Origin of the sequence: Pseudomonas sp. Z4-7 (assembly GCF_051131965.1) — a bacterium.
Lineage (GTDB): Bacteria > Pseudomonadota > Gammaproteobacteria > Pseudomonadales > Pseudomonadaceae > Aquipseudomonas.
In genome coordinates, this window is sequence record NZ_CP071642.1 from 5,663,014 (window position 1) to 5,719,673 (window position 56,660).

Genomic DNA, 56,660 nt, shown 5'->3' on the forward strand with positions numbered 1-56,660 from the left:
TGGCGATCAATTACAACGGCAGTAATGGCGTGAAGGAGCACGGTTTCCAGGCGCACATGGGCTCCATGCGTTCGCCGAGCCGTGGCCGGATCCAGGCCAAGTCCAAGGACCCGCGCCAGCACCCGAGCATCCTTTTCAATTACATGGCCACCGAACAGGACTGGCAGGAATTTCGCGATGGCATCCGCCTGACGCGCGAGATCATGCAACAGCCGGCGCTCGACCCGTTCCGCGGCCGCGAGATCAGCCCGGGCATCGAGGTGCAGACCGACGAGCAACTGGACCAGTTCATCCGCGAGCACGCCGAAACCGCGTTCCACCCGTCCTGCTCGTGCAAGATGGGCACCGACGACATGGCGGTGGTCGATGGCGAAGGCCGTGTACATGGCATGCAAGGCCTGCGGGTAGTCGATGCCTCGATCATGCCGATCATCACCACCGGCAACCTGAACGCGCCGACCATCATGATGGCCGAGAAAATCGCCGACAGGATCCGCGGCCGCAAGCCCCTGCCGCGCAGTACCGCGCCGTACTACGTGGCCGGTGATGCGCCGGTGCGCGGCAAATCATTGCGTGAAGTGGCGACGGCTGCACAGTAAGACTCATAACCGCGGCGCGGCCTTCGTCGGATCGCCGCCCGGAGCAGGCTCGCTCCCACAAGGGTTCCGAGGTGGACACAGATTTTGTGACCGCTGAAGATCCCATTGTGGGAGCGAGCTTGCTCGCGATGGGGCCGGCCCATTCAACATCTTCGTTGACTGCCACACCGCCATCGCGAGCAAGCTCGCTCCCACATGGGCTCTGAGTGAACACTGATTTCGTGACCGCCAAATATCCATTGTGGGAGCGAGCCTGCTCCGGGCGGCGATCCGACGAAGGGGCCAGCCCATTCAGAATATTTCTCTGACTGCCACACCGCAAAATCCCCATCTGCCTTGATCCCTCCCCCACCCCAGGCCTACTCTAGAGCCGCCCGCGTCAACGCGCCGCACCTCGCTGCACCGCCACTCCAGACAAGGAGGTTTCATGTTCGATTTCCACCCCCAGCTCAAGCAGCGGTTTGCTGCATTGCGCACGGGCGCTGAATTCTTTTCCCTGCGTTACGTCCGAGAGTCCGGTCAGCATCTGTCGGTGCGCAAGAATGTCGCCGAGCCGCCCAGCCTGAGCCGCGACGAAGGTGCGATGCTCACTGTGCGGGTCAATGGCGTCGAAACCTATGCGGCCACCAACGATTTGTCCCAGGCCGGCCTGCAAGCGGCACTCGAACGCGCCGAGCAACAGGCCCGCCGGCTCAAGCCCCACGCCTTGCTCGACTTGCGCGAGCAGCCGGTCTCCAGCGACCGCGCCGATTATTTCTCACCGCATTTCGACCAGGCGTTCCCTCCACTGAGCGATTGCTACCAACTGCTCGGCGACGAATCGGCAGCGGTCCCTGCGGATGAACGGCTGGTGAACTGGCAGGCCAGTATCGGCCTGACCCAGGTCGAGCAGATCTACCTCAACAGCGCCGGTGCCGAACTGCGCCAGGCCCAGCGCTTCATCTACCCGGCCCTGGACGTCACCGCCTTCGACGGGCACGACAGCCAGACGCGCACCCTGGGCCGCGAGAACTTCGGTCAGCAGGGCGGCTTCGATGTGATCAACCGCTGCGGCCTGATCGGTGCCGGGCCGAAGATCGCCGACCAGGCCCTGCAATTGCTGATGGCGCCAAACACCCCGCAAGGCCCGCGCGACCTGCTGCTGATGCCCGACCAGATGATGCTGCAGATCCACGAATCCATCGGTCACCCGCTGGAACTGGACCGCATCCTCGGCGACGAGCGCAATTACGCCGGCACCAGTTTCGTCAAGACCAGCGATTTCGGACACCTGCAATACGGCTCCAACCTGCTGAACGTGACGTTCGACCCGGACATCCCGGAAGAACTGGCCAGCTACAGCCATGATGACGACGGCAGTGCTGCCAGCAAACAGTTCCTGATCCGCGAAGGCTTGCTGCTGCGTCCCCTGGGCGGTGCGCTGTCGCAGTTCCGTGCCGGCCTCGACGGGGTCGCCAACAGCCGCGCCTGCAGTTGGAATCGTCCGCCCATCGACCGCATGGCAAACCTGAACATCGAGCCCGGCGACCAATCCCTGGAGCAACTGATCCAAGGCATCGAGCACGGCGTGCTGATGCGCACCAACCGCTCCTGGTCCATCGATGACGCCCGTAACAAGTTCCAGTTTGGCTGCGAATGGGGCCAGTTGATCGAAGACGGCGAGCTCAAGGGCGTGGTGAAAAATCCCAACTACCGGGGCATTTCCGCGCAGTTCTGGAAAAGCTTGAGGGCCGTAGGCGACGCCAGCACTTCCCAGGTCCTCGGCACGCCGAATTGTGGCAAGGGTGAGCCGAACCAGGTCATCCGCGTCGGCCATGCTTCGCCGGCCTGCGTGTTCAGCAACGTTGACGTATTTGGGGGAGATGCCTGATGAGCACCGTCACAAATGAGGCCGGGGCGTTCAAGGCGTTGGTAGATTGGCTGCGCAATGCCTTGCGTGAGCCCGAACAGTTCACCCTCGGCTATGCCGCCGAGTCTTCGGCTTTCGTGCGCTTCAACCACGGCAAGGTTCGCCAGGCCGGGCAGGTCCAACAGGCCAATATCAACCTCAAACTGATCAACGACGGCCGCCATGCCGACTTGCAGATCACCTTGTCCGGCGACACCCAGACCGATCTGCAACGGCTGAGCGAAGGGTTGCAACAGTTGCGCGAGACGTTGCCGTTGCTGCCCGCCGATCCCTACCTGCTGCTCAACCACAACCACTGGCAGAGCAACAATGTGCAGGATCACCCATTGCCCGAGACGGAGCAGGCGGTCGGCGAAATCACCCGCGCCGCAGAAGGCCTGGACCTGGTGGGGTTCTATGCGGCCGGGCCGATCAGCCGGGGCTTCGCCAGTTCCTCGGGTGCCTTCGGCTGGCATCAGGCCAACAGTTTCAATTTCGACTTCAGCTTGTTCCATGAGAACGGCCAGGCCGTGAAAGCCAGTTATGCAGGCCACGCCTGGAGCAGCGAAGGGTTCGCCGAACGTTTCGAACAGGCCCGCGAACAGCTGCAATTTCTCGGCCGACCACTGCGCACGCTGCCGCCCGGTGAATACCGCGCCTACCTGGCGCCCGCCGCGCTGGAAGAAATCATGGGCATGCTCAGTTGGGGCGGGTTCTCGGCCCGTGCAATCGCCAGCAAGCAAAGCCCGCTGCAGAAGTTCTACGCCGGCGAAGCCCACTTCAGCCCCAACGTCTGGTTGACGGAGCAGGTCAGCGGCTCCCTGAGCCCGGCATTTTCCGACGAAGGTTATCCTCGCGATGACCTGGGGCTCATCGCCAAGGGCACGGCCAACGCACGGCTGGTCAGTTCCCGCAGCGCCGCCGAATACGGTCTTACCGCCAACGGCGCCAGCAGCTATGAATACCCTACCGCGCTGGAGATGAAAGAGGGTCATCTGGCGCTAAGGCACGTTCTCGAAGAACTCGGCACCGGCTTGTACATCAGCAACCTCTGGTACCTGAACTACTCGGACCAACCGGCGGCACGCCTGACCGGCATGACCCGTTTCGCCACGTTCTGGGTCGAGGATGGCCAGATCCAGGCGCCGGTGAGCACCATGCGTTTCGACGACAGCGTCTACAGCCTGCTCGGCTCGCAACTCGAAGGCCTGACCCGGGAGCGGGAACTTCTGCTTTCGGCCAGTACCTACAGCCAGCGGGCCACGGCTTCGATGCTGCTGCCGGGGGCGTTGGTGAAGAGGCTCACGCTGACGCTATAACTCGTAGTTCCCCGTGGCGAGGGAGCTTGCTCCCGCTCGGCTGCGAAGCAGTCGCAGCCCAGGCGGCGCGATATTTCAGGCACACCGTGTTCACCGGCTTGGGGGTGCTCCGCACCCCAGCGGGAGCAAGCTCCCTCGCCACAGAAGCGTTTTCGCCACAGGAAATTGTTCACTTTTTCACACAAGAGGTCCCATGCCCAACCGCGCCCCGCTCGACGCCGTCACCGCCCGCTGGCTTCCGTGGGTCGTGGCAATCGCTTTCTTCATGCAGTCCCTGGACGGGACCATCCTCAACACCGCCCTGCCTGCCATGGCCAGCGACCTGGCGGAGAACCCGCTGCGCATGCAAGGCGTGATCATCGCCTACATGCTCACGGTGGCCCTGCTGATCCCGGCCTCGGGCTGGATCGCCGACCGCTTTGGCACCAAGAAGATTTTTTTCGGCGCGATCCTGCTGTTCAGCTTCGGCTCGTTGCTGTGCGCCTTGTCCAATTCGTTGAGCATGCTGATCGGCGCCCGGGTCGTCCAGGGCCTGGGTGGCGCGCTGATGCTGCCGGTGGGCAGGCTGGTAGTTCTACGGGCGTACCCGCGTTCGGAGCTGGTGCGGATCATGGGTTTCATCACCATCCCCGGCCTGCTCGGCCCGCTGATCGGCCCGACCATGGGTGGCTGGATGGTTGAGTACCTGACGTGGCACTGGATTTTCATCATCAACCTGCCGGTGGGGGTAATCGGCTGCTATGCCGTCTGGAAATTCATTCCGGACCTGCGCGGCAGCGAGCGCACGCGGTTCGATGGGCTGGGGTTCCTGCTGTTTGGCGCCGCTATGGTATTGATCACCATCGCCATGGAAGGCCTGGGTGAACTGCATCTTCCGCACCTGCGCGTGATGTTGCTGCTGTTCGGCGGCATGGCCTGCCTCGCGGCCTATTGGCTACGGGCCGGGCACGTCGAGAATGCGCTGTTCCCGCCGTCACTGTTCAAGACCCGGACGTTTGCCGTCGGCATCCTCGGCAACCTGTTCGCACGCCTGGGCAGCGGCGCGTTGCCGTTCCTGGTGCCGTTGCTGCTGCAAGTGGCGCTGGGCTATTCGCCTTCCCAGGCTGGCATGAGCATGCTGCCCCTGGCGGCGGCGGCGATGGTCGCCAAATCGGTCGCCCGGCCGTTGATCGAACGCTTCGGCTATCGCATCGTCCTTACCGCCAACACCCTGGCCCTGGGCGTGATGCTGGCGAGCATGGGCCTGGTCAGCGAGCAGACCCCGTACTGGCTGCTGCTGGCGCATCTGGCGGTGCTGGGGGCGATCAATTCGCTGCAATTCACCGCGATGAACACCGTGACCCTGATCGACCTGGACGACGCCAGCGCCAGCAGCGGCAACAGCTTGCTGTCGGTGGTCGCGCAACTGTCCCTGAGCCTCGGCGTGGCCTGCGCCGGCGCCCTCCTCGGCGGCTTTACCGCCCAGGTCGGCAATGATGGCGTGGACACGGTGCTGGGCGCGTTCCAGTTGACCTTCGTGACCGTGGGTATCATGGCGATGCTGGCGGCGACGATTTTTTCCCAGTTGTCCAAGCAGGACGGACGTCGGGTGAAGCGGCCGGATGAGCATATCGAGCACTAATGTGGCGATAGGGCTGTTGTGGCGAGGGAGCTTGCTCCCGCTCGGCTGCGCAGCAGACGCAATCCAGACGACGCGATACTTCAGGCGCACCGTGTTGGCCGGTTTTGGGGGCGCTTCGCACCCCAGCGGGAGCAAGCTCCCTCGCCACAGGGGAATCTTCCCGCTTCGGAGCTGCGCCACAGCTCGTCCAGAACTTTCGAAGAAAGTGGCACGAGGCTGCTACACTGCGCGACATTTTGTTTTGCAGGCCAGTCCCGTGACCACCATTGCCACCGCTTTTAATACTTTGCCGCTGTCCGCCGCCATGCTGGCTAACCTCGAATCACTCGGTTATGCCCAGATGACGCCGATCCAGGCGCAAAGCTTGCCGGTGATCCTCAAGGGCATGGACCTGATCGCACAGGCCAAGACCGGCAGCGGCAAGACCGCGGCCTTTGGCATCGGCCTGCTGAACCCGATCAACCCGCGCTTCTTTGGCTGTCAGGCCTTGGTGATGTGCCCGACCCGTGAGCTGGCCGACCAGGTCGCCAAGGAAATCCGCCGGCTGGCCCGCGCCGAAGACAACATCAAGGTCCTGACCCTGTGCGGCGGCGTGTCCTTCGGCCCGCAGATCGCCTCCCTCGAACACGGCGCCCACATCATCGTCGGCACGCCGGGGCGCATCCAGCAGCACCTGCGCAAGGGTTCGCTGGTGCTCGACGGCCTCAACACGCTGATCCTCGACGAAGCCGACCGCATGCTCGACATGGGTTTCTACGACGCCATCGAAGAGATCATCCAGCAGACCCCGGAACGCCGCCAGACGCTGCTGTTCTCGGCCACTTACCCGGTGGGCATCAAGCAACTGTCGTCCAAGTTCATGCGTAACCCGCAGCAGGTCAAGGCCGAGGCGCTGCACTCCGACTCACAGATCGAGCAGCGCTTCTACGAGATCTCCCCCGAGGAGCGCATGGACGCGGTGGTCAAGGTGCTGGCGCATTTCCGCCCGGCCTCCTGCGTGGCGTTCTGCTTCACCAAGCAGCAGGTCCAGGAAACCGTCGATCACCTGACGTCCAAGGGCATCTCAGCCGTCGGCCTGCACGGTGACCTGGAGCAGCGCGACCGCGACCAGGTCCTGGCGATGTTCGCCAACCGCAGCACCTCGGTATTGGTCGCCACCGACGTGGCGGCCCGTGGCCTGGATATCGATGCGCTGGACATGGTGATCAACGTCGAGCTGGCCCGGGACTCGGAGATTCATATCCACCGCGTCGGCCGCACCGGGCGCGCCGGGGAGAAAGGCATCGCCATCAGCCTGGTGGCGCCGTCCGAAGCCCATCGCGCCCAGGCCATCGAGCAACTGCAGAAGTCGCCGTTGAGCTGGGACCAGTTGGACAACCTCAAGCCCCAGGGCGGCGGCCCGCTGCTGCCGGCCATGAGCACGCTGTGCATCGGTGCCGGACGCAAGGACAAGGTGCGCCCCGGCGACATCCTCGGCGCCCTGACCGGCGAGGCCGGCATCCCTGGCGCGCAGGTGGGCAAGATCGCGATTTTCGATTTCCAGGCCTATGTGGCAGTGGAGCGCGGTATCGCCAAACAGGCCTTGCAGCGCCTGAACGATGGCAAGATCAAGGGACGCTCGTTGCGGGTGCGGATCCTCTGATTGCCGTTCATTCACCCTGTGGCGGGGGAGCTTGCTCCCGCTCGGCTGCGCAGCAGTCGTAATCCAGGCGATGCGATCTTCCAGATGCACCGTGTCGTCAGTTCGGGGGCTGCTCGCAGCCCAGCGGGAGCAAGCTCCCTCGCCACAAAAGCTCCATACTCATCTGAATGTGAGGACACCGTTTTGCGCTCTACCGAAGTCGTGATCATTGGCGCTGGCGCCGCGGGGTTGATGTGCGCGCTGACCGCCGCCGGGCGCGGGCGGCAGGTGATGTTGCTGGACCACGCCAACAAGGCCGGCAAGAAAATCCTCATGTCGGGCGGTGGACGCTGCAACTTCACCAACATGTACACCGAACCGGGCAACTTCCTCTCGCAAAACCCGCACTTCTGCAAGTCGGCCCTGGCTCGCTATACCCAATGGGATTTCATCGCGCTGGTGGCCAAGCACGGCGTGCCCTATCACGAGAAAAAACTCGGCCAGTTGTTCTGCGATAACAAATCCAGCGACATCCTCGGCCTGCTGCTGGACGAGTGTGATCAGGCCGGCGTCGACCTGCACCTGGACACCTCGATCGAGCAGATCGAGAAGACCGCCGACGGCTACCTGCTGCAAACCACCCTCGGGCCCATCGCTTGCCAATCCCTGGTGATCGCCACGGGCGGGCTGTCGATCCCGACCCTGGGCGCGACTGGCTTCGGCTATCAGGTGGCCAGGCAATTCGGCCACCAGCTGCTGCCGACCCGGGCTGGACTGGTGCCGTTCACCATCACCGATCAGTTGAAGAGCCTGTGCATCGAACTGTCGGGCACGTCGGTGGACTGTCTGGTGAGCTGCAACGAGCAGAGTTTTCGCGAGAACATCCTGTTCACCCATCGCGGTTTGAGCGGTCCGGCGATCTTGCAGATCTCGTCGTTCTGGGAGCCGGGCGACACGGTGCAGATCAACCTGCTGCCCGACCACGACGTGCCGCAGTGGCTGCAACAGCAACAGGCCGAACGCCCGAACAGCGAACTCAAGACCCTGTTGGGCGAGTTGTTCACCAAGAAAATGGCCAACCTGCTGGCCGACACCTGGTTCGTCTCCAAGCCGATGAAGCAATACACTCACGCGGAACTCGCGGACATCGCCGAGAAGCTGGCGAGCTGGAACATCGTCCCCGCCGGCACCGAAGGCTACCGCACCGCCGAAGTGACCCTGGGCGGCGTCGACACTCGGGAAGTTTCTTCCAAGACCATGGAGTCGCTGAAGAGCCCGGGGCTGTATTTCATTGGCGAAGTGCTCGACGTCACCGGTCACCTGGGCGGCTTCAACTTCCAATGGGCCTGGGCTTCGGGGTATGCGGCGGCGCAGTACGTCTGATTCCACTCTGGGTCGAGCCCGCTTTTGTGGCGAGGGAGCTTGCTCCCGCTCGACTGCGCAGCAGTCGCAAAACAGCCATCGCACTCGGTCTGAATTAATGCAACGCTTGGGGAAGGGGCCGCTTCGCAGCCCAGCGGGAGCAAGCTCCCTCGCCACAGGGGGTGTTCTTCGCATGCCGGAACACTTTTTGCTGCCGGATGTGATCGTCGCCATTGCATCGGCGTCATTACTGCCTCAATTTAGCGTCATTGCCCGTCAGGCCCGTGCACTTCATGTCATCGACCTCGTTCAGCCAGTCTCTGCGTCGCCTTTGGGCGTTGGATAAATTCAGCTATAGCGTGCGGGTGTTCATCGCCCTGACCGGCAGCATGGTGCTTTGTTGGTACTTGAATCAGATGGCGCTGCTGATTCCGCTGTTCCTCGGCATCATCGCCAGCGCATTGGCCGAGACCGACGACAGCTGGCAAGGCCGTCTCAACGCGCTGGCCGTGACGCTGGTGTGCTTCAGCGTTGCCGCGCTGTCGGTGGAGTTGCTGTTTCCCTACCCCGTCCTGTTCATCGTCGCCCTGGCCCTGGCGGCCTTCGGCCTGACCATGCTCGGCGCCCTGGGCGAGCGCTATGGCGCGATTGCCTCGGCTACCCTGATTCTTTCGGTCTACACCATGATCGGCGTGGACCAGCGCGGCGGCGCGGTCACGGACTTCTGGCATGAACCGGTGTTGCTGGTAGCCGGCGCCGCCTGGTATGGGCTGCTCTCGGTGTTGTGGCACGCGCTGTTTTCCAACCAGCCGGTGCAGCAGAGCCTGGCGCGGCTGTTCCGCGAACTGGGGCGCTACCTGAAACTCAAGTCGTCGCTGCTGGAGCCGATCCGTCAGCTGGACATCGAGGCCCGGCGCCTGGAGCTGGCCCAGCAGAATGGCCGGGTGGTGGCCGCGCTCAACAGCGCGAAGGAAATCATCCTGCACCGCGTCGGCAATGGCCGGCCGGGCTCGAAAGTCAGCCGCTACCTGAAGCTGTACTTCCTTGCCCAGGACATCCATGAACGCGCCAGTTCCTCGCACTATCCCTATAACGCCCTAACCGAAGCGTTCTTCCACAGCGACGTACTGTTCCGCTGCCAGCGCCTGCTGCGCCAGCAAGGCAAGGCTTGCCTGGCACTGGCCGAGTCCATCCAGTTGCGCCAGCCGTTCGTCTACGACGACAGCTTCGCCGAGGCCCTGAACGATTTGCATGCGTCCCTGGAGCACCTGCGCATCCAGAGCAACCCGGCCTGGCGCGGCCTGTTGCGCTCGCTGCGGGCGTTGTCGGTCAACCTCGGCACGATGGACCGCCTGCTCAGCGACGCGAGCAACCCCGACGCCCTCGCCGACGCCACTGACAGCAGCCTGCTGGACCGCTCGCCACGCAACCTCAAGGACGTCTGGGTCCGCCTGCGCACGCAACTCACGCCGACGTCGCTGCTGTTCCGTCATGCCCTACGCCTGCCCCTGGCGCTGAGCGTGGGCTACGCGATGGTGCACCTGATCCACCCCTCCCAGGGCTACTGGATCATCCTCACCACACTGTTCGTCTGCCAGCCCAACTACGGCGCCACCCGGCGCAAGCTCGGCCAGCGGATCATCGGCACCGCCATCGGCCTGACGGTCGCCTGGGCGCTGTTCGACCTGTTCCCCACCCCGCTGGTGCAGTCATGCTTCGCCATTGCCGCCGGGGTGGTGTTCTTTACCAACCGCACCACCCGCTACACCCTGGCGACTGCCGCGATCACCGTCATGGTGCTGTTCTGCTTCAATCAGGTCGGCGACGGCTACGGGCTGCTGCTGCCCCGGCTGTTCGATACCTTGCTCGGCAGCCTGATCGCCGGGCTGGCGGTGTTCCTGTTCCTGCCAGACTGGCAGGGCCGGCGACTGAACAAGGTGCTGGCCAACACGCTGACCTGCAACAGCATCTACCTGCGCCAGATCATGCAGCAATACGCCGCGGGCAAAAGTGACGACCTGGCCTATCGCCTGGCCCGGCGCAACGCCCATAACGCCGACGCGGCGCTGTCCACGACACTGGCGAACATGCTGATGGAGCCGGGCCATTTCCGTAAGGAGGCCGACGTGGGGTTCCGCTTCCTGGTGCTGTCCCACACCCTGCTCAGTTACTTGTCGGGGCTCGGGGCCCACCGGGGCACCGAACTGCCGACTGAGGTGCGCGAGCAACTGATCGACGGCGCTGGAGCAAGGCTGGCGACCAGCATCGATGAAATTGCCCAAGGCCTGGCGAGCAAACAGCCGATCGCGATCCAGAGCGACGACGAAGAAGACCTCGCCAGTGCGCTTGAGCTGATGCCCGATGAAATCGACGAAGGCCAGCGGCTGGTGCAGACGCAACTGGCGTTGATCTGCCGGCAATTGGGGCCGTTGCGGACGCTGGCGGCGCACCTGATCAAGGACACCAGTGAGGCTTGAGTGCTGTGGTGTTCATGCGGGCCTCATCGCGAGCAAGCTCGCTCCCACATTGAAATGCGTACCCTGTGGGAGCGAGCTTGCTCGCGAAGGGGCCAGCCCAGGCACCTTACATCCCATGCGCCTTCAATAACTTCTGATAACTCCCATCCGCCTTCATCGCCGCGATCTCCCGATCAAACCCGGCGACGATCTGCTCATGCTCGGGATTCTTCAGGCTGACCAGGATATGCAGGCTGTTTTCACTCAACGGCTTGGGTAGAAATTCCACGGCATTGCGCACCTTGGCGGATTCGCGGGCCAGGTAATAACGGGCGACGTATTCGTCTTCCAGCGTCAGCTTCACCCGGTCGGCGGCGAGCATGCGCACGGCCATCGCAAAATTATGCACAGGGATTTTCTGCATCTTCTCGTCCTCATCGAACGCCTTGGAATAGGCGTAGCCACGAACCACGGCGATGGGATAGGCATACAACTGCTGCAGGTTGTCGAAGTCGATGGGCGAGTCCTTGCGCTTGATAAACCGCACGCGGTTGAGCAGGTACTCGGCCGAGAACTGGCCCACATGGGTGCGTTCCTCGGCGTACCAGGCATTGATCAGCACGTCATACCGCCCTTCGCTGATCCCCAGCATCGCCCGGGCCCAGGGCACCTGCTCGAAATCACTGGCATAACCGGCACGCGCCAGGGCGGTGGTGACGATATCGGTCGCAAGGCCGCCATTGACCAGCGTCGAGTCGGTAAAGGGTGGCCAGGCATCGGCGACCAGACGCAGTTTCTGCGCACAGGCGTTGTGGCTCAGCAACAGCAACCCGACCAAAGCAAGAGCTCGATGCAATCGCGGCATGCCTGACTTCCTTGACGGGTTCAAAGCCCGGTTTGTTTTTAGCCGAAACCCAAGGGACTCCCCAAGGCATCCGGGTCCTGACGTTAGCTCATCGAAACCGCTGCGCAGCGCTGGATTGAAGATTACATAAAGAAGGCAGTACCGCGACAAATCGATGATGGCATTTTGGTCTTTATCACAGATTTTTCGACCGATTGAAAAGAGACTTCCGACGCAAGGACGCCTAATATCGGCAGCAGGTTCTCTGGGAAATTCAAAAATGGATATCGACTGGGTCTGCAAACATCACACTGACCTGAGCAAGGAACAGCTATATGCCATCCTGAAACTGCGCGCCGAGGTCTTCGTCGTCGAACAGAACTGCGCCTACCCGGACGTCGACGGACTGGACCTGGAAGGCGACACCTGCCATCTGATGGCCTGGCAGGACAACCACCTGGTCGCTTACCTTCGTTTGCTCGATCCGCATTCGCGAAACAGCGATGTGGTGATCGGCCGCGTAGTCATCGCCCCCGAGGCGCGAGGGCAAGGGCTGGGGCATACACTGATGGAACAAGCCTTGAAGCAGGCCGAAAAGCACTGGCCCGGCGTATCGATCTCATTGTCGGCCCAGGCGCATCTGCAGGGGTATTACGGGCGATACGGGTTTGAAGTGGTGGGTGTGGAATATCTTGAGGATGGGATTCCGCACATTGGCATGCATCGTCCCTGAAGCCGCCATCGCGAGCAAGCTCGCTCCCACAGGGGGCCCAGGTGGGGCCCAATCTTCTGTCCACAAAAGGCCTCTGTGGGAGCGAGCTTGCTCGCGATGAGGCCAGCCCAGGCACCGACAATTCAGGGGTACTCAAGCACCGCCTTGATCCGCTGCAGATTCTGCTCGATCCACCGCCGATCAATCGCCCCCCAATCGCGAATCCGATACCGCCCGGCATGGTTGCGCGCGCCCTCCTGCTGCTCGAATTCACAGAGGATGTCCAGGTCCGCCAGCGCCACGACGGTATCCTGGGCGGTGCGCCGAGGCATGCCGGTAACTTCGGTGAGCGCGGGAATGTTGCTGGCCAGGCCGCTGTCGATCAGGTAAGCCACGTACAGTCGACGATAGAAGCTGCTCTTGGTCTTGCTGACGTCCATTCGCTCATCCCTTGTCTTGTTGCAGGTCCCGCCAGGTCAGGTACACCCGCAGGTCGAATTCCAGCTGGTGATAGCCCGGCAGCATGTGCTCGCACAGCTGGTAGAAAGCCTTGTTGTGGTCCGACTCCTTGAAGTGGGCCAACTCGTGCACCACGATCATTTCCAGAAACTGGGGCGCTGCGTCCTTGAACAACGAAGCAATGCGGATTTCTTTCTTGGCCTTGAGCTTGCCGCCCTGTACCCGTGACACCGCCGTATGCAGCCCAAGCGCGCGATGGGTCAGGTCGAGGCGGTTGTCGAACAGTACTTTGTCGATGGCCGGCGCGTTACGCAGGTAGCGCTGCTTGAGATCCAGCGCATAGCCGTACAACGCCTTGTCGCTCTGGATCGGATGGCGGCCGGGATAGCGTTGTTGCAAGTAATCGCCCAGTCGATCCTCGGCAATCAGTTGCTGCACCTGGGCTTGCAGCGCGGCGGGGTACGCCTGGAGGTATTTGAGCACGGTCATCGGACGGCAACACAGTCACTGGAGGCCGCCAGTGTAGCGAATTCAGGCCGGCACCGCGCTCCAGTCGAATGGTCGCGCGAAAGCATCTGTGTCCTCGGCCATCAAGGGCCGCGCCACGAGGAAGCCTTGCACATATTCACACCCATGGGCCTTGAGCCAGTGATACTGCTGCGGCGTCTCGACCCCCTCGGCGATCACTCGCAAGCCCAATTGCTTGCACAGGTCGATCACCGAGGCGGCCAGCGCAGCGTCCCTGGGCGAGTCCGGCAAGCGGGCGATCAAGTGCCGATCAAGCTTGAGCGTATCGAGTTCGAGATCACGCAGATGCGCCAGCGAGCAAGGCCCCGAACCGAAGTCGTCCAGCGCCACTCGCACGCCCAGGTGGCGCAGCAGGCGCAATTGCTTATGGGTTTCGTCGGGGTTGCGCATCAGCGCGTCTTCGGTGATCTCGACCTCCAGCTGCCGCGGCTTCAACGCATGGCGATCCAGGACCTGGCGCAACTCGGTCACCAGGTTGGGCATGCCGAACTGGGTACTGCTCAGGCTCACGCCCAACACCAGATCGTCGGGAAACATCCGCTCCCAGACTTTGCGCTGGGACGCACTGCGATGGTAAATCCAGCTGCCCAGCCGACTGATCAACCGAGCCTCCTCCAGCAACGGCAGGAACAAGCCCGGCGGTACGTCCCCGACGCTGGGGTGCTGCCAGCGCAGCAGCGCCTCGAACCCTCGGGTCCGTCCGTCGAGGATGCTGACCTGTGGTTGATAGACCATATTGAAGTCGCGATTTTCGATGGCCGAACGTACGCTTTCTTCAAGCATCAGCCGTGAACGGGCTCGGCCGTTCATTTCGTGATCGTAGAAACGATACTGCTGGCGGCCGGCGCGCTTGGCCTCGTACATGGCGATGTCGGACGCGCGAAGCAACCCGTCGAGGTTGGAGCCGCAGTCCGGGTACGTGGCGATGCCAATACTGGCGCCCAGCGCTACGTCCATGCCTTCGATCTGCTGGCAGACCGAGACGCGCTCGATGAGTTTCTCGGCAATCTTCGCCGCCTGCTCGGGCACCTCAAGATCCAGCAGCGCCGTGAACTCATCGCCGCCGAGCCGCGCGAGGATGTCGAACGGGCGCAGGCAGGCCTTCAACTGTTCCGATACCCAGCGCAACACCCGGTCGCCGGCATCGTGGCCCAGCGAGTCATTGACCCGTTTGAAGCCATCGAGGTCCAGGTACAACAGCACCCAGTTGCTTTCCAGCCGTTCGCTGCGCATCAGCAGGTTTTCGGCGGTCTGATAGAACCCCCTGCGGTTGAGCAAACCGGTCAGGGGATCAGTGACGGCCTGGAACTCCAACTGCTGGTGCAAATGACGAACCACCGACATGTCCTGAAGCGTCACCACCATGGCCTTTTGTTCAGAAGGCAGGGGGGCACAGGACAAGGCCACCGACACTTGCTGGCCGGGCGCGGTGCGCAGCACGGCGTCGTGCAAGCGCCAGGTTTCGCCACGTCGATAGGCGGCATGGATATCCGAATCGATCCACTCGGGAATATGGGGTTTCTGCAGGAAATCCAGGAAGGGCATCCCTTGCAATCGGTCCGCAGTGGCGTTGAGCAAGCGGCACGTCGAAGGGTTGGCAAAACGGATGAAACCGCCTTCATCCACCACCAGGATGCCTTCGGCGGCGTTATCCAGCACCGAGGCATTAAAGGCCCTGGCTGCCTCCAGGTCCTGGCTCAAACGCTGCAAGGCCCGGCGATTGCGCTGGTGTTCGAGTAGCGCGTGGACCTTGGGCTTGAGAATCTGCGGGTCGAACGGTTTGAACAGGTAATCCACCGCGCCGCTGGCGTAACCCTTGATCACCGCGTCCTGGGACTGCTCGTTGGCGGTCAGGAAGATGATCGGCGTGAGCCGCGTGCGCTGGCTGCCACGCATCAGACGCGCCACTTCGAAGCCGTCCATGTCCGGCATCTGCACATCCAGCAGCACCAGGTCGATGTCATGTTCGAGTAGCAGGTTGAGAGCCTCGACACCCGAGGACGCGGTCATGACCTGCCAATCCTGACGCTGCAACAACGCTCGCATGCTGAGCAGGTTTTCAGGGTAGTCATCAACAATCAAAAGGACGGAGCTGTCTTCGCCAAACGGGGGTTGCGCGCATTCCATGCTGCTTCTCTTATCGGGACGCCATGTCCGTCCTACGTGGGAAAACGGACAACATACAGTGATCTCACTCTAGACCGGGATTTTGAAAAGCAGTAGGTGTCATGACGCCATCATCCAGACAAAGCCCGAAATAGCCGACTAACGGTCACCCTGCTCAGGCACAGAAACTGCAATGACCCCCTCGACGAACATTTGACGTCAAACATTCGCCGAGCGGTCAACAACAAAAGCCCCACCCAGCGTTTCGAGACGCTCAAAAGGGCGGTTCAAAGCCTCCCGACACGGCGTACACCCTTTTACATCCGATACGCAGGACACACGACATGATCGATCTCGCAACCTGGAACCTGAGCATTCCTGAAGGCGCACCACCGGCGACCATCCAGACTTCGCAACTGGTACAAGGCTTCAAGAACCAGTATTTCAACTCGGAAACCGGCACCGTGTTTTTCTGGGTCCCCGTCACGGGCGCCACGACGGCCAACGCCATTTACCCTCGCAGCGAGCTGCGCGAAACCAACAGCGACGGCACCTTGCGCAATTGGTTGTACCCGGCTGCGGATAACAAGCTGGCCGCCACGTTGACCGTCGGCCAGGTGCCCAGCACCGGCAAGCTGGTGATTGGCCAGATCCACACCAAGGACAGCACCAGCCCCATGGTGAAGCTGGAATACCAGTACAAGACCTACAGCTCCACCGGCAACATCGTCGCCAAGGTGCGCATGCGTCCCGACGACGCCACGGGCCAGGTCATCACCATCGCCACCGGCATCAAGCTCAACCAGCCGTTCTCGTACCTGATCCACCTCAACCGTGCAGGCCTCTTGACCATCAACGGCGCCGGCTATCAGTGGAGTGCCACCGTCAGCAACACCTGGAGCACCAAACCGTTGTACTTCAAGGCTGGCGTCTACGTGCAGGACAACGCTGGCTACGCCACCGAAGGCGCAAAAGCCACGTTCAGCCTGCTGGATATCGATCACAACCTCTAAGGTTTCCCCCCGAGCAGCAGCATGGATCGCTGCTTGCCCGCAACCGACTCGCTCCCCTTCGATCGACGTCGCAATGGCACCGCCAAAAAGCCATCGTTCAATAAAATTTTGACGCTACCGACCAACGGTCAATTATCTGCGGCACAAAATCGCCAATCCCTACTCTGACGGACTGCTGACGCCAAACCTCCGCCGTACGAACGTGCCAAATGTTTGTCCGCATTCCTGCCGGCGTCCGCAGAAAGCGCGTCTTAGAGCCTCCGGCTGTGGCGTAAATCATTTCTTCTTCTCAGAAAGGATCCGAACATGGTCGATCTAGCAACCTGGAACCTGAGCATCCCCGAAGGCAGCCCGCCGAAAACCATCGAAACCCCTCGACTGGTGGATGGCTTCAGGGACAAGTACTTCAACTCCGAAGGCAGCACGGTGTATTTCTGGTCGCCGGTGACCGGCACCAAGACCGAAAACGCGATCTACCCGCGCAGCGAACTACGCGAGACCTACCGAGACGGCACCCTGCGCAACTGGCTTTACCCAGAGGCCGACAATCAATTGCGCGCGACGCTGGTGGTCAATCAGGTTCCCAGCAGCGGCAAAATCGTGATTGGCCAGATCCATGCCAAGGACAGCAACAAACCGATGGTGAAGCTGGAATACCAGTTCAAGGACGCCACCAACACCGGCAACATCGTCGCCAAGGTGCGCATGCGCCCCGATGACAGCAAAAGCCGGGTCATCACGGTAGCTACCGGCGTGAAGCTTGACCGGGCCTTTTCTTATCGGATCCACCTGGATCGCACCGGCGACCTGGGCATCACCGCCGCCGGTAATAGCTGGTACACCACGGTCGGCGCTGCCTGGCGGGTCAAGCCGTTGTACTTCAAGGCCGGGGTGTATGTGCAGGACAACAGTGGTTATACCAGTGAAGGCGGCAAGGTGACGTTCAGCAAGTTGGACATCGATCACAACACTTGAAATTTCACGTCCTAAAAACTCGTAGGAAACATCCCCTTGTGGTGAGGGGATTTGTTCCCGCTGGGCTGTGAAGTAGCCCCCTCTTTTGTCAGACGCACCGTATGCAGCGGTTTTGCGGCGGCTGCGCCCCCGAGCGGGAGCAAGCTCCCTCGCCACGGGGGCCGGTGCGTCCTACAGGTCGATTTTGGCCTGGAAAATCTACTCTATAGTTTGGTTGGTCTGCTGGCTTTGGCCAGTGGCAGGGGTTTCGCAGCCCTGGTGAGTTAGAATCACGACCGTCAGAAGTCAACATAGGCGCATCCCGCCTGCGTTCGGCTTTTTATGGCGGCTGTGTGTGGGAGATCTTCGGGTCTGCCGGGTTTCTCTAACTCCTCGGTCTGCGAACCCGCACATGGCTGCCACCCAATTTGTTTCGCAGCGAACGGTGGCAATTACTTTTCTTGAGTTAGAGGTTTGTCATGAAAACCGAACAATTGCTTGGCCGCTTTACCCCACTCACCCCAATCGCCACCACCCAACCTATCCTGTTCATCGACAGCACCGCGCCCCTGACCGAGCTTCACGCCTGCGCCAGCGAACGCCTGCATGCCACTCTTGATTACCTGACGCTTATGGCCTGCACCACTTTGCGCGATTCGGCTGCCGGGGATCTCAACACTCTCACTAATGTCGCCCGGATTCTGGTTCAGGATGTGGCCGATGTGTTCGGTGTCATCGAACAGCGTGGGCTCGAAGAGCACTGAAACCTGCCTGCAGGAGGGCCCCTGTGGAAGGGCCCTCTTCGCGAAGAGGCCAGCACGTTCAATATCCTCCTCGTACACGCTCACCCGCTGTCCGCCTGCCAGCCATAGATGATGATAGGAGGTCATGTGCATATTCTTCTGAGCAGAGTAGGATTAAATCCTATCTTCTCAAGGGGGTCCGTCATGCGTAGCACTCAACAATTCAGCATCACCCTGCCCAACCAAATGGCCGACCTGGTGAAAGCCAAGGTGGCCGCTGGCGAGTACGCCACTGAAAGTGAAGTCATTCGCGATGGTCTGCGCGCGCTACTGGCTCGTGATCGTGCTTTGGAAAACTGGCTTATAGGCCAGGTAGCTCCTGCTTACGATGCCTTGAAAGTAGATCCGTCGCGTGCACTAAGCGCTGATGATGTGCGCTCCCGATTGGCGGCAGAGCACCAGAACCTCACTGCTGAATCCTGATGGTCTATACCGTCAAGTTTGCACCGGAAGCCCTTGAGCAATTAGCTGCGCTCTATCGCTACATTGCCGCAGCGGCTTCGCCGAAAATTGCCCATAGGTGTACCGACGCTATTGCAACCTACTGTGAAGACCTACGGACATTCCCGCACCGAGGGACCAGAGGGACCAGAGGGACGATATACGGCCGGGGTTGTGTATAACAAACTACCGCAAACGGACTGTGATCGCCTTTGTCGTTGAACCCGAACAGGTTTTCATCCTGGGCGTGTTTTACGGCGGACAGGACTTCAAGGTCGCTTTGCAGACCGAGCAGGAAGATTGACGCAAGCAGCTCACCAGCAAGCCTGCTTATCCAATATCCTCATCGACTGACACCCCGCCTTCGCGAGCAGGCTCGCTCCCACAGGGGCAACGCGAACCTCATCCAGAACCAGGTCGGCTACCAGGCCGCCTCGCGGTAGACGTTGATCTCGGGCGCCCCGTTAACCACGCTGGCCGAACGCAGGCATTGTGGAGTGGGCAACCCGGCATGGATGCCGGGTTAGCCGCGCTGGGCCAGGGACGGCCCTTCGCGGCGGGCCCACGGAGCAATGCCGGAGTGAGGGCATGCCGAGCCTAGGCGAGGCACCGAGTGGTGGGGCAAAAGCGTTTTGCTTACTTTTGACTGGGCCGGCTTCCGGGCTTTTCAAAAGTGAGACGCTGTAAGAGCGTAACCATAAGCAGCCACCACCCAAAAAACGGATATACACCCAAATCCCAGCATTAAAAAACCCGCATCACTGCGGGTTCTTTAATAATGAATAACGCGAAAAGCTTAGTTGACCTTAGCGTTCAACTCACCCTTCAAATACCGCTGATACATGGCTTCCAGCGAGATCGGCTTGATCTTCGACGCATTACCCGCCGTACCAAACGCCTCATAACGCGCAATACACACATCACGCATCGCCGTCACGGTCGCACCGAAGAATTTACGCGGATCAAACTCGCTAGGATTGGTCGCCATCAGACGACGCATGGCACCGGTGGAAGCCAGGCGCAGGTCAGTGTCGATGTTGACCTTGCGCACGCCGTACTTGATGCCTTCGACGATTTCCTCGACCGGCACGCCGTAGGTTTCCTTGATGTCGCCACCGTACTGGTTGATGATCGCCAGCCACTCCTGCGGTACCGAGGAGGAGCCGTGCATCACCAGGTGAGTGTTGGGGATACGCTTGTGGATTTCCTTGATGCGGTCGATGGCCAGCACGTCGCCGGTAGGCGGCTTGGTGAACTTGTAGGCGCCGTGGCTGGTGCCAATGGCGATCGCCAAGGCGTCGACCTGGGTTTTCTTGACGAAGTCGGCGGCTTCTTCCGGGTCGGTCAGCATCTGGCTGTGATCCAGCACGCCTTCGGCGCCGATGCCATCTTCCTCACCGGCCATGCCGGTTTCCAGCGAGCCCAGGCAACCCAGCTCACCTTCCACCGAGACGCCGCAGGCGTGGGCCATGGCGACGGTTTGCTGGGTGACACGGACGTTGTATTCGTAGTCAGTCGGGGTCTTGCCGTCTTCGCCCAGGGAGCCGTCCATCATTACCGAGCTGAAGCCCAGTTGGATGGAGCGCTGGCAGACGTCAGGGCTGGTGCCGTGGTCCTGGTGCATGCACACCGGGATGTGCGGGAATTCTTCGATTGCCGCCAGGATCAGGTGACGCAGGAACGGCGCGCCGGCGTATTTGCGAGCGCCGGCCGAAGCCTGGACGATCACCGGGGAGTCAGTCTTGTCAGCGGCTTCCATGATGGCGCGCATCTGCTCAAGGTTGTTGACGTTAAAGGCTGGGACGCCATAGCCGAACTCGGCTGCGTGGTCCAGCATCTGACGCATGCTGATAAGTGCCATTAGTGTGTCTCTCCCGGTCGAGGGTCGTTAATCGTGCCAGCCTGCCGGAGCGGCGGCGGCTATTCAAGTCATTGCGGGTCGGGGCTGGCCCGAGCCTGCGTGTTCCGTATCGCCAAACCCAAACATTGACGCGATCCCTGTGGGAGCGAGCTTGCTCGCGATGAGGGTGGCACATTCAACATCTCTGTTGCCTGATAGACCGCAATCGCGAGCAAGCTCGCTCCCACATGGGATCTGCTTCCCTATTCAGATCCGTGTGAATCAGATGAATCCTGTCAATCGGCCTTGCAGCCCCGCCCAATCAGATCATTGGTGGCGACCCAATACGCCAGGCCTTCCTCGCCCTTGATGTGCAACGCCAGCATGTCATCGCTGTACAGCGAACCTTCGGCGCCGGGTTCGAGCTTGAGGCGATAAACCTTGTCAGCGCCGCCCAGCCGGACATCGACTTCCTTGCGCGCTGCATCGGCATAACGCCAGAGCACCTTGGCCTCGCTGTCACATGTCCAACTCGTCCAGCCCTCTGCAGCAGGCTCGGACGACTGCAAAAAACCCAGTTGCGAGCAACCGGCCAACAATGCCAACGCCACGACGGCGATAAAGCCTTTCATCCGTGTTCCTCGACGGGCGGCCCGTGCCGCTCGCCATGAGTTAAGAGTCTGACCCGTCAAGGGCAACCATGTTCCTTGACCGGCGCCTGCGTCTCGTATTTATCCAGGCCGTCCGGCCCGGAACGCTTGTTCAGTACCGGGTTGGTCTCGGCCTGCCAGTCAGCCTGATAACAGCCTTGCTCAGGCACTGGCGCCGCCGTGTCCGGCGCGGTGGCTTGCGGGCTGCTCGAGCAAGCCACCAACAGCGTCGCGGCCATCAGCGACATGAACGTCTTGACCATCGGAACACTCCTTTGCCTGGTCAACGTTGCCTCAGGCCTTGGCCCGGCTTTCCAGGACTTCCACGGCAGGCAGCACTTTGCCCTCGACGAATTCGAGGAACGCGCCACCACCGGTAGAAATGTAGGAGATCTGCTCGGCTACGCCATATTTATCGATGGCAGCCAGGGTGTCGCCACCGCCCGCGATGGAAAACGCAGTGCTCTCGGCGATCGCCTGGGCCAGCACCTTGGTGCCGTTGCCAAACTGGTCGAACTCGAACACACCGACCGGACCGTTCCACAGGATAGTCTGGGAGGATTTCAGCAGTTCGGCGAAGTTCGCCGCGGTTTGCGGGCCGATATCGAGGATCATGTCGTCCTCGGCCACATCGTCGATCAGCTTGACGGTGGCGGTGGCACTTTCGGCGAATTCCTTGGCAACCACCACGTCCACGGGCAACGGTACGCTGACCTTGGCGGCGATTTCACGGGCCGTGTCCAGCAGATCCGGCTCGTACAAGGATTTGCCTACCGGGTGACCGGCGGCGGCGAGGAAGGTGTTGGCGATGCCGCCACCGACGATCAACTGGTTGCAGACCTGGCTCAGGCTGTTGAGCACATCCAGTTTGGTCGAAACCTTGGAGCCGGCAACGATGGCGGCCATCGGCTGGGCTGGCGAGCCCAGGGCCTTGCCCAGCGCGTCCAGCTCGGCCGCCAGCAACGGACCAGCGGCGGCGACTTTGGCGAACTTGGCCACGCCGTGGGTCGAGCCCTCGGCGCGGTGCGCGGTGCCGAAGGCGTCCATCACGAACACGTCGCACAGGGCGGCGTATTGCTGGGCCAGCTCATCGGCGTTCTTTTTCTCGCCCTTGTTGAAGCGCACATTTTCGAACAGCACGACATCGCCAGCCTTGACGTCGACGCCGCCCAGGTAATCGGCCACCAACGGCACGTCGCGGCCCAAGGCCTTGCTCAGGTAGTCCGCCACTGGCTTGAGGCTGTTCTCGGCCGAGAATTCGCCTTCGGTCGGACGGCCCAGGTGCGAGCAGACCATCACTGCCGCACCTTTTTCCAAGGCCAGCTTGATGGTCGGCAGCGAGGCCAGGATGCGCGCGTCGCTGGTGACAACACCGTCCTTGACAGGGACGTTGAGGTCTTCGCGAATCAGTACGCGCTTACCTTGCAGATCGAGGTCGGACATCTTCAACACGGTCATGGGTCGCAATTCCTGGGTAACTGTTTAGAGAGCAGGTTTATTGGAAGCGGTTTGCAGGTAGTGCTCGGCAACGTCCAGCATACGATTGGCAAAACCCCATTCGTTGTCGAACCAGGCCAGGATGTTCACAAGCCTGGGCCCGGAAACGCGGGTCTGGCTGGCATCGACGATGGCCGAATGTGGGTCGTGGTTGAAATCACAACTGGCGTGAGGCAACTCGGTGTAGGCCAGGAGGCCTTTGAGCGGGCCGCTGGTGGCGGCTTCGCGCAGGATCCGGTTGACCTCGGTGGCGTCGGTATCGCTCACGGTCTGCATCGTGATGTCGAGGCAGGACACGTTGACCGTCGGCACCCGCACGGCTTTGGCCTGAATTCGCCCGGCAAGTTCCGGCAACAGCCGCTCAATGCCGCGCGCCAGACCAGTGGACACCGGAATCACCGACTGGAAGGCCGAACGGGTACGGCGCAAATCCTCGTGGTGATAGGCGTCAATCACCGGCTGATCATTCATCGCCGAGTGGATGGTGGTGATCGACACGTATTCCAGGCCGATAGCCTGGTCCAGCAGGCGCAACAGCGGCACGCCGCAGTTGGTGGTGCAGGACGCGTTGGACACCAGCAGCTCTTCGCCAGTCAGGCAGTCCTGGTTCACACCGTAGACGATGGTGGCGTCAACGTCGGCCTCGCTGGCCATCGGCTGGGAGAACAGCACCCGTGGCGCGCCGGCAGCGATGAACCGCTGGCCATCGTCACGGGTGTTATAGGCGCCGGAGCACTCAAGCACCAGATCGACGTTCAGGGACGCCCAATCGATGCCTTCGGGCGTGGCGCTGCGCAGGACCTTCACGCAGTCGCCATTAATGTGCAGACAATCATCCTCGACCCGCACTTCGCCGGGAAACCGGCCGTGGGTGGAGTCAAAGCGTGTCAGGTATTCGATGCTGGCCATGTCGGCCAGATCGTTGATGGCCACAATCTCGAACCCGGCCTCCGCCCCTCGCTCGAACAACGCACGCAAGACGCAACGACCAATGCGGCCGTAGCCGTTGAGTGCAACTTTGTAGGGACGCGGTTGGGGCATGGGGGTTCTCTGATCGGGGTGAATCCGTTAAGACCAGCATTGCCTGCACCACCGCTATCGCGAGCAAGCTCGCTCCCACAGGGTCGGTGGAGATCCTTGTGGGAGCGAGCTTGCTCGCGATGGCGTCAGCACAGACAACCTATTACAGATCAGTCTTCCAGCAGCTCTTCAGCCTGCCCAAGGATGTTCTCCAGGGTGAAGCCGAACTCCTCGAACAGCGCCGACGCAGGCGCCGACTCACCGTAGGTGGTCATGCCGATCACGCGGCCTTCCAGGCCCACGTACTTGTACCAGTAATCGGCGTGAGCGGCTTCGATGGCAATCCGCGCGCTGACTTGCAACGGCAACACCGCTTGCTTGTAGCCGGCGTCCTGGGCGTCGAAAACGCTGGTGCAAGGCATGGAGACCACGCGCACGTTGCGGCCCTGCCCGGTCAGCTTGTCGAAGGCCTGGACGGCCAGGCCGACTTCCGAACCGGTGGCGATCAGGATCAGCTCAGGCTCGCCGATGCAGTCCTTGAGCACATAGCCGCCACGGCTGATGTCGCCGATCTGGCCGGCATCGCGCTCCTGGTGCTGCAGGTTCTGGCGCGAGAAGATCAGCGCCGATGGGCCGTCGTTGCGCTCGATGGCGTGTTTCCAGGCCACAGCAGACTCCACGGCGTCGCATGGGCGCCAGGTGTCCAGGTTCGGCGTGCAGCGCAGGCTCGCCAGTTGCTCGATCGGCTGGTGAGTCGGGCCGTCTTCGCCCAGGCCGATGGAGTCGTGGGTGAACACGTACAGGATGCGTTTTTTCATCAGCGCCGACATGCGCACAGCGTTGCGGGCGTATTCCATGAACATCAGGAAGGTCGCGCCGTAAGGCACCAGGCCGCCGTGCAGGGCAACGCCGTTCATGATCGCGCTCATGCCGAACTCACGAACGCCGTAGTACATGTAGTTGCCGCTGGCGTCTTCGGCGGTTACACCCTTGCAGCCTTTCCACAGGGTCAGGTTGGAGCCGGCCAGGTCGGCCGAACCGCCCAGCAGTTCCGGCAGCAGCGGGCCGAAGGCATTCAGGGTGTTCTGGCTGGCCTTGCGGCTGGCGATGGTTTCGCCCTTGGCCGCGACTTCGGCGATGTAGGCAGAAGCTTTCTCGGCGAAGTCGGCCGGCAGCTCGCCGCTGAGGCGACGGACCAGTTCGTTGGCCAGCTCAGGGAATTCGGCGGAGTAGGCTGCAAAACGCTGGTCCCACTCGGCTTCGGCCGCGCGGCCTTTTTCCTTGGCGTCCCATTCGGCATAAATGTCGGCCGGGATTTCGAACGGGCCGTGTTCCCACTTCAGCGCGGCGCGGGTCAGGGCGATTTCCTCGGCGCCCAGTGGCGCGCCGTGGCAGTCCTCCTTGCCCTGCTTGTTCGGCGAGCCGAAACCGATGGTGGTCTTGCAGCAGATCAGTGTCGGCTGGGCGCTCTTGCGCGCAGTTTCGATGGCGATCTTGATTTCTTCCGGGTCGTGACCGTCGACGTTGCGGATCACCAGCCAGTTGTAGGCTTCGAAGCGCTTGGGGGTGTCGTCGGTGAACCAGCCTTCGACTTCACCGTCGATGGAAATGCCGTTGTCATCGTAAAAGGCGATCAGCTTGTCCAGGCCCAGGGTACCGGCCAGGGAAGCGACTTCGTGGGAAATGCCTTCCATCATGCAGCCATCACCCAGGAACACGTAGGTGTGGTGATCGACGATGTCGTGGCCAGGACGGTTGAACTGGGCCGCCAGGACTTTTTCCGCCAAAGCGAAGCCCACCGCGTTGGCCAGGCCCTGGCCCAACGGACCGGTGGTGGTTTCAACGCCTGGGGTGTAGCCGTATTCCGGGTGGCCCGGGGTGCGGCTGTGCAGCTGGCGGAAGTTCTTCAGGTCATCGATCGACAGGTCATAGCCGGTCAGGTGCAGCAGCGAGTAGATCAACATCGAGCCGTGGCCGTTGGACAGCACGAAGCGGTCGCGGTCGGCAAACGATGGGTTGCTCGGGTTGTGCTTGAGGTAGTCGCGCCAAAGCACCTCGGCGATATCCGCCATACCCATTGGGGCACCGGGATGGCCGCTGTTGGCTTTCTGCACGGCATCCATGCTGAGGGCACGAATGGCATTGGCACGCTCACGACGGCTGGGCATCGCTGATCTCCTGGGTTTTGAATAACGAAACTGAAAAAGGCGAGCATTTTCCCTCACCCACCCGCCTCGGGGCAATCAGATACTCGTCCAAAGGCGATATTTGCGCCGGATAAAGCCGCATCGGCCAGGTGAAACCTTTCCGCTGTTGCTGGGTAGAGTCAAGCTGCTGCTGGGAAGTGCCATTTATCGAGCAATATCAAAACTTTTTGATATTGACCTTGCGATGCGCCAGACCCGTCACTAGACTGCCGCCCATGAATTTACGCGTGCCTTCCATTCGCCATGACGATTGCGATGAGCTGGCGGCCCTTTGCAAGGCCGGTGGCGATCCGTTGCGGCTCAATGTATTGCGCGCCCTGGCCAACGACTCGTTCGGCGTTCTGGAACTGGCGCAGATCTTCGGCATCGGCCAGTCCGGCATGAGCCACCATTTGAAGGTGCTGGCCCAGGCCGACCTGGTGGCGACGCGCCGTGAAGGCAACGCCATCTTCTACCGCCGTGCCCTGCCCCACACCGAACTGCTGGGCGGCAAGCTGCACGCAGCGCTGCTTGAAGAGGTGGACGAACTGGACTTGCCGCTGGACGTGCAAGCCCGCATCGCCCAGGTACACGGGCAACGAGCCGCCGCCAGCCAGGACTTTTTCGCCCGGGTGGCGGAGAAATTCCGCGCCCAGCAGGACCTGATCGCAGGACTGCCGCAATACCGTGACAGCGTCGTGGCGCTGCTGGACAAGCTGAGCTTCGAGCCCACCGCCACAGCGATGGAAGTCGGCCCCGGTGACGGTGCATTCCTGCCGGAACTGGCGAGGCGCTTCAGCCAGGTGACCGCGCTGGACAACAGCCCGGCGATGCTCGAACTGGCCCGCCAGGTGTGCGAACGTGAGTCCCTGGCTAATGTCCGCCTGCAACTGGCCGACGCGCTGAACGGTGTGAGCCTGCAGGCCGACTGTGTTGTATTGAACATGGTGCTTCACCATTTTGCCGCGCCGGCCGATGCACTCAAGCACATGGCCAACCTGCTGCAACCGGGCGGTAGCCTGTTGGTGACAGAGTTATGCAGCCACAACCAGAGTTGGGCCAAGGAGGCCTGCGGTGATCTCTGGCTGGGGTTTGAACAGGACGATCTGGCCCGTTGGGCCACCGCTGCGGGCCTCGTGCCCGGGGAAAGCCTCTATGTAGGCTTACGTAATGGTTTCCAGATCCAGGTTCGCCATTTTCAGCGACCGGCTGGCGACACTCACCATCGGTAACTTGTAGGAAAACATCGAGATGAGCGAATACTCCCTTTTCACCTCCGAGTCCGTGTCTGAAGGGCATCCGGACAAAATCGCCGACCAGATTTCTGATGCGGTGCTGGACGCCATCATTGCTGAAGACAAGTTCGCCCGCGTGGCGTGCGAGACTCTGGTGAAAACGGGCGTGGCGATCATCGCCGGCGAAGTTACCACTTCCGCCTGGGTCGACCTGGAACAGATCGTTCGCGACGTAATCCTGGGCATCGGCTACAACAGCTCCGACGTCGGCTTCGACGGCGCGACCTGCGGCGTGATGAACATCATCGGCAAGCAGTCCCCGGACATCAACCAGGGCGTTGACCGCGCCAAGCCGGAAGACCAGGGCGCTGGCGACCAGGGCCTGATGTTCGGCTACGCCAGCAACGAAACCGACGTACTGATGCCGGCACCGATCACCTTTTCGCACCAGCTGGTCCAGCGCCAGGCTGAAGCGCGCAAATCCGGCCTGCTGCCTTGGCTGCGCCCGGACGCCAAGTCGCAAGTGACTTGCCGTTATGAAGGCGGCAAGGTCGTCGGCATCGACGCGGTCGTGCTGTCGACCCAGCACAACCCGGAAGTGTCCTACAAGGACCTGCGCGAAGGCGTGATGGAGCTGATCGTCAAGCACGTGCTGCCTGCCGAACTGCTGTCCAAGGACACCCAGTTCCACATCAACCCGACCGGCCAGTTCATCATCGGCGGCCCAGTGGGCGACTGCGGCCTGACCGGTCGCAAGATCATCGTCGACAGCTACGGCGGCATGGCCCGTCACGGCGGCGGCGCGTTCTCCGGCAAGGATCCGTCCAAGGTTGACCGCTCGGCGGCGTACGCCGGTCGTTATGTCGCCAAGAACATCGTTGCCGCCGGCCTGGCCGAGCGTTGCGAGATCCAGGTTTCCTACGCCATCGGCGTCGCCCAGCCTACGTCGATTTCGCTGAACACCTTCGGTACCGGCAAGATTGGCGACGACAAGATCATCCAGCTGGTGCGTGAAGTGTTCGACCTGCGTCCATACGCGATCACCACCATGCTCGACCTGCTGCACCCGATGTACCAGGACACCGCAGCCTACGGCCATTTCGGTCGCACGCCGCAGACCAAGACCGTGGGCGACGACACCTTCACCACGTTCACCTGGGAAAAAACCGACCGCGCCGACGCCCTGCGCGCCGCTGCTGGCCTGTAACACCCCGCCGCATTGAAAAAGCCCCTGGCGACTGAGTCGCCAGGGGCTTTTTTTTTACGCCTTCGTGGCGAGGGAGCTTGCTCCCGCTGGGGTGCGAAGCGCCCCCCTTCAAACCGCAGGGTGTATCAAGCTGTTCAAGTCCGCCGCGCCACCAACAAAAACGAAGCCGCGCTCGCCAGTAACCCCGCGCACATTCGGTTGAACAACCGCTTGCCACTCGGCCGGGCGAACAGCCGCCGGGCATAAATACCCATGTAGCAATACAAGCCAATGGCAACGCATTCCAATGCCAGGAACAGCCCGCCCAGCACCGCGAACTGCTGGGTGACGGTGCCCGCGCGGTCAACGAACTGTGGCAGGAAAGCGGTAAAAAGCAGGATTGCCTTCGGATTGCCGATCGCCACCAGGAACTCCTGGCGCGCCAGGCTGGCCATGCTCATCGAACTGGCCTCTGCCTCGCCGGCGGCTTCAGGTTGCGCACGCCACAACTGCACAGCGAGATAAAAGAGATAACCGGCACCGACGAGCTTGATGCCCAGGAACAACAGCTCCGAGGTATGCAGCACCGCCGTCAGCCCCACCGCCGCCAGGGCAATCATGATCGCAAACGCCAGCAGGCGGCCGATGCCACCGCTGCAGGCGCGAACGAAACCATAGCGCGAGGCGTTGCTGATCGACAGCAGGTTGTTCGGGCCCGGCGCCATGTTCAGCGCAAAGCAGGCCGGGATAAAGACCGCGAGCGTGGTCAGGTCCATCGGTTGCACTCCTGGCAGAGCGGATCGAGCGTCCATTCTGCACCGCTCAGTGACGCGTTCAAGGCACAGTTGCCCGGGCAAATCGCTCCCGACTGTACCGCCACAGCTTCGCCATCGTGCTTGGCAAAACCCGGTAACGCACTGGACCTCGCGCCTTTTGCAACACTGACTAGCCTTCCAGTACTTCACCTGGCAAGGATGCTTCGATGCTGTCGTTACTGCGTGCACTTGTAGGCTTTTTACTGACCATGCCCGTCCTCGCGGCCCCCTGCCCGAGTGGGCCAACCGAAGGCGTCCAGGCACAGGTCGACGTCCTCCAGCAACAGATCGATGACTGGGACGATGCCTATCACCGCCTCGGCCACTCCTTGGTGGCCGATGAGCTTTACGATCAGTCCCGAGCGCAACTGGAATATTGGCGCAACTGCCTTGGCCTCGGGTCGCCAGGCACGCCCTTGCGCTCCGCTGGCGGGAAAGTCCCCCACCCGATCGCTCATACCGGCCTGGATAAACTCAAGGACGCCGATGCCGTGCGCAGCTGGTTGGACAGTCGCGACGACGTCTGGGCCCAGCCGAAAGTCGATGGCGTAGCGGTTACCCTGGTTTATCGCGGTGGACACCTGCACCAGGCGATCAGCCGCGGCGATGGCATCCAGGGACATGACTGGACCAACACTGCACGAAAGATCCGCGACATCCCCCAACGGTTGCGCGAACCTGCGGACCTGCTCGTTCAGGGCGAGCTCTACTGGCGGCTCGACGATCACGTACAGGCCGTCAGCGGCAGCCTTAACGCCCGATCAATCGTGGCGGGATTGATGGCCCGCAAGGACCTGAGCGCGGAACAGGCGTCTGGCATCGGCCTGTTCGTGTGGGAGTGGCCGGAAGGGCCGGCGACCCTGCCTGAACGGATTGCCGAGCTGAAAGAGCTGGGTTTCGCCGATGCGACCGTTTATAGCCAGCCCATCCAGGCATTGGCCGATGCGCAACACTGGCGCAACCACTGGTACCGCACGCCGCTGCCGTTCGCCAGCGACGGGGTCGTCTTGCGCCAGAGTCGTCGCCCGTCCGCCGATCGCTGGCGAGCCCGGGCGCCCTCCTGGAGCGTGGCATGGAAATACCCACACGCCCAGGCGCTGGCCGAGGTGCGCGATGTGCGTTTCAAGATCGGCCGCACCGGGCGTATTACGCCGGTGCTGGAGCTTGCGCCGGTGATGCTCGACGACCGCAAGATTCGCCGGGTAAGCGTCAGCTCACTCAAGCGCTGGGAAGGCATGGATATCCGCCCCGGCGACCAGGTCGCCATCAGCCTGGCCGGGTTGACCATTCCGCGGCTCGACAGTGTCGTGCTGCGAAGTGTCGAACGCCAGAGCCTCGACATCCCCGCCGCTGCCGATCATCACTTCTTGAGCTGCTGGCAACCGACGCCTGGCTGTGAAAGCCAGTTCCTCGCGCGCCTGAACTGGCTCAGCGGCAAGCACGGGCTCGCCCTGCCCCATGTTGGCCCCGGCACCTGGGAGCAACTGCTGGCCGCCGGCCAGCTGGACGGATTGCTGGATTGGTTGACCCTTGATGCCGCCGAGCTTGCTAACATTGCCGGTTTCGGCGAACGCAACAGCGCCCGTCTGCTCGCCAGCCTGGACAGCGCCCGGCAGCGCCCATTCCGTCAATGGCTCAAGGCGCTTGGCGTACCGCCCACCGGAGGGGCAAGGCTCGAGGAGCGCTGGGAGGTCCTGGCTGAACGCGACACTGAACAATGGCAAGCCGAAACGGGTATCGGGCCGGGACGCGCCGCGCAACTGAGCGCTTTTTTTCGCGACCCGCAGGTACTGGCCTTGAGTGAAACATTACGCACCGCAGGGGTCGATGGCTTCTAGTCCGGCCCGTGCGGTTGAACCCAAGAGACGGGAGGCGCTCCAACTGCGCATCTGTCCCGACCGCTCGTGAGTTTTTATACGGAGTTGCTATGAATTTCCTGTACCCCGTTGCCCTGCTGGCCTTATGCGGTGCCATGGCCGCCCCCTTGATGGCGGATGAACAGAGCCCGGAACTGACCGGTTGCGCAGCCAAGCGCCAAGGCATCATCAACCAGATCGAACTGGCCAGGTCCCGAGGCAATCAGGACCAGCAGGCCGGGCTGGAAACAGCCCTGGCCGAAGTCACCACCCACTGCACCGATGCTTCCCTGCGCAAGGAGCGTGAAAACAAGGTGCTGGAGGCCAAGCATGAAGTCAGTCGCCGTCAGGCCGACCTGGAAAAGGCCATGAAAAAAGGCGACGCGGAGAGAATCAACAAGCGCAAGGACAAGTTGGCGGCGTCCCGCAAGGAGCTGCAGGAAGCGGTGGACGAGCTGGATAAATAAGCACCGGGATGGGTTTCAATAGTCCCGGAATTCCTTATGACAGGCACTGCACGCATCCTCGACCTTCTGCACCGCCGGCCCCAGGTTACTGGCCCGGTAGGGCTGGACCCGACTGGCGGTCACCAACTCGGCGGTCGCCGCTTCGAGACTGCGGGCCAGTTCCTGGAAACGCGCCTGCTTCTGCCAGACTTCGTCCCGGGCACTGGTGTGATCCTGCTCACGCACCTGCGGAAAATGTTTCCACGGTTCATGGGAAAGTTGATCCAGTTGCACCGCGCCTTCGGCGAAACGCGCGCCATCGAACGGGACACGACCACGCAACATGCCACCCAACTCTTCGTTGGTCTTGAGCATCTGCTTGAAAATCGTCTTGCGCTGGCCCAATGGCGAGTTGGGATCGACACCACCACAGGCGGACAGCATCAGGCAGGCCAGCACTGCCATGGAAAATCGTCTTACAAACATTTTGGCCTCTGGACAGAAAACGACCGCTAGTATCCCCGGGTCGTCGGAAAACACCAATGGCCCTATCAACAATACGGGTGCCAGGCGCATGACAGCGCCTGGACGACCGCAAAGGAAATATCATGAACAGCCGCTTCAAGTCCTGGCGCACGGGCCTGGCGTTGACCTTACCGCTGATTGCACTGCTGGCCGGCTGCAACCGCGGCGAAAAGGTCGAGGAGCCTCAGACTCATGCCCTCGCCACCTACGTCAGCGCGCCCTGGGAGGCACTTCCGTCGGTAGCCGATGAAGACCTGCTGGCCGGCTTCGGCGCCTGGCGCAGCGCCTGCACCCGCCTCAAGGCCGATGCGGCCTGGGGGCCGACCTGCGCGGCGGCGGCCAATGTGCCGCAAACCGCCGCGGCTGTACGCAATTTCCTGAAACAGAACCTCGACGTCTATGGCCTGCGCTCGGGCGAAAACAGCCCCAACGGCCTGATTACCGGCTACTACGAGCCGGTCTATCCCGGCAGCCTCACGCAGACCGCCACGGCGAATATCCCGGTCTACGGTGTGCCTGAAGACATGATCGTCGTGGCGCTGGACAGCCTCTACCCGGAGCTCAAGGGCAAGCGCCTGCGCGGGCGTCTCGAAGGCCGCGTGCTGAAACCCTACGACGACGCCAGCACCATCGAGGCCAACGGCGTGAAGGCGCCGGTCATCGCCTGGCTCACCGACCCGATGAACCTGCAATTCCTGCAGATCCAGGGTTCGGGACGCATCCGGCTCGATGACGGCCGCCAGTTGCGCATCGGTTATGCCGACCAGAATGGCCACCCCTACCGGCCCATCGGCCGCTGGCTGGTGGAACAGGGCGAGCTGAAAAAAGAAGACGTGACCATGGGCACCATCAGTGCCTGGGCCAAGGCCCATCCGGAGCGGATCCCCGAGTTGCTGGGCAGCAACCCCAGCTATGTGTTTTTCAACCGCAACCCCGACAGCAACGAAGGCCCGCGAGGCTCGTTGAATGTACCGCTTACCGCCGGCTACAGCGTGGCGGTGGATCGCAAGGTGATTCCGTTGGGCAGCCTGCTGTGGCTGTCGACGACTCGCCCCGATGGCAGCGCCCTGAACCGTCCCGTCGCCGCCCAGGACACAGGGGGCGCGATCTCTGGCGAAGTCCGAGCGGATCTGTTCTGGGGCACCGGGGACGCGGCCGGGCAACTGGCCGGAGACATGAAACAGCAAGGTCAGATCTGGATGTTGTGGCCCAAGGGCATGGCACTGCCGCAAGTGCCACAGGTGGCGAATGCGGTCAGCGCCAATCCTTGAGAATGAGCTGATAGTGCAATCCCTTCGCGAGCAGGCTCGCTCCAACATGGGATCCGGATTCACTGGGATCCACTGTGGGAGCGAGCCTGCTCGCGAAGAGGCCCGCACAAATATCAAATATTCAACAAACAGCCTCAGACCGAAACAAAGAAGAAACTCAGTACCAACCCTACCCCCACGAACCACACCAGCGAACGCAGGATCGCCCAGTCCGCCAGGTAGCAAATGATGTAGAGCAGGCGACTGGTGATGAACAGCACCGCCAGCACATTGATGGTGACCAGTTCGGCATTGCCGGCCAGGTGCGCGACGATCACGGCGGCGGCAAAAAACGGGGCGATTTCAAAGCTGTTCAATTGCGCGGCGTAGGCACGGCGGGGAGCGCCTTCGAGCGAGTCGAGAAAATCCCGGGGGTCGTGGTTATCTTGCAATCTGTATCTGCCGCCGGCCTTAGCGATGCCGATACACAGGTAAGGCAGGATAAAAGCAATCAAAACGCACCACAGGGCTACCGTCATACCGCATTTCCTTATTGAGTTTTATCGAGAATCGAGCGTCAAGCAGCGCCAGAGCTTCATCACAGCATGCCAGCCCGCAGGCTAAGAGTCGCGGCCGGCCGAAAGGTTCTTTCAGCTAGCGCATGCCGAAAAGCACCACCACCGTTATACTGCACCCGACCACGCCGCACTCAGTTGCGCATAGATCAATTCCAATAATTCTGCTGCTGCCCGTTCATTCGAACCAAGGCATCGGCATGCGTATGCCTGATCAGAGCGTCAAGACTACAGACAGAGACCTTGCGCATGCCACTCGCCTTGCTTGCTTTGGCCGTCGCCGCTTTCGGCATCGGCACGACTGAATTTGTCATCATGGGGCTGTTGCCCGATGTCGCCCGTGACCTGGCCGTAAGCATTCCCCACGCCGGGCTGCTGATTACCGGCTATGCGCTGGGGGTGGTATTCGGCGCACCGATCCTGGCGATCGGCACCGCGAACATGCCGCGCAAGGCCACGCTGCTGGGCATGACGCTGATGTTCATTCTCGGCAACGTGCTCTGCGCCCTCGCGCCGAACTACGTCACGCTGATGGCTGCCCGAGTCATCACCGCGCTCTGTCACGGGGCATTTTTTGGCATCGGGTCGGTGGTGGCCGCCGGGCTGGTAGCACCGAACAAACGGGCCCAGGCGATTGCAATGATGTTCACCGGCCTGACCCTGGCGAATGTGCTGGGCGTGCCGCTGGGCACGGCCTTGGGTCAATACGCCGGCTGGCGATCGACGTTCTGGGCGGTAGCGGTCATCGGCGTGATTGCAGCCATCGCCCAATGGGTGTGGCTGCCCAAGGAAATTCCCATGGACAAGGCCAACCTCGCCAGTGAGTTCAAGGTGCTGGGCAAGGCCAATGTGCTGCTGGCGCTGGGCATGAGCGTGCTGGCTTCGACCAGCCTGTTCAGCGTGTTCACTTACATCGCACCGATCCTGCAGGACATCACTGGCGTGAGTCCCCACGGCATCACCGTCATGCTGTTGTTATTCGGCGTGGGCCTGACGGCGGGGAGTTTCCTGGGCGGACGCCTGGCTGACCGGCGCTTGCTGCCGTCCCTGGTGGGCATGGCGCTGGCCGTGGTGCTGGTGCTCGCCGCGTTCAGCCAGACCAGCCAATCGGTGATTCCGGCGGCGATCACCCTGGTGTTGTGGGGCGTCTTTGCGTTCGCCCTGTGCCCGATCCTGCAATTGCTGATCATCGACCAGGCCCACGAAGCCCCCAACCTGGGCTCGACCCTGAACCAGAGCGCCTTCAACCTGGGCAACGCGGCCGGCGCCTGGATCGGCGGCCTGGTGGTCGCCAGCGGCGCCGACCTCGCCGATTTGCCGTGGACCGGCGCCCTGGTCGGCGGGCTCACCGTACTGACCGCGCTTTACTTCATTTATCGGCAACGTCACGTCGGCGCGGCGGCAGACCTTGCCGACTGAGGGGCGTATTGGTTTCGCTGCGCACCTGGGCGTGGCTGATCAGAGCAAAGATGAAGCTGCCGCCGATGATGTTTCCCGCCAGGGTCGGCGCGGCGAACACCATCCAGAAGTCCTCCCACGACAGCTGCCCGGCAAACACCAGGTAAGACACCTCGGCCGATCCCACGACGATGTGGGTGAAATCCCCGAGCGCCATGAGGTAGGTGATGAGGACAATGATCCACATCTTGGCGTTCTCCATGGAGGGGATCATCCACACCATGGTTGCGATCATCCAGCCGGAAATGATGCCTTTGGCGAACATCTGGCCGGCGTCGTTCTCCATCACCTTGCGGCCAATCTCCAGAAAGGCCAGGTCGGTGCGCCGGTCAAAGATCGGCAGGTGCAGCATCACATAGGCCACCAGCAAGGTGCCGCACAGGTTGCCCACCAGCACCACGCCCCATAACCGGAACAACCGGCCGAAGTTGCCCAGCGTGGGTTTGCTCATGATCGGCAGCACCGCCGTCAGGGTGTTTTCGGTGAATAACTGCTGCCGCGCGAGGATCACGGCCAGGAAGCCGGCGCAGTAGCCAAAACTGGCGATGACCTTGAAGCCTTCATGGTCCGGCAACCGGGAGTTGAGCAGCCCCATCGCCATCAGCGACAAGCCCATCGTCAAACCGGCCGCCAGGGCCGACCACCACAGGGCGGCGACACTGCGCTCCAGCTCCTGATCACCCTGGGTGCGAATGATTTCATGCAATACCGCCGCCCGTGGCGGCTGGTTGCGGTCGACCTCGTGCTGCTCCTCTGCCGAGAGGTCAGGGGTCTTGCCGTCTTTATGAGTGTCCATACAGCTCCTGAACCGGTGGCGTGATGTACCTACGACATGCGGCGCTCGGAGCTGTTCAGTGGTGCCAGGAAATGACCGGCGCCGGTAATGCCGCCTTCGCGAGCAGGCTCGCTCCCACAGAGGAACCGGCGGTGGGGACTAATCCAATGTGGGAGCGAGCCTGCTCGCGAAGAACACAACGCCGACCCTATTCGACGGTATCGTCCTTGAACTGATCCTTGACGTACTTGATCTCGGTCCGGCCATGGGGCGCGGGCAAGCCGTCTTCGCCGAGGTTGACGAAAACCATCTTTTCCACCGTCAGGATGCTCTTGCGAGTGATCTTGTTGCGCACTTCGCAGGTCAGGGTGATGGACGTGCGGCCGAACTCGGTGGCGGTGATACCCAGTTCGATGATGTCGCCCTGGCGCGAGGCGCTGACAAAGTTGATTTCGGAGATGTATTTGGTGACCACACGCTGGTTACCGAGCTGGACGATGGCATAGATCGCCGCCTCTTCGTCGATCCAGCGCAGCAGGCTGCCACCGAACAGCGTGCCGTTGGGGTTGAGGTCTTCGGGCTTGACCCATTTGCGGGTGTGGAAATTCATGTTCACTCCTGAGCGTCTGGCCGATGAATGCCCGCATCATGGCAGACCCGGCGGGCAGGCTCTACGTCGCCGCCCCTATGACGATCATCGGCATTTTTGATTTGCCGACAGAAACCCTTTGGAAGATCCGCTTAGCCCGTTATAATCGCCCCCGTTTCATCGGCCCACGCTTTGGGTCGTTCCCGCCACCTGTCCGAGGGGCGCTGCAGCAGGCTCGACCTGTCAGGCTCGGATGGGGCGTTGCTGGTACGGGGTTCCCCGCACTGGCACTAAACGCACAACGGCGCCCATTCGCATACATTACGAATGGAGGCTCTTCATGAGCGCTGTTATCACGCCTGCAGCTTTTACCGACTACAAAGTCGCCGACATGTCCCTGGCTGCCTGGGGCCGTCGCGAAATCATCATCGCCGAATCCGAAATGCCGGCCCTGATGGGCCTGCGCCGCAAATACTCTGGCGAACAGCCATTGAAGGGCGCAAAAATCCTCGGCTGCATCCACATGACCATCCAGACCGCCGTGCTGATCGAAACCCTGGTTGCCCTGGGTGCCGAAGTGCGCTGGTCGTCCTGCAACATTTTCTCGACCCAGGACCAGGCCGCTGCCGCGATCGCCGCTGCCGGCGTCCCGGTTTTCGCCTGGAAAGGCGAGACCGAGCAAGAGTACGAGTGGTGCCTGGAGCAGACCATCCTCAAGGATGGCCAGCCATGGGACACCAACATGATCCTCGACGACGGCGGCGACCTGACCGAGCTGCTGCACAAGAAATACCCGGCCGTGCTGGACAAGGTCCACGGCGTGACCGAAGAAACCACCACCGGCGTCCACCGCCTGCTGGACATGCTGGCCAAGGGCGAGCTGAAGATCCCGGCCATCAACGTCAACGACTCGGTGACCAAGAGCAAGAACGACAACAAGTACGGTTGCCGTCACAGCCTTAACGACGCCATCAAGCGCGGCACCGACCACTTGCTGTCCGGCAAGCAGGCCCTGGTGATCGGCTACGGTGACGTGGGCAAGGGTTCGGCCCAGTCCCTGCGTCAGGAAGGCATGATCGTCAAGGTGTCCGAAGTCGATCCGATCTGCGCCATGCAGGCCTGCATGGACGGTTTCGAACTGGTTTCGCCGTTCATCGACGGCAACAACGACGGCACCGAAGCCAGCGTCGACAAGGCACTGCTGGGCAAGATCGACCTGATCGTGACCACCACCGGCAACGTCAACGTCTGCGACGCCAACATGCTCAAGGCCCTGAAGAAGCGCGCCGTGGTCTGCAACATCGGTCACTTCGACAATGAAATCGACACCGCTTTCATGCGCAAGAACTGGGCGTGGGAAGAAGTGAAGCCACAGGTACACAAGGTTCACCGCACCGGTACCGGCAGCTTCGACCCGCAGAACGATGATTACCTGATCCTGCTGGCCGAAGGCCGCCTGGTGAACCTGGGCAACGCCACCGGTCACCCAAGCCGCATCATGGACGGTTCGTTCGCCAACCAGGTCCTGGCCCAGATCTTCCTGTTCGGCCAGAAATACGCCGACCTGTCGCCGGCCCAGAAAGCCGAGCGCCTGACGGTGGAAGTATTGCCGAAGAAGCTCGACGAAGAAGTGGCCCTGGAAATGGTCCGCGGTTTCGGCGGCGTGGTCACCAAGCTGACCAAGCAACAGGCTGACTACATCGGCGTGACCGTCGAAGGCCCGTTCAAGCCGCACGCCTACCGCTACTGATCGGCGCGGCTCCCCCTGCGGGAGCCGGCTCCTTTGTGGGAGCGAGCCTGCTCGCGATGCAGACACCTCGGTCCAGCTGCCGGACCGAGGCGATGCCAATCGCGAGCGAGCTCGCTCCCACAAAGAGCCCGAGCGCCTCACCGGCCTACGAGTTTCCAAGGATATGACCATGTCCCAAGAACGTCGCTACAGCTTCGAGTTCTTCCCGACGAAGACCGATGCTGGGCATGAAAAACTGATTGCCACTGCCCGACAGCTGGCAGGCTACAACCCTGATTTTTTCTCCTGCACCTATGGCGCCGGCGGTTCGACCCGTGACCGCACGATAAATACCGTGCTGCAGCTTGAAAGCGAAGTCAAAGTCCCGGCCGCTCCGCACTTGTCCTGCGTGGGCGACAGCAAGGATGACCTGCGCAGCCTGCTGACCCAATACCAGGCCGCTGGCATCAAGCGTATCGTCGCCCTGCGCGGCGACCTGCCCTCGGGCATGGGCATGGCCAGCGGTGAACTGCGCCACGCCAACGAGCTCGTCGAGTTCATCCGCCAGGAAACCGGCGAGCACTTTCATATTGAAATCGCCGCGTATCCGGAAATGCATCCGCAAGCACGCAATTTCGAAGACGACCTGAGCAATTTCGTGCGCAAGGCCAACGCCGGCGCCAACAGCGCGATCACCCAGTATTTCTTCAACGCCGACAGCTACTTCTACTTCGTCGAGCGTGTGCGCAAGCTGGGTGTCGACATTCCGGTGGTACCGGGCATCATGCCGATCACCAACTACAGCAAACTGGCGCGTTTTTCCGACGCTTGCGGCGCGCAAATCCCGCGCTGGATCCGCAAGCAACTGGAAGCCTACGGCGACGACACGGCCAGCATCCAACGCTTCGGCGAGGAGGTCATCACGCAGATGTGTGAACGATTGTTGCAAGGTGGCGCGCCGGGCCTGCACTTCTACACGTTGAACCAGGCCGAGCCGAGCCTCGCGGTATGGAACAACCTCAAGCTGCCGCGCTAGGCACTGAACTGCCGGTACGCAAAGGCCCTGGTGAAAACCCGGGCCTTTTTCATGCGCCTTGCAGGCAAAGGGCAACCAACCCGCGAGCCAGAGCGCTCTAGCTATTTGATGAGCTCTCATCGTAACCTCAGGCAATGCCCGTCTTTGCCCAACTCCTGACCGTCCTGTTACTCCTGTGCCTGAGCGTTTGCGCCCGGGCCGAGAAGCTGCGCATCGTCACCGAACCCTGGGCGCCCTACGTCTATGAGGAGAACGGCAGGGCCCTGGGCCTGGACTATGAAACCACCGCCATAGTGTTCAAGCGTCTGGGCGTTGATGTCGAATGGCAGTTCCTGCCATGGAAGCGTTGCCTGGCGATGCTGGAACAGGGGCTGGCAGACGGTGCACTGGATATCTTTCGCAGCGAGGAGCGCGACTCCCTGCTGCTCTACCCGAGCGAACCGCTGTCGGACGTCGAGTTCGTGATGTTCTACGCCAACGCCCGGCCCCATCCGTTTCGCACGTTCGATGAGCTCGACGGACTGACAGTCGGTACGTCTCCGGGTTATCTGTACAGCCAGGCGTTCAGGGAATCGACCCGGTTCAAGCGGGAAACCGCGCCCACCCACGAAGCCAATTTCGGCAAGTTGCAGTTGGGCCGGATCGACCTGCTCATCACCGACCGCCGAGTGGGCCGGCATGTGCTCAAGGCGCTGCAACTGGGTGACCAGATCAGCGAAAATCCCACGGTCGTGAGCCGTCAAAGCCAATACCTGGCGGTACGGCGCAGCGCCGGCATGGATTTGCTGGTGCAGCGCTTCGGCGCTGAACTCAAGCGCTTCAAGCGCGAACCGGCCTATGCCGAGCTGAGCGCCCGCTATGGTGCCGATCCGGCCGGCAAGGCGGCACCGCAAGACCCGGCGCCCCACTGAAATACACCGTTGAGCAGCAGGAAAGCGGCGCGCGGCGATTGCTCTGTTATACTCGGGCCTTCCCGCCAGGCTCACGCCCGGACGCCCGGTCTTGCAAAAGGCATCCCGACACCGCTACAGCGCAGCTTCCAGCCCGCGCGAGCCCTGTCCGGACCCGTCTTCCAGACCCGGCAGGACCGGACGGGATGACGTCTTCCAATGACCGTCATTTGCGCCAGGCAAGACTATCCCATTGGGCCAGGCCCTCACTAAAAACAGGATTACTCATGTCCTTTGCTTCCCTCGGTCTCTCCGAGGCTTTAGTCGGCGCCATCGAAGCCGCCGGCTACACCCAGCCTACCCCGGTGCAACAGCGGGCCATCCCCGCCGTGTTGCAAGGTCGCGACCTGATGGTCGCCGCACAGACAGGTACTGGTAAAACCGGCGGTTTCGCCCTTCCGATCCTGGAGCGGCTGTTCCCCAACGGTCACCCGGACAAATCCCAGCGTCACGGCCCGCGCCAACCCCGCGTGCTGGTCCTGACCCCAACCCGCGAACTGGCGGCCCAGGTCCACGAGAGCTTCAAGGTCTACGCGCGTGACCTGAAGTTCGTCAGCGCCTGCATCTTCGGCGGCGTCGGCATGAACCCGCAGGTCCAGGCCATGGCCCGTGGCGTCGATGTCCTGGTGGCCTGCCCCGGCCGCCTGCTGGACCTGGCCGGCCAGGGCAGCGTCGACTTGTCCCACGTGGAAATCCTCGTGCTGGACGAAGCCGACCGCATGCTCGACATGGGTTTTGTCCATGACGTGAAGAAAGTGCTGGCCCGCCTGCCGGCCAAGCGCCAGAACCTGCTGTTCTCGGCGACGTTCTCCAAGGACATCACTGACCTTGCCGGCAAGCTGCTGCACAACCCGGAACGCATCGAAGTCACGCCGCCGAACACCACGGTCGAGCGCATCGAGCAGCGCGTGTTCCGCCTGCCGGCCAGCCACAAGCGTGCCCTGCTGGCCCACCTGATCACCACGGGCGCCTGGGAACAGGTCCTGGTCTTCACCCGCACCAAGCACGGCGCCAATCGCCTGGCCGAATACCTGGACAAGCACGGCCTGCCAGCTGTGGCGATCCACGGCAACAAGAGCCAGAACGCCCGTACCAAGGCCCTGGCCGACTTCAAGGCCGGCGAAGTGCGCATCCTTGTAGCCACCGACATCGCCGCCCGTGGCCTCGATATCGACCAGTTGCCTCACGTGGTCAACTTCGAGCTGCCGAACGTCGATGAAGATTACGTTCACCGTATCGGCCGTACCGGCCGGGCCGGTCGTTCGGGCGAGGCGATTTCCCTGGTCGCGCCGGATGAAGAGAAGTTGCTCAAAAGCATCGAGCGCATGACCAAGCAGAAAATCCCTGACGGCGACCTGATGGGCTTTGATGCCAGCACCATCGAGGCCGAGAAGCCTGAAGTGCGTGAGCGTCCGGATGTGCGCAACCCGCGTAATCCTCGTGGCCCGCGCGGCGACGGCCCGAATGGCGGCGGTGGTGGCGGCGGTCGTAAGGACAAAGGCAAGGACAAGGGCAAGGAAAAATCGGCCAGCAACAGCAACGGTCGCGGCGAACGCCCAGCCCGCGAGCAGAAGCCCCGCGAAGGCACTCCGGCCCGTGAGCAGCAACGCCCTGCGCCTCGCGCCGCGGCCGCCGACCGCGCCCCGGACGAATTCCTCGACGACGATGTCGATAACTTCGGTAACCGCGTGGACTACGTGCCGCAGCAGAAACCGGCCCAGGGTCGCGGTCGCCGTCCGGGCGCCCCGGCAACAGGCGCTGGTGCCGGCGCACCCCGCGGTGGCCAGCCACAGGGTCGCCAGAACGGACCGCGCAACACCAACGGCTCGTCCACCGGCACTCCGCCAGGCAAGCGCAGCGGTCCGCGTAGTGGCGCCCCGCGTGACGGCCAGGCCCGCCGCGAAGAGTCCCGTCCACGCCGCCCGGCACGTGATGATGACCAGCCTCGTCAGGAACCTGCCGTGCAGAACCCGCGTGGCAACCAGCCGAAAATCATGCACAAGGAATCGAAAGTCGATCGTTTCCCGACGCCTGAACAGTTGGACCAATTGCCAAGCCGTCCACGCGGCGAAAAACCGGCCTTGCTGACACGCAATCGCTGAGTTTTCCAAGCCATGAAAAATGCTCCGGTTCTCGCGACCCGGGGCATTTTTTTGGCCCCACGCAATTCCAAATGTGGGAGCGAGCTTGCTCGCGATAGCGGTGGCTCAGTCACCATCAATGTGACAGAACTGACGCCATCGCGAGCAAGCTCGCTCCCACAGGGTTATCTGTGTCGCCGAAATCCGCACAACAAAAAACGCCCCTGGCCGCGAGACCAGGGGCGTTTTTTTGTCAGGCGCGAAAGTTACTTCGCCTGAACACCTTCAAACGTCACGTACAGCTCGACCACGTCGGATTTCGGACCCAGGTCTTTCTGCTTGCCGAAGTCGGAACGCTTGATCGTGGTAGTGCCTTCGAAGCCGGCACGGTAGCCACCCCATGGGTCCTTGCCTTCGCCCAGGAAGGTTGCCTTGACCACGACCGGCTTGGTCACGCCCAGCAGGGTCAGGTCACCGGTCACATCGGCGGTGTTTGCGCCGGTGGACTTGACACTGGTGGACACGAAGGTGGCCTTGCCGAATTTGCTGGCGTTCAGGAAGTCAGCGCTGGCGATGTGCTTGTCACGTTCGGCGTGGTTGGTGAACACGCTGGCGGTGTTGACGTTGAATTCGATCTTGCTGGCTTCAGGCTTGGCGGCGTCGAAGCTGAACTTGCCGTCGATGTCCTTGAAGGTACCGGTGATGTAGCTGTAGCCCAGGTGGCTGATCTTGAAGTCGACGAAGGCGTGCTGGCCTTCCTTGTCGACCACGTAGTCTGCGGCCATGGCCTGGCCGGCGGACAGCAGGGCAGAACCGATTGCCAGGGCGGCGAGCGTCTTTTTCAACATGCTTTCTATTCCTTTGGAGTCGAGGTTGAACATCAGGCTTGGCGCCCCAGCATGCGCTTGAGGGTCGCGTCACGGTCGATAAAGTGGTGCTTCAATGCTGCCAACGCATGGAGGCCGGAAAAAATTACCAGCGCCCATGCCAGGTAGAAGTGGATCTGGCCGGCGACGTCTGCCTGATCGGGCAGTCCGGACACCAGCGCGGGTACTTCAAACAAACCAAACACCGAGATCCCGACACCGTCTGCGGTGGAAATCAGGTAACCGGCGATCATCACGGCGAACAGCCCGAGATACAGTGCACTATGACCAATCCTGGCGCCGACGCGTGTAAGGCGGCCATAGGTTTCCAGGGTCGGTGGCGGCGGGCTGACGAAACGCCAGATCACTCGCAGCACCATCACCGCCAACAGCACCAGGCCGATGCTCTTGTGGATGTCCGGCGCGTCTTTGCGCCAGGTGCTGTAATAATCCAGCCCGACCATCCACAGGCCCAGCGCGAACAGCCCATACACCGCCAAGGCAACGGCCCAGTGCGAAACGATGCTGACCCAGCCATAGCGAGAAGAAGAGTTGCGTAGCTGCATTGCTCATATCCTGTAAAAACTGTGACCAAGACTAGCGAGTTATCTATCGAATTAAAGCGGAAAATTTCGCTTTGAAATATCGAGAAATACGATCATCAGTCTGGGACGGGTGCGTTAAGGAAAGATTAAAGCGGATGCGCTGCGTGATGGCGGGGGAGCCAGGACATCAGCTTGGCCGGAGGACCTCATCGCGAGCAGGCTCGCTCCAAAAAACGCCTGTCAGGCTATATCTGCTGCCTGCTCGATACCCAGGGAAGAGCAAGCTCGCTTAGATATTTTGCCGTGCAATATATATGTATAGCCATTTTCTTTTTGCTGCCTGATTAAATGAGCCCTCAATAAATCATTGAACAAGGTGAACAAAATGGCTGTTCGTTATACCCCTTTTAAAGCTAGCGGCTCGCCGCAACTGCCACCAAATCAAACGATGTCCCCGGGGCAATACCTTAAATCCAGCAACGGGCGGTTCCGATTGATATTGCAGGCCGATGGGAACTTGGTAATCAAGGACGGCGAGGCAATTGTTTGGACCGCTGGTGACAAACAACCTTACAGCGTCACGTTGTATCCAAAAAAATGCGTGAGCCTCTACAATTTGTCGTTAGCAACAGCGGCTTTCTTTATGATCCGGCCCGACGGCGTTTATGGATCGCCGAAAGTACCCACAGTGCAGACAAATCTCTTTGGTTCAGCACCTGCATGATCATGCAGGACGATGGCAATCTGGTCATTTTTGACAAGCGAACAGGCAACCTTTGCTGGGCCCGCTTTGGCTTCGTCCCGGGACGTTTTTCGAAGCCAAAACGGGTCAAGATCTGGTTCGAGGATGTGGAGGTTTACACTTGGTCTTTTTCACTACCACCCCTGTAGCGGCTTATCAAAATCAAGTATTGGCGCATTCAGGCCTATAAGGATCCATATCGCACCTGTACGACAATTGAGGATCGTGTTTTTTAAGTATCATACGGCCATCTGTACAGCCGCTGCCGAAGAGCATGATCAATAATATTAATGCCGCCACCGGTTTCATATGTTGCTCCAGTTCTACGCGTCCAACGCTTTGAATTATCAATTAACCGAGCACTCAGGCTTGTATGGATCAAAGGTGCATTTGTACGTCAACTGAGGGTCCCGTTCTGGAACCATCGGAATCATCAGGGGATCCCGACATTCACCATACACACACCCGTACAGCGAAACCGATACGACCATTGCCATCAGTATTTTCATACGCACTCCTGTTTTTCAAGGAGCCTGAACGCATGGCCCGGCGAGCTCTATCGGCTGCTTCCGGTTAAAGGGTGGGAAGTTTCCGATATATCGTCGAGACATGCGGGACGTCGGCGTAATGATCGACCCGTGGCGAGGGAGCTTGCTCCCGCTCGGCTGCGAAGCAGTAGCAAACCGGCGGGTGCGGTGTGTCTGATGCTCCGCATTAGGAGGGTTTGGGGCCGCTTCGCGGCCCAGCGGGAGCAAGCTCCCTCGCCACGGGTTTATTGATTGCCTTAAGTGAAGGCAGCGTTCTTTCCACTTGACGTTACTGAGCCTTGGTCTCAGTAGTCGTTGCCGGTTTGGCGGCGGGTTTCTTCACTGGCTCAACCTTTTTCACTGGTGCCTTGGCCGGGGCCTTTTTTGCCGGGGCCTTGGCCGCCGGCTTCTTCGCCGCTGGCTTGGCCGTGGCTTTCTTGGCTGGCTCGGTCTTCGCCGGCGCCGGCGCGGGTGGTTCCACCGGCGCAGGGGCTGGGACGGGGGCCGGTGCCGGCGCTGGAGGCGGCGCTACCGGCTCGGGAGCCTTGGCCGGCTCCGGCTTCTTGTCATCATCCGAGCCGCCGAACAGGTTGCTGAAGAAGTTGCCTTTCTTCGCCGCCACCGCTCCGGCGGCAGCTGCTGCGGCCGGGGCGACTTTCGGTGGTTCGAACGACTTGCCCGCCGCCAGGTCTTCAACCTGGCTGGCGGCGCGCTGGCCGCTGCGCAGTGCGCCTTCCAGGGTGCCTGGGTACAGCGCGTCGGTGTGTTCGCCGGCAAAGGCGACGCGCTGCAATGGTTTTTCCCACAGGCGCCAGTACTTGCTGATCTGGCCCGGACCAAACGCCAGGTACGCGCCGCCCATGGCAGGGTCGGTGCTGTAGCGGCGGATTTCATAACCGGTGAATGCACCGCGCGCCTGTGGATAAAACGCGTGGAGGCGGATCAACACCTGGTCGACCATCTGCTTGTCGCCGAAGGCCTGCATCACCCGTGCGTTGTCGCCGGACAGGTTGATGACAACGTTGGCGCCACCCTTCATGGCTGGCTCGATCCACATCATGCCCAGGCCGGCGTTGCTGTAGATCTCGCCCGACATGCGTGCCTTGCTGTCCCAGACCGGGGTCTTGAACTTGAGCATGATCTGGTCGCGCCAGCCGTAGTTGGTGCCTTTGATCGCACCCAGGTGCTGGGCATCCAGGGCCGGGGTCAGTTGGATCTTGTTCAATGCTCGCAAGGGCACGGCCAGTACAACATAGTCGGCCTGGTAACCGACGCTGCCGACCTTGACGGTGACGCCGTCCTTGTCCTGGGAAATGGCCGACACCGGCGAGCTCGTCTTGATGGTTTTCAGTTGCTTGACGAATGCCTGGGCCAATACCGGGCTGCCACCGAGCAAGCGCGAGGCGCGCAGGTCACGGTCGGACACGCCGCGATAGACGCGGTTCTGCTGGGCGAAATACAGCAACGACAGGCGCGACGGCTCGTCATAGCGCGTGCGGATTTCCTGGTTGACCAACTGTCGGGCGGTCGCCGGCAATTGCAAGCGGTCCAGCCAGTTGGACACGGTGATCTGGTCGAGCGCGTGCAAGGTACTGGTAGCCGTCGGGTTCAGTGGGTCGTCGATGGAACGGGCCAGACCATCCAGGGTGGTTTCGTAGCGCTTGAGCGCCTCGGCCGTGGCTGGCTGCTTGGTCGCCAGGTCGGCGGCAGTAAAATAGGTGCCGTCGATCAGGTAGCTAGGGGTGCGCACGAATTCCGGCGCCGGCGTGGTGCTCAGCTTGAAGGTCGAAACGTACTTGTTCAGTACCGGCTGGACCTTATCGTTGCCGATCCACTCGCTGGTGGCCATGCCCGAACGGCCGCCCAGGCTCGGTTTGGCTTCCAGCAGGGTCACGGCCCAACCCTTGTTCTGTAACTCGTAGGCCGCCGTGAGCCCGGCCAACCCGCCGCCGATGACGATGGCCGTCGGTTGTTTGTCCTTGGCCAGCGCCGAAACGCTGAACAGCCCTATCATCACCAGCGCACAGGCGCGCAGCCAACCAGCAGACATTCAGCGAACTCCGGAATTGCGTAAGAATTTTCGGTTTTTCGAGCCAGTCGGCTCCGGGAACGGCGAAGAATACGTCAGCCATCAAAACGCCGCCAGCGACGTCTATCACCTCACTGAAACTGGTGGGGACGACACAATGGGTTGTTCCCCGGCCCGCCATTGCATAGGCTTGCGCGATTGTTTTGCCCGCGCCCGCCGCGAGCCGCCTCGAGGAGACTGTACATGGGCCTGAATAACCAGTGGATGCAGCGCGATCTTGCCGTGCTGTGGCACCCCTGCACCCAGATGAAAGATCACGAACAGCTGCCGCTGATTCCTATCCGGCGCGGCGAAGGCGTGTGGCTTGAGGACTTCGAAGGCAAGCGCTACCTTGATGCGGTGAGTTCCTGGTGGGTCAATGTGTTCGGCCACGCCAACCCGCGCATCAACCAGCGCATCAAGGATCAGGTCGATCAGCTTGAGCATGTGATTCTCGCCGGTTTCAGCCACCAGCCGGTGATCGAGTTGTCCGAACGCCTGGTGAAGATGACGCCCGAAGGCCTGACCCGGTGCTTCTATGCCGATAACGGCTCGTCCTGCATCGAAGTGGCGATGAAGATGAGCTTTCATTACTGGATCAATCGCGGCCGGCCCGACAAGAAACGCTTCGTTACCCTGAGCAACAGCTACCACGGCGAAACCATCGCGGCGATGTCGGTGGGCGATGTACCGCTGTTCACCGAAACCTACAAGGCGTTGTTGCTGGACACGCTCAAGGTGCCGAGCCCCGACTGCTACCACCGCCCCGAAGGCATGGGCTGGGAAGAGCATTCGCGAAACATGTTCGCGGCCATGGAGCAAACCCTGGCCGAGCACCACGACACGGTGGCGGCGGTGATCGTCGAACCGCTGATCCAGGGCGCAGGCGGCATGCGCATGTACCACCCGGTGTACCTGAAGCTGTTGCGTGAAGCCTGCGACCGCTATGGCGTGCACCTGATCCACGACGAAATCGCGGTCGGCTTCGGCCGCACCGGGACGATGTTTGCCTGCGAACAGGCTGGTATCACGCCAGACTTCCTTTGCCTGTCCAAGGCCCTGACCGGCGGCTACCTGCCGCTGGCGGCGTGCGTGACAACCGATGAGGTCTACAGCGCGTTCTACGACGACTACCCGACCCTGCGTGCCTTCCTGCATTCCCACAGCTACACGGGCAATCCGCTGGCTTGCGCGGCGGCGCTGGCGACCCTGGATATTTTCGAAGACGACAACGTCATCGAAACCAACAAGGCCCTGGCCCAGCGCATGGCCAGCGCCACCGCCCACCTGGTCGACCACCCGAACGTGGCCGAAGTGCGCCAGACCGGCATGGTCCTGGCTATCGAGATGGTCAAGGACAAGGCGAACAAAACCGCGTACCCATGGCAGGAGCGGCGCGGCCTGACGGTCTTCCAGCATGCCCTGGAGCGCGGCGCCCTGCTGCGGCCGCTGGGCAGCGTGGTGTATTTCCTGCCGCCGTATGTCATCACCCCCGAGCAGATCGACTTCCTCGCCGAAGTGGCCAGCGAAGGCATCGACATCGCCACCCGGGACAAGGTCAGCGTGGCGGTGCCGAAGGACTTTCACCCGGGTTATCGCGATCCGGGCTGATACGTCTGTGAACGAATTTCTCCGTGGCGAGGGAGCTTGCTCCCGCTCGATTGCGCAGCAATCGCAAGAATGGGGCCGCTTCGCAGCCCAGCGGGAGCAAGCTCCCTCGCCACAAAAGCTTGCTCACCGCAAAGCCCCCGACCACGCAGCAATGCGCAATCCGATTGTGTAGAGAACAAAACATGAGACTGTCCCGCTTCTTCATCGATGCCCCCCTGAGCCTCGGCGATCACGAGCTGCCTGAGGCCCAGGCCCACTATATAGGCCGGGTGCTGCGCATGGCCGAGGGCAACGCGGTGCAAGTATTCGATGGCTCCGGCCAGGAGTTTCGCGGCACCCTGGCCGAGGTCGGCAAGAAGCGCGTGCGCGTGCAGCTAGACGAGCGATTTGCCGGGCAGGCCGAGTCGCCCTTGCGCATTCATCTCGGCCAGGGCCTGTCCCGGGGCGAGCGCATGGACTGGGCGATCCAGAAGGCCACGGAATTGGGGGTCAGCGAGATCACGCCGATTTTCACCGAGCGCTGCGAAGTGCGCCTCAAGGACGAGCGCGCCGACAAGCGTCTGCTGCACTGGCGCCAGGTGGCGATCAGCGCTTGCGAACAGTGCGGGCGCTCGACCGTGCCGGTGATCCACCCGCCGCTGTTGCTGGCGGACTGGTTAAAGCAGGCCGAGGCTGAGCTGAAACTGGTACTGCACCCGGTGGCCGAGCCGCTGGTCAGCCATGCCAGGCCGTCGACCCTGGCGTTCCTGATCGGCCCCGAGGGCGGGTTGTCGGATGCGGAAGTCGAACAGGCCAGGACCGCCGACTACCATGCCGCCCGCCTCGGTCCCCGCGTGCTGCGTACCGAAACCGCGCCGGTAGTGGCGTTGGCGGTGGCGCAGCAGTTGTGGGGGGATTTCTGAAATCAGATGTACATCTCCTGTGGGAGCGAGCTTGCTCGCGATGGCGGTGGGTCAGTCAATATCGATGCCGACTGATCCGGCGCTATCGCGAGCAAGCTCGCTCCCACATTGGATCGTGGACGCCCAGGCGACCTACTGCACCGGCTCGCTGGTCGGCCTGGCGATGATCGCCTTCAACTCGCTGGTCATCGGAAATTCCAGATTCAGGCCCTTGGGCGGGATCGGCTTCTGGAACCAGCGATCGTAGATCTCGTTGATCTCCCCCGACTTGTACAAATCGGCCAGGGTCGCGTTGACCAGCGCCAGGAATTGCGGATCGTCCTTGCGCACCATGCAGCTGTAGATTTCCCGCGATTGCTCCTGCCCCACCACCACCCACTTGTGCGGGTCGCGGGCCTTGGCCCGTTCGCCGTAGAGCAGCGCATCGTCCATGTAGAACGCCGCCGCCCGGCCGGTCTCGAGCATCTGGAAGGACTCGCCGTGGTCCTTGGCGCTGATGATGAACATGTCGGTCTTGTTGTCCTGGTTGTAGCTCTTCAGGAACCGCTCGTTGGTCGTGCCGGCGGTGGTCACCACGTTCTTGCCGCGCAGGTCAGCGAAGCTGCGAATGCCGCTGTCCCTGGCCGTCAGCAACTGGCCCTTCACGTAAATGAAACCGTAGGAAAACGCCACCTGCTTCTGCCGCTCGGCGGTCACGCCGGTGGAGCCGCATTCCAGATCCACGGTGCCGTTCTGCACCAGCGGGATTCGTGTCTGGGAAGTCACCAGGTTGTACTTCACGCTCAGTTGCGGCAGGGCCAGTTGCTGCTTGATGCGCTCGACGATCTTGCCCGCCAGCTCCACCGAATACCCCATCGGTTTGCCGCTGTTGTCCCCGACATAGGAAAACGGCACCGAGGCGTCACGATAGCCCAGCGTGATGCTTTTGTTGCTGGCGATCTTTTCCAGCGTGCCGGCCGGAGGCGCTTCATTGGCAAAAGCCTGGGCGCCGAGCAGCAGGCTCAAGGTACAGCCGATCAACGTGATTTTCTGCATTGTTGTTCTCCGTTGCGGGTGGATCAGGCGGCGCGGGGCGTGAGGCCCTGCAGGTCGATGGAAGGTGTGCGTTGGCGGATCATTTCACTGAGCAAGCGACCGCTGCCGCAGGCCAGGGTAAAACCCAAGGCACCATGGCCGAGGTTGAGCCACAGGTTGCGATAAGCGCTGGCGCCGATCAGTGGCACGCCGCTAGGCGTCGCCGGGCGCATGCCCGCCCATTCCACAGCGCGATCGTAATCACCGGCCATGGGAAATGTTTCCATGGCCTGGCGCCGAATCAGGGCCAGGCGTCTGGGGTCCGGCGCCGGGTCGAAGCCGACGATGTCGACCATGGCCGCCACCCGCAGCTGCTCACCGATGCGCGCGTAGACGACCTTGCGGTCGTAGTCGGTGATGCTCAGTTCCGGCGCCCGATGCCGGGCGTCGATCGGCACCGTCAGGCTGTAGCCCTTGAGCGGATACAGCGGCATCCGCACGCCTGGCAATGCCAGCGCAACGCTGCGGTGGCCGGCGGCGATTACCAGGTGCTCGACCTCCACACGCTGCTCGCCCAGGTTGATGGCGTGCACCGAGCCGTCGGCATGCTCGATAGCGGTCACCGCGCGCCCCAAGAGGAATTCGCAGCGCCCCGAAGCGCGCAGCCGCGCCGCGAGTTGCAGGCAGAAGCCATGGCAATCGGCTACTTCCTCATCAGGTGTGTAGATGCCGCCCACGAACGGCACGCCGGCCAGAGCAGGCTCCAGCGTCGTGCACTCGTTCGGGCCCAGTACCTGCTGATGAACAGCGTCGGCCACACGTTGCCGGGCATGCGCAAAATGGCTGGCACTGCGAAACGTCACCAGCTTGCCGTTGCGCCGCCACTCGAAGCCATCGAGATGATCCTCTTCGCGCCAGGTCCGCAGCGTCGTCTGGCTCAACAGCGCCAGGCGCAACAGATGGGCGCCGTTGCGCCGGTTGACTGAAGTCCGGCACGCGGCGATGAACGCTGCCATCCAGCGCCACTGGGCCGGGTCCAGGCGCGGACGCAGCTTGAGCGGCGAATCGCCGCGCAACATCCAGCCCAAGGCCTGCCACGGCACCCCGGCGTCGGCCAGGGGCGTGACGTAGCGATAGGACAACTGGCCGCCGTTGGCGAAGCTGGTCTCGCTGCCCAATGCATCGCGCGCCTCCACCAGCGTGACGTCGATCCCATCGCGGACCAGCGCGTAAGCCGTCGCCAGGCCGACCACGCCGCCGCCAATGATGCATACCCGCTGAGCCATGTCCGCCTCACATCCGTTTCGAATGACCCGAGGTTAGGGCCAGGTGACAGTGTTCGAACAATGAATAAAGATGAGCCTCCTATAAACAAAGGTTATGGGCACGCCATGCGCCTTCGTCATATCGAGATTTTCCAGGCGATTCGCCAGACCGGCTCCATCAGCGGCGCCGCCCAGTTGCTGCACGTTTCCCAGCCGGCGGTGACCAAGGTGCTGCAGCATGCCGAGCAGCAATTGGGGTTTGCGTTGTTCCTGCGGGTGCGCGGCAAGTTGCAGGCCACGCCCGAAGCGCTGGAGCTGGAACGCGAGGTCGACAAGGTCAGCGAAAGCCTGCAAGGCGTGCGGCGCCTGGCACAGAGCCTGCGCCGCGAGCCGGGGCACAGCTTGCGAATTGGCGCCACGCCGGCCTTGGCCCTGTCGCTGCTGCCCACGGCTATCCACCAATGGACCCGACGCTACCCGGACATCGTCTGCGAGTTGTCCAGCGCCCACAGCCGCGAACTGACGCAGAACCTGCTGATGCGCGAAATCGATGTAGCCCTCAGCTTGCAATCGCCCGATCACCCTGGCCTCAAGGCCGAGCCCCTCGCCAGCGGCGTATTGGTAGCCCTGGCACCGAGCGGTCACTGGCCCGAAGCGGTAATCGGCACGCCTATGCCGTTGCAGGAGCTGGCCGGCGCGCCGTTGATCGGCTTGTCCAGCACCGACCCGCTGTCCGCCAGGCTGGATGGCTACCTCAAGTCAGTGGAACCGCCGCCCCGAGTGAGCATTGCCGTACAGACGTACTCACTGGCCCGGGCCATGGTCGAATCCGGCGCCGGGCTGGCGGTCATCGACCCGTTTACCGCCTTGGGGGCTTCACGCGCCCGTACGGCTATCAGGCCATTGTCGCCGCCGTTGCCCATTGCCTTGTACGCCGTAACCCGCGCCAATGAAGCCCCGCCCCACACCGTGGGGGCCTTGCTGGAAATTGTCGCCAGCCAGGCCCAGGCGCAACTTGATCGCCTGTTTGCGAGCCCTCAGAGCACGTAGAACAGAATCGCCACGAAATGCAAAAGGCTGCCGGCGATGACGAAAAGGTGCCAGATGCCATGGGCGTGGCGCAGGCGATGGTCGAGCGCGAAGAAGATGATGCCGACGGTATACAGCACGCCTCCCGAGGCCAGCCAGGCAAACCCGGCGCTGCCCAGCGCCGCCAGTAGCGGTTTGACCGCCACCAGAACGATCCAGCCCATCACCGCATAGATGACGATCGAGAGGATCCGCGCTTCGGAACGCGGCTTGATTTCCTGCAGGATGCCGATCACCGCCAGCCCCCAGACGATCCCGAACAACGTCCAGCCCCACGGCCCGCGCAGCGTTACCAGGCAGAACGGCGTGTAGCTGCCGGCGATCAACAGGTAGATCGAAAAGTGATCGACCTTCTGCATGATCTCTTTCTTGCGCCCGCGCACGCTGTGATAAACCGTCGATGCGCTGTAGAGCACCAGCAAGGTGAACCCGTAGATTGCCACGCTGACGATCTTCCACGGATCGCCGGCCATCCCGGCGATCACCAGCAGCCACACCGCACCGATAAACGCGGCGACCGCGCCCACCAGGTGCGTCCAGGCGTTGAGTCGTTCCCCGTGATACATCCAGATCCACCCCCTATTACGAATTTGGCGCCAAGGCTCAGGCCTGGCGCCTGAAAGTGCAATGCCTTGCTTCGAGCGTCGAACACAACCCCCGTGGCGAGGGAGCTTGCTCCCGCTGGGTGGCGCAGCCGCCCCAAAGATTTTGTGAGCGCTACGCACTGGAGCGCCAGCCCGGTCAAGCGGGAGCAAGCTCCCTCGCCACAAAAGCTCTCCAGCCACATAAATCGCGTCGCCAGGAAGACATGGGGCACAATCAGCCCATACGAATAAGAGTCCGCCCCATGCTCATCGACGAAGAATTGACCCTGAAGAAACTCGAGGTGTTCCTGGCGTTCATGCGCACCGGCAACCTGGCGCGGGCGGCGGTCGAGTTGCAAACCAGCAATGTCAGCGTGCATCGGGCCATTCACTCGCTGGAGAGCGCGTTGCGCTGTCCGTTGTTCAAGCACGAAGGCCGCAATCTCACGCCGCTGGAAAGCGCTTATGTGCTGGAGGAGCGTGCGCAGAGGCTGATTCAGGACGTGGTCGAAAGCGTACGCCTGACCCGCGAGGCGGCCGGTTTTTCCGCCGAGCGTTTCAAGCTGGGATCTTTGTATTCATTGACCGTCAAGACCGTGCCGCAACTGATCATGGGCCTGAAGATCCGCCGCAGCGAACTCAATATCGACCTGATCATGGGTTCCAACATCGACCTGTTGTACAAGCTCAAGAACATGGAGGTCGATGCGATCCTGGTGTCGCTGGACGACAGCGTCAACGACCCGGACTGCGAGCAGATCGCGCTGTTTTCCGATGACATTTTCCTCGCCACGCCCGCCGACTCGCCCTTCGCCCAACGCAGCGAGGTCGACCTGGCCGAAGTCCGCGACGAGACGTTCATCACCCTGACCCAGGGCTTCGCCACGCATCAGGACGGTGTACGGGTGTTCAAGCAGGCGGGGTTCGAGCCGAAAGTGGCGATGCAGGTCAATGACATCTTCACCCTGCTGAGCATGGTCAGCTCCGGGGTGGGTTATGCCTTGCTGCCAGGCCGGATTGCGGCGGTGTATGAAAACCGGGTGAAGCTGATCCCGTTGCAGGAAAAGTACCGGTTGCAGCAGCACATCGGCGTGGTGTTCCTCAAGGCCAAGGAGCGCGATCCGAACTTGCTGGCGCTGCTGGCGGAGTGCCGGATGTATGCCAATCGCCAGGCTTGAGACCGAGTCGCGCGTTTCGCGAGCAGGCTCGCTCCCACAAGGGTGGACCCAATCAATGTGGGAGCGAGCCTGCTCGCGAAGGCGCCAGCGCGGTTAGCGAAAAGCCGAAGCCCTACCCCATCAGTCCCCGCATGATCAGGAACAACAGCGAAGGCCCGAGCAAGCACCCAAGGGCGGTATAGAACGCCGCCGTCAGACAGCCATAAGGCACCAGCTTCGGATCGGTCGCCGCCAGGCCGCCGGCCACGCCGCTGGAGGTGCCCATCAGCCCACCAAAGATGACCGCGCTACGAGGGTTGTTGAGACCGATGTACGGCGCCACGAACGGTGTCGCCACCATCACCAGGATCGCCTTGATCAACCCGGCGGCAATGGACAGGGCCATCACCTCGGAAGTGGCCCCAATCGCCGCCCCGGTCACTGGCCCGACGATGTAGGTCACGGCTCCCGCACCGATGGTGGTCAGGCTCACCGAATCGGTATAACCAAAGGCCATCGCCACGCCAACACCGGCAATGAACGACGTACCGACGCCGACAAACAAGGCCAGCACTCCAACGAAACCGGCGCGCTTGAGTTCCTCGACACTCACGCCGAACGCCGTGGCGACGATGGCGAAGTCCCGCAGCATGGCGCCGCCCAGCAAACCAATCCCGGACAGCAGTGGAATGTCCACCACACCTTTTTGCCCCCCGGTCATTGCACCGCCGATATACGAGAGCACCAGCCCCAGCAGGATCGCGATGGCCGAACCATGCAGGCGGCCTTTGGTGAAGGTGTTGCTGATCCAGTAGGACACCCACATGGTGATGCCGACAATGGCAAACCCGCTGATCAGACCGTAGCCGGTGATGACTTTCATCATGGATTCGTACATGGCAATCACCCGACCGTCTTGACGGAGATGTCGGCCTGAGGCCCTTTGTTGCCAATGCGCACCAGCACCGGTACCAACGCAAAGGCAATCACCACCGCCAGGGTCCCGGCCAGGATCGCCATCGGCCCGCCCTTGAGTGCACCGTAGACGTTTTGCTGGGCCGCCATCGCGACCACGATGGGGATGTAGACCGCACTCCAGAATTCCACGCCGGCCTCGGATTTGCCCGTGAACAGGCCGCGTTTGTTCAGGTAACTGCCCAGGCCAATCAACAGCAGCATCGCAATGCCGACGCCGCCGACGTTGGCCGGCACGCCAATCAGCTTGCCCAGCAGCTCGCCGATGAAAATACCCGCCAGGGTACAAAAGGCCAGGAACGCCACACCGTAAATAATCATTGTCGTAGTCCTCAAATTGCATCGTCGAAGTTGTTGTTTTTGTGCTTCGCCAGCTTGAGTCGGTGGTCTAGGGTTGGCGGCTTCCCTCCTCACGCAACAGCGCTTGCAAGGTATCGAGCCGAGCACCGTCGAAGGCAATGACGGAGCCCTGCTCGAACACCCGGCGCGCCAGGGCGGTGAGCACCGCACCGGGCGGCAGTTCGATCTGCAACCGCACGCCTCGCTCGTAGGCGCTTTGCACCGTGCCGCGCCAATCGACGACACGGCACATGTTGAAGGCGAGGTCGTCGCGCAGCGCGTCGGCCTTTATCACCGGTCGGGCGCGACTGCCGCTGAGATAGCCCAGCGCCGGAGCTTTCAACGGCACCTCGGCAAACGCCTCGGCCAACGTCCGGGCCGGCGCCTCCAGCAACGGGCAATGGGACGGTACGCTCACCGCCAACCGGCAGGCCTTGCCAGCGCCTTGGCTCCGAGCCTTTTCGGCAACAAGGCCCATGGCGCCGTCGCTGCCGGCAATGACCACTTGGTTATCGGCATTGATATTGGCCAGGTAGACCGGCGTTGTTTCA

The 56,660-nt window shown here is 61.9% G+C and carries 50 protein-coding genes, 2 pseudogenes and 1 riboswitch (2 of these 53 only partly in view); of the genes and pseudogenes, 28 read left to right on the forward strand and 24 right to left on the reverse strand.

Annotated features, from left to right (window positions below; genetic code table 11):
• From betA to yccS, 7 genes are all read left to right on the forward strand, one after another.
• Positions 1-599, forward strand: the end of a protein-coding gene (betA, locus tag J3P91_RS25445; RefSeq protein WP_434602084.1) for a choline dehydrogenase. 1,105 nt of this gene lie to the left of the window's left edge; the window shows 599 of its 1,704 coding nt (coding positions 1,106-1,704); its start codon lies off the left edge, out of view; its stop codon occupies positions 597-599.
• Between the two features lie 427 nt (positions 600-1,026).
• Positions 1,027-2,469: a TldD/PmbA family protein gene (locus J3P91_RS25450; protein ID WP_434602085.1), complete on the forward strand. Its 1,443-nt coding sequence runs from the start codon at positions 1,027-1,029 to the stop codon at positions 2,467-2,469.
• Entirely contained in the window at positions 2,469-3,806 is a 1,338-nt protein-coding gene (locus J3P91_RS25455) for a TldD/PmbA family protein (RefSeq protein WP_434602086.1), read from the forward strand. Before J3P91_RS25450 ends, J3P91_RS25455 begins: the two co-directional genes overlap by 1 nt.
• 193 nt (positions 3,807-3,999) lie before the next feature.
• Positions 4,000-5,427: a multidrug transporter subunit MdtD gene (gene mdtD / locus J3P91_RS25460; RefSeq protein WP_434602087.1), complete on the forward strand. Its 1,428-nt coding sequence runs from the start codon at positions 4,000-4,002 to the stop codon at positions 5,425-5,427.
• 304 nt (positions 5,428-5,731) lie between these two features.
• Complete coding sequence (gene dbpA / locus J3P91_RS25465) at positions 5,732-7,069, forward strand: ATP-dependent RNA helicase DbpA (protein WP_434605227.1); 1,338 nt, start codon at positions 5,732-5,734, stop codon at positions 7,067-7,069.
• Positions 7,070-7,252: 183 nt separating this feature from the next.
• A complete protein-coding gene (locus J3P91_RS25470; RefSeq protein ID WP_434602088.1) occupies positions 7,253-8,431 on the forward strand; it encodes an NAD(P)/FAD-dependent oxidoreductase in 1,179 nt (392 codons plus the stop codon).
• Positions 8,432-8,703: 272 nt separating this feature from the next.
• Entirely contained in the window at positions 8,704-10,887 is a 2,184-nt protein-coding gene (gene yccS, locus J3P91_RS25475) for a YccS family putative transporter (protein ID WP_434602089.1), read from the forward strand.
• Positions 10,888-10,993: 106 nt separating this feature from the next.
• Here the strand turns inward: yccS and J3P91_RS25480 are convergent, their stop codons facing one another.
• Complete coding sequence (locus tag J3P91_RS25480) at positions 10,994-11,731, reverse strand: substrate-binding periplasmic protein (protein WP_434571263.1); 738 nt, start codon at positions 11,729-11,731, stop codon at positions 10,994-10,996.
• A 259-nt stretch (positions 11,732-11,990) separates the two neighbouring features.
• Here J3P91_RS25480 and J3P91_RS25485 point away from each other — a divergent pair, with 259 nt between their 5' ends.
• Positions 11,991-12,443, forward strand: a complete 453-nt coding sequence (locus J3P91_RS25485) for a GNAT family N-acetyltransferase (protein WP_434571261.1) — start codon at positions 11,991-11,993, stop codon at positions 12,441-12,443.
• 122 nt (positions 12,444-12,565) lie between these two features.
• On the opposite strand, the gene J3P91_RS25490 is transcribed toward J3P91_RS25485, so the two are convergent.
• Genes J3P91_RS25490 through J3P91_RS25500 form a run of 3 tightly spaced genes read right to left on the reverse strand, consistent with a single transcriptional unit; the run spans position 12,566 to position 15,536 of the window.
• Positions 12,566-12,862, reverse strand: coding sequence for a winged helix-turn-helix domain-containing protein (locus tag J3P91_RS25490; protein WP_434602090.1), 297 nt, complete (start codon positions 12,860-12,862; stop codon positions 12,566-12,568).
• A 4-nt stretch (positions 12,863-12,866) separates the two neighbouring features.
• Positions 12,867-13,370 carry a M48 metallopeptidase family protein gene (locus J3P91_RS25495; RefSeq protein WP_434571257.1) on the reverse strand — a complete coding sequence of 168 codons (504 nt, stop codon included), beginning with the start codon at positions 13,368-13,370 and terminating at the stop codon, positions 12,867-12,869.
• Between the two features lie 42 nt (positions 13,371-13,412).
• Positions 13,413-15,536 carry a putative bifunctional diguanylate cyclase/phosphodiesterase gene (locus tag J3P91_RS25500; RefSeq protein WP_434571255.1) on the reverse strand — a complete coding sequence of 708 codons (2,124 nt, stop codon included), beginning with the start codon at positions 15,534-15,536 and terminating at the stop codon, positions 13,413-13,415.
• Positions 15,537-15,859: 323 nt separating this feature from the next.
• Between J3P91_RS25500 and J3P91_RS25505 the strand changes: the two genes are divergently transcribed.
• From J3P91_RS25505 to J3P91_RS25525, 5 genes and pseudogenes are all read left to right on the forward strand, one after another.
• The gene (locus J3P91_RS25505) at positions 15,860-16,528 is read left to right on the forward strand and encodes a polysaccharide lyase family 7 protein (protein WP_305498252.1); all 669 of its coding nucleotides are present in this window, start codon (positions 15,860-15,862) and stop codon (positions 16,526-16,528) included.
• A gap of 306 nt (positions 16,529-16,834) precedes the next feature.
• On the forward strand, positions 16,835-17,503 hold the full coding sequence (locus J3P91_RS25510; protein ID WP_305498250.1) for a polysaccharide lyase family 7 protein: 669 nt from the start codon (positions 16,835-16,837) through the stop codon (positions 17,501-17,503).
• 458 nt (positions 17,504-17,961) lie between these two features.
• Positions 17,962-18,246, forward strand: coding sequence for a fructose-bisphosphate aldolase (locus tag J3P91_RS25515; protein WP_434571251.1), 285 nt, complete (start codon positions 17,962-17,964; stop codon positions 18,244-18,246).
• Between the two features lie 183 nt (positions 18,247-18,429).
• The gene (locus tag J3P91_RS25520) at positions 18,430-18,708 is read left to right on the forward strand and encodes a ribbon-helix-helix domain-containing protein (protein ID WP_434602091.1); all 279 of its coding nucleotides are present in this window, start codon (positions 18,430-18,432) and stop codon (positions 18,706-18,708) included.
• Positions 18,708-19,030, forward strand: a pseudogene (locus J3P91_RS25525) (type II toxin-antitoxin system RelE/ParE family toxin). The gene J3P91_RS25520 and the pseudogene J3P91_RS25525 overlap by 1 nt, the downstream one beginning before the upstream one ends.
• Positions 19,031-19,522: 492 nt before the next feature.
• On the opposite strand, the gene fba reads toward J3P91_RS25525, so the two are convergent.
• The 6 genes from fba to tkt all read right to left on the reverse strand — a co-directional run bounded on the left by fba (position 19,523) and on the right by tkt (position 25,901).
• The gene (gene fba / locus J3P91_RS25530) at positions 19,523-20,587 is read right to left on the reverse strand and encodes a class II fructose-bisphosphate aldolase (RefSeq protein WP_003177554.1); all 1,065 of its coding nucleotides are present in this window, start codon (positions 20,585-20,587) and stop codon (positions 19,523-19,525) included.
• Positions 20,588-20,862: 275 nt separating this feature from the next.
• The gene (locus tag J3P91_RS25535; RefSeq protein ID WP_434571249.1) at positions 20,863-21,198 is read right to left on the reverse strand and encodes an MliC family protein; all 336 of its coding nucleotides are present in this window, start codon (positions 21,196-21,198) and stop codon (positions 20,863-20,865) included.
• A gap of 56 nt (positions 21,199-21,254) precedes the next feature.
• A complete protein-coding gene (locus J3P91_RS25540; protein WP_434571247.1) occupies positions 21,255-21,479 on the reverse strand; it encodes a hypothetical protein in 225 nt (74 codons plus the stop codon).
• Between the two features lie 31 nt (positions 21,480-21,510).
• Positions 21,511-22,674: a phosphoglycerate kinase gene (locus J3P91_RS25545; RefSeq protein WP_434602092.1), complete on the reverse strand. Its 1,164-nt coding sequence runs from the start codon at positions 22,672-22,674 to the stop codon at positions 21,511-21,513.
• Between the two features lie 24 nt (positions 22,675-22,698).
• Positions 22,699-23,754 carry an erythrose-4-phosphate dehydrogenase gene (gene epd, locus J3P91_RS25550; protein ID WP_434602093.1) on the reverse strand — a complete coding sequence of 352 codons (1,056 nt, stop codon included), beginning with the start codon at positions 23,752-23,754 and terminating at the stop codon, positions 22,699-22,701.
• 149 nt (positions 23,755-23,903) lie between these two features.
• The gene (tkt, locus tag J3P91_RS25555) at positions 23,904-25,901 is read right to left on the reverse strand and encodes a transketolase (RefSeq protein WP_434571242.1); all 1,998 of its coding nucleotides are present in this window, start codon (positions 25,899-25,901) and stop codon (positions 23,904-23,906) included.
• A gap of 254 nt (positions 25,902-26,155) precedes the next feature.
• On the opposite strand from tkt, the gene J3P91_RS25560 reads away from it, so the two are divergent.
• Complete coding sequence (locus J3P91_RS25560) at positions 26,156-27,151, forward strand: ArsR/SmtB family transcription factor (RefSeq protein ID WP_434560372.1); 996 nt, start codon at positions 26,156-26,158, stop codon at positions 27,149-27,151.
• Between the two features lie 19 nt (positions 27,152-27,170).
• A complete protein-coding gene (metK, locus tag J3P91_RS25565) occupies positions 27,171-28,361 on the forward strand; it encodes a methionine adenosyltransferase (RefSeq protein ID WP_030137860.1) in 1,191 nt (396 codons plus the stop codon).
• 134 nt (positions 28,362-28,495) lie between these two features.
• Here the strand turns inward: metK and J3P91_RS25570 are convergent, their stop codons facing one another.
• Complete coding sequence (locus J3P91_RS25570) at positions 28,496-29,116, reverse strand: LysE family translocator (RefSeq protein WP_434560370.1); 621 nt, start codon at positions 29,114-29,116, stop codon at positions 28,496-28,498.
• 206 nt (positions 29,117-29,322) lie between these two features.
• Between J3P91_RS25570 and ligB the strand changes: the two genes are divergently transcribed.
• Complete coding sequence (gene ligB / locus J3P91_RS25575) at positions 29,323-30,993, forward strand: NAD-dependent DNA ligase LigB (protein ID WP_434602094.1); 1,671 nt, start codon at positions 29,323-29,325, stop codon at positions 30,991-30,993.
• A gap of 89 nt (positions 30,994-31,082) precedes the next feature.
• Entirely contained in the window at positions 31,083-31,478 is a 396-nt protein-coding gene (locus J3P91_RS25580) for a DUF1090 domain-containing protein (protein WP_434560366.1), read from the forward strand.
• Between the two features lie 15 nt (positions 31,479-31,493).
• Here J3P91_RS25580 and J3P91_RS25585 read toward each other — a convergent pair whose 3' ends face one another.
• Positions 31,494-31,943, reverse strand: a complete 450-nt coding sequence (locus J3P91_RS25585) for a c-type cytochrome (protein ID WP_434560364.1) — start codon at positions 31,941-31,943, stop codon at positions 31,494-31,496.
• Between the two features lie 122 nt (positions 31,944-32,065).
• Between J3P91_RS25585 and mltA the strand changes: the two genes are divergently transcribed.
• Positions 32,066-33,253, forward strand: coding sequence for a murein transglycosylase A (gene mltA, locus J3P91_RS25590; RefSeq protein WP_434560362.1), 1,188 nt, complete (start codon positions 32,066-32,068; stop codon positions 33,251-33,253).
• 134 nt (positions 33,254-33,387) lie between these two features.
• On the opposite strand, the gene J3P91_RS25595 is transcribed toward mltA, so the two are convergent.
• Positions 33,388-33,771: an MAPEG family protein gene (locus J3P91_RS25595; protein WP_249877090.1), complete on the reverse strand. Its 384-nt coding sequence runs from the start codon at positions 33,769-33,771 to the stop codon at positions 33,388-33,390.
• 285 nt (positions 33,772-34,056) lie between these two features.
• Here J3P91_RS25595 and J3P91_RS25600 point away from each other — a divergent pair, with 285 nt between their 5' ends.
• On the forward strand, positions 34,057-35,226 hold the full coding sequence (locus J3P91_RS25600; RefSeq protein WP_434602095.1) for an MFS transporter: 1,170 nt from the start codon (positions 34,057-34,059) through the stop codon (positions 35,224-35,226).
• Here J3P91_RS25600 and J3P91_RS25605 read toward each other — a convergent pair.
• Both J3P91_RS25605 and J3P91_RS25610 read right to left on the reverse strand, forming a co-directional pair.
• Entirely contained in the window at positions 35,177-36,061 is an 885-nt protein-coding gene (locus J3P91_RS25605; RefSeq protein WP_305498226.1) for a formate/nitrite transporter family protein, read from the reverse strand. The two genes, J3P91_RS25600 and J3P91_RS25605, sit on opposite strands and share 50 nt — an antisense overlap.
• A 187-nt stretch (positions 36,062-36,248) precedes the next feature.
• On the reverse strand, positions 36,249-36,650 hold the full coding sequence (locus tag J3P91_RS25610) for an acyl-CoA thioesterase (RefSeq protein ID WP_030137870.1): 402 nt from the start codon (positions 36,648-36,650) through the stop codon (positions 36,249-36,251).
• A 189-nt stretch (positions 36,651-36,839) separates the two neighbouring features.
• Positions 36,840-36,946, forward strand: a riboswitch (S-adenosyl-L-homocysteine riboswitch).
• 23 nt (positions 36,947-36,969) lie between these two features.
• On the opposite strand from J3P91_RS25610, the gene ahcY reads away from it, so the two are divergent.
• The 4 genes and pseudogenes from ahcY to J3P91_RS25630 all read left to right on the forward strand — a co-directional run bounded on the left by ahcY (position 36,970) and on the right by J3P91_RS25630 (position 42,446).
• Positions 36,970-38,379: an adenosylhomocysteinase gene (gene ahcY, locus J3P91_RS25615; RefSeq protein WP_434602096.1), complete on the forward strand. Its 1,410-nt coding sequence runs from the start codon at positions 36,970-36,972 to the stop codon at positions 38,377-38,379.
• 169 nt (positions 38,380-38,548) lie between these two features.
• Positions 38,549-39,394, forward strand: a complete 846-nt coding sequence (gene metF / locus J3P91_RS25620; RefSeq protein WP_434602097.1) for a methylenetetrahydrofolate reductase [NAD(P)H] — start codon at positions 38,549-38,551, stop codon at positions 39,392-39,394.
• A gap of 134 nt (positions 39,395-39,528) precedes the next feature.
• Positions 39,529-40,340 (forward strand): annotated as a pseudogene (locus tag J3P91_RS25625) (substrate-binding periplasmic protein); the annotation flags it as partial.
• A gap of 231 nt (positions 40,341-40,571) precedes the next feature.
• Positions 40,572-42,446, forward strand: a complete 1,875-nt coding sequence (locus tag J3P91_RS25630; protein WP_434605228.1) for a DEAD/DEAH box helicase — start codon at positions 40,572-40,574, stop codon at positions 42,444-42,446.
• 245 nt (positions 42,447-42,691) lie between these two features.
• On the opposite strand, the gene J3P91_RS25635 is transcribed toward J3P91_RS25630, so the two are convergent.
• Both J3P91_RS25635 and J3P91_RS25640 read right to left on the reverse strand, forming a co-directional pair.
• The gene (locus tag J3P91_RS25635; protein ID WP_305498214.1) at positions 42,692-43,273 is read right to left on the reverse strand and encodes a YceI family protein; all 582 of its coding nucleotides are present in this window, start codon (positions 43,271-43,273) and stop codon (positions 42,692-42,694) included.
• A gap of 32 nt (positions 43,274-43,305) precedes the next feature.
• On the reverse strand, positions 43,306-43,857 hold the full coding sequence (locus J3P91_RS25640) for a cytochrome b (protein ID WP_305498213.1): 552 nt from the start codon (positions 43,855-43,857) through the stop codon (positions 43,306-43,308).
• Between the two features lie 364 nt (positions 43,858-44,221).
• Between J3P91_RS25640 and J3P91_RS25645 the strand changes: the two genes are divergently transcribed.
• Positions 44,222-44,560 carry a hypothetical protein gene (locus J3P91_RS25645; protein WP_434602098.1) on the forward strand — a complete coding sequence of 113 codons (339 nt, stop codon included), beginning with the start codon at positions 44,222-44,224 and terminating at the stop codon, positions 44,558-44,560.
• 834 nt (positions 44,561-45,394) lie between these two features.
• On the opposite strand, the gene J3P91_RS25650 is transcribed toward J3P91_RS25645, so the two are convergent.
• Positions 45,395-47,155, reverse strand: a complete 1,761-nt coding sequence (locus J3P91_RS25650) for a flavin monoamine oxidase family protein (protein ID WP_434602099.1) — start codon at positions 47,153-47,155, stop codon at positions 45,395-45,397.
• 222 nt (positions 47,156-47,377) lie between these two features.
• Between J3P91_RS25650 and J3P91_RS25655 the strand changes: the two genes are divergently transcribed.
• Positions 47,378-48,784 (forward strand): adenosylmethionine--8-amino-7-oxononanoate transaminase, encoded by a 1,407-nt coding sequence (locus J3P91_RS25655; protein ID WP_434602100.1) that lies wholly within the window; start codon positions 47,378-47,380, stop codon positions 48,782-48,784.
• A 182-nt stretch (positions 48,785-48,966) separates the two neighbouring features.
• Positions 48,967-49,686, forward strand: a complete 720-nt coding sequence (locus tag J3P91_RS25660) for a 16S rRNA (uracil(1498)-N(3))-methyltransferase (RefSeq protein WP_434602101.1) — start codon at positions 48,967-48,969, stop codon at positions 49,684-49,686.
• A 132-nt stretch (positions 49,687-49,818) separates the two neighbouring features.
• Here the strand turns inward: J3P91_RS25660 and J3P91_RS25665 are convergent, their stop codons facing one another.
• Entirely contained in the window at positions 49,819-50,721 is a 903-nt protein-coding gene (locus J3P91_RS25665) for a transporter substrate-binding domain-containing protein (protein ID WP_434602103.1), read from the reverse strand.
• A 23-nt stretch (positions 50,722-50,744) separates the two neighbouring features.
• Positions 50,745-51,986 (reverse strand): D-amino acid dehydrogenase, encoded by a 1,242-nt coding sequence (locus J3P91_RS25670; RefSeq protein WP_434602105.1) that lies wholly within the window; start codon positions 51,984-51,986, stop codon positions 50,745-50,747.
• A gap of 105 nt (positions 51,987-52,091) precedes the next feature.
• Here J3P91_RS25670 and J3P91_RS25675 point away from each other — a divergent pair, with 105 nt between their 5' ends.
• Positions 52,092-53,015, forward strand: a complete 924-nt coding sequence (locus J3P91_RS25675) for a LysR family transcriptional regulator (RefSeq protein ID WP_434602106.1) — start codon at positions 52,092-52,094, stop codon at positions 53,013-53,015.
• Here the strand turns inward: J3P91_RS25675 and trhA are convergent.
• On the reverse strand, positions 53,003-53,620 hold the full coding sequence (gene trhA / locus J3P91_RS25680) for a PAQR family membrane homeostasis protein TrhA (protein ID WP_305498208.1): 618 nt from the start codon (positions 53,618-53,620) through the stop codon (positions 53,003-53,005). The genes J3P91_RS25675 and trhA overlap by 13 nt on opposite strands.
• Positions 53,621-53,901: 281 nt before the next feature.
• On the opposite strand from trhA, the gene J3P91_RS25685 reads away from it, so the two are divergent.
• Complete coding sequence (locus J3P91_RS25685) at positions 53,902-54,816, forward strand: LysR family transcriptional regulator (protein ID WP_434602107.1); 915 nt, start codon at positions 53,902-53,904, stop codon at positions 54,814-54,816.
• A gap of 112 nt (positions 54,817-54,928) precedes the next feature.
• Here J3P91_RS25685 and madM read toward each other — a convergent pair whose 3' ends face one another.
• From madM to mdcH, 3 genes are all read right to left on the reverse strand, one after another.
• Positions 54,929-55,693, reverse strand: a complete 765-nt coding sequence (gene madM / locus J3P91_RS25690; RefSeq protein WP_186729218.1) for a malonate transporter subunit MadM — start codon at positions 55,691-55,693, stop codon at positions 54,929-54,931.
• A 5-nt stretch (positions 55,694-55,698) separates the two neighbouring features.
• Positions 55,699-56,091 carry a malonate transporter subunit MadL gene (gene madL, locus J3P91_RS25695; RefSeq protein WP_250963782.1) on the reverse strand — a complete coding sequence of 131 codons (393 nt, stop codon included), beginning with the start codon at positions 56,089-56,091 and terminating at the stop codon, positions 55,699-55,701.
• Between the two features lie 67 nt (positions 56,092-56,158).
• A protein-coding gene (gene mdcH / locus J3P91_RS25700; protein WP_434602108.1) for a malonate decarboxylase subunit epsilon crosses the window boundary here: on the reverse strand, positions 56,159-56,660 show its 3' portion. 419 nt of this gene lie beyond the right edge of the window; the window shows 502 of its 921 coding nt (coding positions 420-921); the start codon falls outside the window, past its right edge — the gene reads right to left on this strand; its stop codon occupies positions 56,159-56,161.

Coding starts and splice junctions, on each gene's coding strand:
- J3P91_RS25580 (WP_434560366.1), top strand. CDS start 31,083: ATGAATTTCCTGTACCCCGTTGCCCTGCTGGCCTTATGCGGTGCCATG.
- J3P91_RS25675 (WP_434602106.1), top strand. CDS start 52,092: ATGCGCCTTCGTCATATCGAGATTTTCCAGGCGATTCGCCAGACCGGC.
- J3P91_RS25485 (WP_434571261.1), top strand. CDS start 11,991: ATGGATATCGACTGGGTCTGCAAACATCACACTGACCTGAGCAAGGAA.
- mltA (WP_434560362.1), top strand. CDS start 32,066: ATGAACAGCCGCTTCAAGTCCTGGCGCACGGGCCTGGCGTTGACCTTA.
- ligB (WP_434602094.1), top strand. CDS start 29,323: ATGCTGTCGTTACTGCGTGCACTTGTAGGCTTTTTACTGACCATGCCC.
- J3P91_RS25495 (WP_434571257.1), bottom strand. CDS start 13,370: ATGACCGTGCTCAAATACCTCCAGGCGTACCCCGCCGCGCTGCAAGCC.
- metF (WP_434602097.1), top strand. CDS start 38,549: ATGTCCCAAGAACGTCGCTACAGCTTCGAGTTCTTCCCGACGAAGACC.
- fba (WP_003177554.1), bottom strand. CDS start 20,587: ATGGCACTTATCAGCATGCGTCAGATGCTGGACCACGCAGCCGAGTTC.
- J3P91_RS25685 (WP_434602107.1), top strand. CDS start 53,902: ATGCTCATCGACGAAGAATTGACCCTGAAGAAACTCGAGGTGTTCCTG.
- trhA (WP_305498208.1), bottom strand. CDS start 53,620: ATGTATCACGGGGAACGACTCAACGCCTGGACGCACCTGGTGGGCGCG.
- J3P91_RS25500 (WP_434571255.1), bottom strand. CDS start 15,536: ATGGAATGCGCGCAACCCCCGTTTGGCGAAGACAGCTCCGTCCTTTTG.
- epd (WP_434602093.1), bottom strand. CDS start 23,754: ATGCCCCAACCGCGTCCCTACAAAGTTGCACTCAACGGCTACGGCCGC.
- madM (WP_186729218.1), bottom strand. CDS start 55,693: ATGTACGAATCCATGATGAAAGTCATCACCGGCTACGGTCTGATCAGC.
- J3P91_RS25515 (WP_434571251.1), top strand. CDS start 17,962: ATGAAAACCGAACAATTGCTTGGCCGCTTTACCCCACTCACCCCAATC.
- J3P91_RS25650 (WP_434602099.1), bottom strand. CDS start 47,155: ATGTCTGCTGGTTGGCTGCGCGCCTGTGCGCTGGTGATGATAGGGCTG.
- J3P91_RS25655 (WP_434602100.1), top strand. CDS start 47,378: ATGGGCCTGAATAACCAGTGGATGCAGCGCGATCTTGCCGTGCTGTGG.
- J3P91_RS25595 (WP_249877090.1), bottom strand. CDS start 33,771: ATGACGGTAGCCCTGTGGTGCGTTTTGATTGCTTTTATCCTGCCTTAC.
- ahcY (WP_434602096.1), top strand. CDS start 36,970: ATGAGCGCTGTTATCACGCCTGCAGCTTTTACCGACTACAAAGTCGCC.
- J3P91_RS25540 (WP_434571247.1), bottom strand. CDS start 21,479: ATGGTCAAGACGTTCATGTCGCTGATGGCCGCGACGCTGTTGGTGGCT.
- J3P91_RS25560 (WP_434560372.1), top strand. CDS start 26,156: ATGAATTTACGCGTGCCTTCCATTCGCCATGACGATTGCGATGAGCTG.
- J3P91_RS25640 (WP_305498213.1), bottom strand. CDS start 43,857: ATGCAGCTACGCAACTCTTCTTCTCGCTATGGCTGGGTCAGCATCGTT.
- J3P91_RS25630 (WP_434605228.1), top strand. CDS start 40,572: ATGTCCTTTGCTTCCCTCGGTCTCTCCGAGGCTTTAGTCGGCGCCATC.
- J3P91_RS25520 (WP_434602091.1), top strand. CDS start 18,430: ATGCGTAGCACTCAACAATTCAGCATCACCCTGCCCAACCAAATGGCC.
- J3P91_RS25585 (WP_434560364.1), bottom strand. CDS start 31,943: ATGTTTGTAAGACGATTTTCCATGGCAGTGCTGGCCTGCCTGATGCTG.
- J3P91_RS25665 (WP_434602103.1), bottom strand. CDS start 50,721: ATGCAGAAAATCACGTTGATCGGCTGTACCTTGAGCCTGCTGCTCGGC.
- J3P91_RS25570 (WP_434560370.1), bottom strand. CDS start 29,116: ATGGACCTGACCACGCTCGCGGTCTTTATCCCGGCCTGCTTTGCGCTG.
- J3P91_RS25450 (WP_434602085.1), top strand. CDS start 1,027: ATGTTCGATTTCCACCCCCAGCTCAAGCAGCGGTTTGCTGCATTGCGC.
- madL (WP_250963782.1), bottom strand. CDS start 56,091: ATGATTATTTACGGTGTGGCGTTCCTGGCCTTTTGTACCCTGGCGGGT.
- J3P91_RS25660 (WP_434602101.1), top strand. CDS start 48,967: ATGAGACTGTCCCGCTTCTTCATCGATGCCCCCCTGAGCCTCGGCGAT.
- J3P91_RS25605 (WP_305498226.1), bottom strand. CDS start 36,061: ATGGACACTCATAAAGACGGCAAGACCCCTGACCTCTCGGCAGAGGAG.
- mdtD (WP_434602087.1), top strand. CDS start 4,000: ATGCCCAACCGCGCCCCGCTCGACGCCGTCACCGCCCGCTGGCTTCCG.
- J3P91_RS25455 (WP_434602086.1), top strand. CDS start 2,469: ATGAGCACCGTCACAAATGAGGCCGGGGCGTTCAAGGCGTTGGTAGAT.
- J3P91_RS25490 (WP_434602090.1), bottom strand. CDS start 12,862: ATGGACGTCAGCAAGACCAAGAGCAGCTTCTATCGTCGACTGTACGTG.
- J3P91_RS25505 (WP_305498252.1), top strand. CDS start 15,860: ATGATCGATCTCGCAACCTGGAACCTGAGCATTCCTGAAGGCGCACCA.
- J3P91_RS25610 (WP_030137870.1), bottom strand. CDS start 36,650: ATGAATTTCCACACCCGCAAATGGGTCAAGCCCGAAGACCTCAACCCC.
- tkt (WP_434571242.1), bottom strand. CDS start 25,901: ATGCCCAGCCGTCGTGAGCGTGCCAATGCCATTCGTGCCCTCAGCATG.
- J3P91_RS25510 (WP_305498250.1), top strand. CDS start 16,835: ATGGTCGATCTAGCAACCTGGAACCTGAGCATCCCCGAAGGCAGCCCG.
- J3P91_RS25480 (WP_434571263.1), bottom strand. CDS start 11,731: ATGCCGCGATTGCATCGAGCTCTTGCTTTGGTCGGGTTGCTGTTGCTG.
- J3P91_RS25535 (WP_434571249.1), bottom strand. CDS start 21,198: ATGAAAGGCTTTATCGCCGTCGTGGCGTTGGCATTGTTGGCCGGTTGC.
- J3P91_RS25600 (WP_434602095.1), top strand. CDS start 34,057: ATGCCACTCGCCTTGCTTGCTTTGGCCGTCGCCGCTTTCGGCATCGGC.
- metK (WP_030137860.1), top strand. CDS start 27,171: ATGAGCGAATACTCCCTTTTCACCTCCGAGTCCGTGTCTGAAGGGCAT.
- J3P91_RS25545 (WP_434602092.1), bottom strand. CDS start 22,674: ATGACCGTGTTGAAGATGTCCGACCTCGATCTGCAAGGTAAGCGCGTA.
- yccS (WP_434602089.1), top strand. CDS start 8,704: ATGTCATCGACCTCGTTCAGCCAGTCTCTGCGTCGCCTTTGGGCGTTG.
- dbpA (WP_434605227.1), top strand. CDS start 5,732: ATGCTGGCTAACCTCGAATCACTCGGTTATGCCCAGATGACGCCGATC.
- J3P91_RS25635 (WP_305498214.1), bottom strand. CDS start 43,273: ATGTTGAAAAAGACGCTCGCCGCCCTGGCAATCGGTTCTGCCCTGCTG.
- J3P91_RS25670 (WP_434602105.1), bottom strand. CDS start 51,986: ATGGCTCAGCGGGTATGCATCATTGGCGGCGGCGTGGTCGGCCTGGCG.
- J3P91_RS25645 (WP_434602098.1), top strand. CDS start 44,222: ATGGCTGTTCGTTATACCCCTTTTAAAGCTAGCGGCTCGCCGCAACTG.